The organism is Akkermansiaceae bacterium (assembly GCA_019634595.1).
Classification (GTDB): Bacteria; Verrucomicrobiota; Verrucomicrobiia; order Verrucomicrobiales; family Akkermansiaceae; genus Luteolibacter.
Genome location: JAHCBC010000003.1, coordinates 455,493 through 513,163, shown reverse-complemented (window position 1 = coordinate 513,163; position 57,671 = coordinate 455,493). Strand labels below are relative to the sequence as shown.

Below are 57,671 nucleotides of genomic sequence, written 5' to 3'. Positions count from 1 at the left end.
ATCACGTGGGTGATCTCCATTTCCAGGTCATCCACCACATTGACGAAGTGGAAGACGTAGGAACCGTCCGACCGCTTCACCACCATGTCCGGGGTGTTCGACTCGTCGCGGTAGTCGATGGTGACTTCCCCGCAGACCAGGTCCGTCATCGTGACCGGCTTCCGCTCGAAGCGGAAACGCCACGCACCGCCGTCCTCATAGACGCGGCCCGCCTCCACCAGTTTCTGGAACCAGGTGTCGTAGATGGCTTTCCGCTCGCTCTGGAAATACGGACCGTGCGGGCCGCCCTTGCCGGGGCCTTCATCCCAGTCCAGCCCCAGCCAGTCCATCCCGTCGAAGATCGCCTGCTTCGCTTCATCCGTGTTGCGCACCTCGTCGGTGTCCTCCACCCGCAGGACGAAGGTCCCTCCGTGTTTGCGGGCGAACAACCAGTTGAACAAAGCGGTGCGTGCTCCTCCGACGTGCAGATAGCCGGTTGGAGAAGGAGCGAAGCGGGTGCGGACGGTCATGGGGCGCGGAGTATGGGAACTGCCGGCCCATCCTCCAAACGAAAAAGTTCCGGCGGGAAAGCGCTGGGGGTGTTGCTGTGGAGAGTGTCTCCCGCCAAAGGCTTTGTCCGGAAAAAATCTCCAGGAAGCGGCTGGGGAAATTCAGGGATCGGAGTCCTTCCGGGGCCTTCCGATCCATGGAGGAAGCCGTTTGGGGATCAGGTCCGTTACTGGCACCCGGAGGGCGCGGGCGATCAAGACCATTTCGTGATCCGTGACACGCCTGAACAAGCTTTCGACCTGTGAAATGCCGGTACGGGTGATGTCGAATCCTTTCAATTGACACTTCCGGGCAAGATCAGCCTGCGTCCAGCCCAAGGCGGAACGAACGGTCCGGACGTTCGCTCCGATGATGTTCTGGGGCCGGTCATTCCGCATCAACTTGGTAGACTAGCCGCACCCAATTCGAAAAATGCTCACAAGTGTGTGCACTTTTGTGCCGAAATTATTTGCCATTTTCTGGAAGACCAACTAGTCGAAGATGTTGCTTCTCATTGCTTGTTTTCCTCATGAAAACCCTCCCCCTTCTTTTTCTCTTCCTCGCGCCCCCGTGGTTTGCCCACGCGCAGGAAGCTTCCCAATCGGAACTCCCCGCGCTGGAGGTGCTGCCGCAGGACATCCTCTCCGCCCGCACCGTCCATGACGGCCTGAGGGACGTGACGTTGCAGAAGCTCGACCCCGCCGCGATGGAGGACCAACGGCTGGCACTCCCGCCCGCCGCCCTCTCCCGGTCTGCTCCGCCGGTTGCGGAGACGGAAGGCGGGGAGGAAACACCCTATCCCCGGCCCGTCCACACGCTCGTGCTGGGGGCCGGCGTGTACATCCCCGACAAGGCGCATCCGGATCAGGCGGTGACCCACCTCCAGATCCAGAACCATGGCCGCAGCGTCTCGCTGTGGGTTCCCGCGAATTTCCTGTGGCTCAGCGGCCACGGGGAGATCGCCACGGAAACCGCCCGCTGCAGCCTGCTGATGATGGTCTCGGAAAGCATCGGTGGCCCCGATGGCGTCCCGTCCTTTTTCTCCCTGCCGCCCGGTGGGTTCGTGGTCGCGGCAGGGGAACCCACCGCGGAGGAAACCGCAGCTCTCCAGGTGCTGCTGGACTTCTACCACCGGGAAACGCCGTTGCTGCGCGCACGGTATGAGGCGCATCTCGTACTGGCCGCTGCCGCTGCGGCGGAACGGGCCACCAATCCCCCGGAAAGGAAACCCGTCGTCATGCGCTACTGGCGGGCGGATGAGGCGGCCATCCGTGCCGCCCGGGAAGGGGGCGCGCGGTGAGAAGCCGCCCGCTTCCCCTGGCCGTTATCCTCTGCGTCCTCGCCGCCGCACCGGGCCACGCCCTCGACACCAACGGCAACGGCATGAGCGATGTATGGGAACTGCTCCACAACCAACTGGCACTCTTCCCTGATGCCTCACCGTTCGGCCCCTTGGAGGACGCAGACGGTGACGGCCGGAGCAATCTCATGGAAAGCATCGCCGGGACCGATCCTTTCTCGGGTCTGCCGCCGCTGGGTGTGCACGGAATGGAGATCGCCGGAGCGCCATGGCCGCCGGACACCTTCCGGCTGACCGTGCCGTGGTCCCTGCCGGGGAAAACCTACACCCTGTCCACCAGTCCGGACCTTTCCTCCGGCAGTTGGACTCCGTTCGATCCCATGGCGGGCAACGGGGCGCATCTGATGGTCGATGTCTCTCCGCGCGACGCGCAGACCAACACTTTGGCCGAACGGAGTTTCTTCCGGTGTGATGTGGCGGACCAGCCGAACCCGGGCGGCCTCTTCTCCCCATGGGAACTGGCCGTCATGGCGGACAACCCGCTCATCCACGCCGCCATCATGGAGTTGGTGAATCCTCCGGGAGCCGGGAATCCCACCGATCCGGAGGAGCCTCCCGTGATCCCCAACAGCGATGGCTCCGGCCCCGCCGATCCCTATGATGCCTCGCCTTTCGACGATGAGGTGAACTGGTATCGCACACCGGAGGCGAAATACCTGCACATCCCGGTGGATGGCGCCACCGGCGGCTTCAAGGCGGTGGATGTCTCCGACTCCGGCAGGATCCTCCTCGCCCGCACCACGCCGGTGGCCGACTACACGACCGATCCGGTGGGGCTGGTGTGGGACCCTTCCGCGGAGAGCGTGGGGCGGCTCATCCCCGTGATGTTCGCGCCGGAGAACTTCCAGTTGAACTTCAAGGTCACGACATGGAATCCCGGGGCCTCCAGCACCCACACCGCCGGCACCGCGCCGCTGCCGGGACCCGGCACCCCCTCCAACCGCACGGTGATCATGACGGTGGTGATGAAGGCCATCGCGGAGGACGGGAGTGTGATCGCGGATGTGGACTACACGTTGTCGGAACATGGCGTGAACTCGGAGCAACCCACGCGCTCCGGCCATGCGAAGCTGGCCTTCCTCTGGCGGCAGGGACAGTATGCCACCTGCAGGATGTTGGGGGAAAACCGCGGCTTCGGGGGTACGGTGGAGAATCCTTCGTTCACGGAGGATCATGCGGTCGGCTTCCACACCAGCATTGATCCGCAGGTGACCAAGGCGGTTTTCACGCATCAGGTGATATCACCCGGGCCATCCTACCCCCGGTCCAATCTGGCCGTGGAAACCCGGACCACCACGGATCTGACGGCGGGTTCCATGAACGGCCATCTGTTCCATGACTTTACGTTGCCGCCGGAGCCGGTCATCACCCGCAGCGGACGGATCATGATCAAGAACCGTGTCAGCGCGTCGGAACTCAACCACATCCTCTGCGGCAATGCTCCTACCCAGGTGCTGCCGTATGATCTGGAGAGCATCAGCGATCTTCCGGATCTTCCCGGCACCACGGCAACCTGGGGCATCGGACAGATGGGCGGACCGTTCCGCTTCCAAAAGGGACAGGGATTCGATCCCATCGCCAGCCTCACCGGGGTCCTCGCGTTCGACCGCCAGGGCAACGGCATTGGCGACGGGGCGCAGGGCCGTGCGATCTGGCGCAACGCACGGTGGCACACGCTGGAGGCGGCCACGGGGAAAACGTCTCTGGCGGCTATGGAACCGAAGAAGATCACCGCGTCCGGGCTGATCTGGATCGGTGATGAAGGGGCGACGTCCAACGCGCTGCTAGTTCCGGTGGAGGTGGTGACTCCCGCCTTGAACCACAATGAGGAGGAGATCTTCGACCGCCTGTTCGGTGCGGAGGAATTGAAGGTGGCGAAGATGGAAGATTCGCTAGACGAGAATGGGGTCCTGGACATCGACGCCGATCCGCATCGGTTCCATGTCCGGATCCCGTCGAGATTGGGAGGGAAGCCGGTAGTGGCCAAACTCGGGACGTCGGGGAATCCGGATGGAGCCTATAACGATCCGGCGACAGAGATCCCGCTGACGGCGAATCCGTTCCAGCAGGAATCGCAATCGCAGTTGCTGGTATCGGATCAGGCGGATGATGAAGCCGGCGGCAATGACGAGCAGGCGGGCGACCGGACGCACCGGGTGCAGTTGGGAGGGGGTGTGGAGATCAGCGAGGTCAAGATCGGCGCAGTCAGCTATCCGTTCAGCATGAAAGTGCCGGTGAAGGTGAAGAGAAACGCTGAGGTGCGGGTTGTTTTCGTCGGGGAAGCGGATTTCTATCAGACGGAGTTCGTGGGGTTCGTGAAGATCGCCAAGGAACGGTTTGCCCAGGTTGGGGTGGAATTGGAGGTGGATTACAAGAGCATGCCGGTGCCTCCGGCCATAGCGAATGATCTCCAGGTTCAGCACCATGATGGTTTTGGCGGTGGCGGTTCCCAGGGACTCGGCAATCTCGTACATGCCGATATGAAAGCGCTTGTCGATGCGGCGGTCGCTGATCCCGCTGTCGGCAGACGGGATTTCACGATCTTTGTCGTTCGTGGTCTTCTCCAGCCGAATCCCCTTGAAATCGAACGGGGAAAAGCGGTCACCAAGCGGCTCACCGCTACGGCCGATCAAGCCTACACGCGGACGGTGGTGCTTTCGGCCGAGCATATTTTAGGGCCTTCTGATGCTCAGACTTCCTGGTTCACCCTCGGCCATGAACTGGGCCACCTTCTGACCAATCATGGACATTATGGTACCTCTCATGATCGTAGCGACCCTGACTCTGTACCCTCCCGGGGAGAATACGGACCAGATAAGGCGGATCCATCGGTTTCCCGAAATCTCATGAAAAAGAGTACCGGCCCGGACAGGAGCATCAAAGGCAACAAGAGGTTGTTGCGGGATCAGGAAAAAATGATCCTGAAAGAACTGGGAGGCACACCATGAAGAAACCCCTGCTCGTATTTCTGTCGATCATCTGGCTGATCCCCGGCATGGTGTCCGGACAGCCTGAGTATCCGACTTCGGACGACCCCCAGGAATTTTCCCGGCAGGCGGAGGAGTTTTTCCTCCAGAGCTTGAAGTTAGGACGACCGTTCATCAACACGGAGGGCCCCCAACAGCCCACGCCGATCAAGGATGACAAACGCGATTGGGAAAGCGTCCTCGCCCGGATCATCGGAGATCCCGCGAAGTATGGATTCGAAACATCCCTGATTGCATCGAATGTCACGCCCTTCCGCGGAACATCAAAGGATCCGAGAATTGTTGCGGCAAGATCCCTCTATTGGGAAGCCCGCATCCGCGAAGCGGATGAACGCTATGAACACTATGCCGCACAGGGTAAACCTAAATACCCATTGATTACGAGCGGTCTTGGCTCAACAATTCCCTGGATTCTAAGATATGGTGCGCCCGAGCATTTGTTTTCGGTGTTGGATTATTTCAATTCCTCCGCCGATGAACGGAATGGTCTTATCTTTGAAAGGGCCACCCCCCGGGAGGTTGCCGACGCTCTCCGTAGTTACGGAGATGAAAGCCATGTTGAGGCGGCCGGGAAATTCGCGCAAAAGCTGCGGGATGTGGGCAGGGGGGACATCGCCGATGACATCGATCGCTCCATCAAACGCATCAGGAAGGACGCTACAGGGAAACAAGCCACTTCTAGCGGAGGAACCAACGGATCATCCAAGGCCTCCTCCGCTTCGGATGGGGAGGTCAAGGGGTCCGCCAACGAAAAGCCCCTCTGGCCATGGCTCGCCGCCGGGGGCGCGCTCATCGCCGCCTTGGTGGCTTATTTCAGGATGAAACGCGCCAAAGCTTGATCGGTGGCGGCAGTTCCGGAACCCAATCTCCCGCCGGAACCGGAGAGCGGGGTCGGCCTCCGAATCATCAGGGAGCCTTGAAGGTGAAATCCACCCGCTTGGAACCCCAGGCTTTCTTGATCTCCTGCTCGAGCTGCTCGAACGTGCGGCCGTCCAGCAGGACGGCGAGCGCTTCCTCCTCCTCCTTGCCTTCGCGGAGGGCTTTGAGGAATGCCTTCAGCCGTGCTCCGTCCCCCTTGCCATCCATGTGGATGAAGTAGGTGGTGATGAGCATGGCGCAGCCGTAGTTGATCTGGGTGGTCGATGGGTTCCCGACGAAGTCTTCGTAGGGCATCAGCATCCATTTTTTCAGGGACGGGAGCGTGATCTCGGTGCCGAGCGCGCGCCCTCCGCGGCCGTCCTCACCGTAGCCGGTGGCATACTGGACGAGGTCGCGGAAATTGTTCCGGACATTGTAGGAACCGGCACGGTAGGGGGTGACGGAGATGTATTCCGCGATGCCCTCGGTGAACCAGCCGCGCGCGCCCATGCTGTAGTAGGGGCGCGGGGTGAGCTGGTGGACCAGCTCGTGCGGCAGGGTCTTGCTGCTCTTGTCCCGGTCCAGCATGTAGCCGCTGCCAACGGGACGGACGCCCAGGCTTTCCAGCGGCACCATGACGATGTTTTTCCCGCCGATGAAGACACCGGCGCTGGATGGAGGGCCGCCGGCTTTCACGTAGTCTTCCTTGTTCTCGAACAGCAGGATCTCGTGCTTGCCCTTCGCGGACTTGCCGCCGTTGAGGGCGAGCGGAACCGTCGCGCAATAAAGGTTGGTCGCCTCGAACATGACGGCGAAGCCCTTCACCACCATCTTGGAGAGGCGCACGTCACAGACGTAGCGGTAGTTCGCGCTTTCATAGATGAAGCGCTTTTCCGTGGGGCTTTCCTCCACCGTGGTGATCTCCGGATCTTCCGTGAAGGTGATCCGGTCCGGCCATGGGGCGGAGAAATTGAGCACCTTGCCCGCCACTTCCAGGTCATCGGACGCGCCGCCCTCCGGCATGTTCTCCGGTTTTTCCACCGGCACGGAGGCGACGAAATCCCGGTCCGCCTGGGAAAGCTTGGCCAGAGGGTAGGGGACTTCCCTGCCATCCTTGAGCTTCAGGAGCACATTGTCCCCGTCCACGCGGACCAGGGTAGCCTCGATCTTCCGGTTGAGGGAATCCGTCCAGGTGCGTGGTTCCGCCGCGATGGCGGAAGCAATGGCGAGCAGGGAGATGAGAAGGGGGCGCATTGGGTAGAAAGAGACCATTATCGTTCTTTTCCATGGGAGTCCAGCGAATGCGGGCGGGTGGAAACTCCGGCTTGGAATGCGGGGGGCGGCGGGGCATGGTGGCCGCCCCGCGATGGAGCAACCGGAGAAAACACAGGAAATCAGACAGGAAGGTCAGGCACTTCCGGAGAACCCCGGCCTGCGCCAGGACCTCATGGTCCTGATGAAGGTGCGGCTCAACTTCTTCGTCCTGATCACCACCTTCTTCGGATTCCTGCTGGCCTCCAAGGGCGGATCGATGGACTGGATGAAGCTGCTGAACACCCTGCTCGGCACCGCTGCTGCGGCATTCGGATCGGCAGCCTTCAACCAGTTGATGGAGATCGAGCTGGACGCCCGCATGCTCCGCACGGCGAATCGTCCGCTGCCATCCCGCCGCATGAACCCGATGACGGCGTTCGGCGTCGGCTGGGTGCTCTCCGCGCTGGGCATCATCCACCTTTCGGCCAGCGTGGGCCATCTGGCCGCCTACCTCACCGCGGCCACGGTGGCCGTCTATGTCTTCGTTTATACGCCGCTGAAGAGGGCCAGTTCCACCAACACGCTCGTCGGTGCCATTCCCGGTGCCATCCCGCCGATGATCGGCTGGGCGGGTGCGGGCGGCTCCATGGGGCTGGAGGCGTGGTTCCTTTTCGGCCTGCTGTTCTTCTGGCAGCTCCCGCACTTCGTGGCGATCAACTGGCTCTGCCGCGAGGAATATGAGGAGGCGGGCTACAAGATGTGGTCGAACGGGGACGTGAGCGGGCGCAGGAGCGGCATCCTTTCCGCCTTCTTCGCCGTTGCCCTGGCCGCCTTTTCCCTGCTGCCGATGGTGACCGGCTTCGCGAACCTGCTGTGGCTGATCGTCGGGCCGTTGCTCGGCTTCCTGATGGCGGGGCTGGCGCTGAAGTTCGCCAAGGACGGCCTGCGCACCTCCGCCCGCCGCCTGTTCTTTTCCACCCTGCTTTATCTGCCGGTCGCGTTTGTGGTGTTGCTGATCGCGTGGCGGAACGCTTGAGTCCGCCCGTGAGCGGATTGATCGAACCGGCGCGGAAACTTTCGGAAAACCTGGCGGGGCTGCATTTCAGGCCGCCGGTGGAGTTCACCTATCGTCCACTGGAGTATGCGTGGGCGGCGCATGAAACCTATCTGCGGAAATACGCTGCGGGCACGAAGCGGGTGCTGTTCCTCGGCATGAACCCCGGGCCGTTCGGCATGACCCAGACGGGGGTACCCTTCGGGGAGATCGCGGCCGTGCGGGACTGGATGGGGATCGAGACAGCCGTTGGAAAGCCGGCGGTGGAGCACCCGAAACGTCCGGTGGTGGGCTTCGCCTGCGAAAAGTCGGAGGTCAGCGGCAGGCGGCTGTGGGGGTTGTTCGCGGATCGCTTCGGGACGGCGGATGCGTTTTTCAAGGACCACTTCGTGCTGAACTACTGCCCGCTCGTCTGGATGAGCCAGACCGGCGCGAACCTCACCCCTGACAAGATCTCCGCCGCCGAGATGGCCCCGGTGGAGGAGGCCTGCCAGATCCATCTGGCGGAGGTCATCCGCGCGCTCAGGCCGGAGTTCCTGATCGGCGTCGGCGCGTTCGCGGAGGAACGCCTGCGGCGGGCCGCGCCGGAGGCCGGGAGTGGGGCGTTCATCGGGAAGGTGCTGCACCCGTCCCCCGCATCTCCCGCGGCCAACCGTGGCTGGGCGGAAGCCGCGACGAAGCAACTGGTCGCGCAGGGCGTCTGGTGAATCCCGTCAGAGGGTTTTCAGCAAGGAGGCGACCAGGTCCGCGTCCTCCCGGCGGCCGGTGTTCTCCAGCGCCGCGCTCAGGTTGTTCAGCAGGCGGATCAGGATGGTGCCCGGGTCCGTGGCTTCCCGCAGGCTGGCACGCTGCTGGCGGGTGAGTTCCGCGGCGCTTTCGATCAACGCGGCCTGCGCATGCACGCGGCCGTGGTCGAAGCAGTCGATGATCAGCGGAAAGCCGTCCTCGAAGATGCGGGAAAGGAAATGGCCGGGGAAATTCACGCCCTCCACCTCCAGGTCCAGCCGCCGCGCCACCAGCATGAAGATGAGGCACAGGCCCAGCGGGTTCGACCGGCCTTCGGAAATGGCCCATGCCAGGTCCGAGTTACGGGGATCATAGTAATCAGAGCGGTTGCCCTGGAGCCGTCCGCTTTCGAAAAGGAATGCCCGCAGGTCGTTTTCGGAGAGGGTCCCGGCTTCGTCGGCTTCCTCCGCCAGCAGGTCCAGCGCGTCGGAAAGCGGCTGCCGCAGGGTGATGCCGTCGTGGAGGAAGTCGGAAAGCGTGCGCAGCAGCGCCTCGAAGGAATCCCAGTCCTCGCGCAGCGCCGCCGCCCCGCCGCTCGGCACGATCCAGTCCCGGGTGAGGGATTTCCTCCTGCCCGGGCTGAGCATCTGCTCCAGCAATGTCCTTTCGCCGCGGGAAAGTTCCTGCGGGCGGGCGGCCAGCCACTCGCTCAGGTCGCCGTTGCTTTCGCCCAGACGTTGCGAGACCTGGCTCCGGACTTCCGGAGTGTCATCATCGAGGAGGCGGATGAGTGCATCCAGCTCATCCACCGCGGGAGGAGCGGCTCGCATGCCCGGAGGATAACGCATCAGAAGAACAAATCCAGCCCCCATGCGACGCCCAGACCGGTGATGCCGATCAGCGTCTCCGTCACCGTCCAGGTGCGCAGCGTCTGTGAAACGGTCAGGCCGAGGGATTCCTTCACGATCCAGAATCCGGCGTCATTCACGTGCGAAAGGATCATCGAGCCGCAGCCGATCGCGACGACCAGCAGTTCCGGGTTCGTGGTGGAGCCGGGGACCATCAGCGGCTTCACCAGACCCACCGCGGCGATGATGGCCACCGTCGCGGAACCGGTGGCGATCCGGATGAGGGCCGCGCAGACCCAGCCGAAAAGCATGGTCGGGAGATGCAGTGTGGAGGCCATCTGGCCGATCGCCGCCGCCGCGCCGCTGGCCTGCAGCACGTTGTTGAAGCCGCCGCCGCCGCCGACCAGCAGCAGGGTCATGCCCACCGGGCCGAGGGATTTCTCCACGATCTTCAGGGCTTCCGCCCGGGTGAACTTGAACGCCCACGCGGCGAACAGCACCGCGATGGCGAGGGCGAGCGTCGGGTTGCCGATGATCTCGGTGAACTTGTAGATGTCGTCGGTTTTCTGGAAGGCCAGCTCGGAGATGGTGTGCGTGAGGATCAGGATCACCGGCAGGGCCAGCGCCGCGATGGTGCGGCCCAGACTGGGCCTTTCACGCACCAGGGCGGAGGGATCCGGCGCGGGCGGTTCCGGTGCGACGACGGAGACATGCTTCACCGCCCAGCGGGCGAAGATGGGACCGGACACCGCCGCGATGGGCACCGCGGCGAGCAGGCCCCAGAGGATGACCTTGCCGAGGTTCGCGCCGAGTTCCGCCAAGGCGACCAAAGGGCCCGGGTGCGGGGGCATGACCCCGTGCATGATGGAGAGGACCGCCAGCATCGGCAGGGCCAGCTTCAGGAAAGGCTGCTTCGTTTCCTTCGTCAGCGTCAGCAGGATGGGCAGCAGCATGATGAGGCCGACCGCGAACCAAGTGGTGAAGCCCACCGCCAGCGCCACGATCATCAGCACCCAGTTCACGCGCTTCGCACCGAAGAAATTCGTCAGCCGTTGGGCCAGCACTTCCGCTCCGCCGGATGCCGCGAGCAATCCGCCCAGCATCGTTCCCAGGCCCAGCACCGCGGCGATGCCGCCCAGGTTTTTGCCCATGCCGTCCTGGAACGCCTTCGCCACCCCGGCGGGCTGGATGTCCACGCCGATCATCCCCGCGCCGAGACCCACGACCAGGGCCGCGAACAGGAGCGCAAGGAAGGCATGGATGCGCAGCCATGCCACCAGGACGATGAGGGAGACCACCGCACCCGCGGTGAGGTAGAGGAGTTTGATCGATTCGGGAGTCACTCCGGCTAAACGAACAGAAACCCCCGGACCGGTCAACCTCCCGGAATCGGTCCGGCAGGAGACACCTCATTTCGGGGTCCGGGTGAAATTCATCCGATCTTCATTGGATTTTCACGGAGATCCTCTGGAATGCCCCCATGCTTCGAATTCTGCTTGTGGAGGACGAACCCGCGATTGCGGACACGCTCATCTATGCCCTGGAAACCGAGTGCTTCGAAGTGAGGCACGTGCTCACGGGTGGGGATGCGCTGGCTGCCTTTGCGGAGAAGCCGTTCGATCTGGCCATCCTCGACATCGGCCTGCCGGACATGAGCGGGCTGGATGTCTGCGGGCATCTGCGCGCGGGCAGCCAGGTTCCGGTGCTGTTCCTCACCGCCCGCAGTTCGGAAGTGGATCGTGTGATGGGCCTGGAACTGGGCGGGGACGACTACGTGACCAAGCCGTTCTCCCCGAGGGAGATCGTGGCGCGGGTGCGGGCCATCCTCCGGCGTTCCCGGCCGCAGCCGGTGGCGGAGACCGCCGCCGTCCCGGAGCAATCCGCCACCCTCCATCATGACCACCACGCCATGCGCATCCGCTGCCATGGCCAGCCGCTGGATCTGACAGCCCATGAATACAAGCTCATGCTCGTGCTGCTGGAACGTCCCGGCCGCGTCTATACGCGGGACCAGTTGCTGGACAAGGCATGGTCGGACCCCGGGGCCGTCACGGACCGCACCATCGACGCCCACGTGAAATCCATCCGCTCCAAGCTGCGCTCCGTGCGCGAGGGGGCGGAGGACTACATCCAGACCCGCCGCGGGCTGGGCTATCTGCTGTCCCTCGACTGATCCCGCCCTACCGTGCGTTTCACCCGCGTCACCCTCTTTTTCATCGCCTTCATCATCACGCTGGGGTTCTACCAGCTTACGCGGCATTTCCTCGCGGATGTGGAGCCGCAGACTTTCCAGGCCACGGAGGAGGTCCTGGTGGACATCGCCCACCTGCTGGCGGAATCCGTGGAGAAGGATGTGGCCCGCGGCGAGCTGCGGGCGGATGACTTGCGGGAGACCTTTTCGGAAGCCCACAAGCGGAGGTTCAGGGCGGAGATCTTCGAGCACGTGAAGTCGCGCATCGGCATCAACGTTTATCTCACGGACCGGGAGGGCATCGTCATTTTCGATTCGGATGGCGGAAAGCGCGAGGGGCAGGACTTTTCCTGGAAGCGTGACGTCGCGCTGACCATGGCGGGCGGCTATGGCGCGCGCAGCAGCCGGGATGAGGATGGGGACTCCACCTCCTCCATCCTCTACGTGGCGGCACCGGTGGGGGATCCGGAAACCCCCTACGGTGTGCTCACCGTGTTCAAGCCCCAGGCGGATGTCCTTCCTCTCGTCAAGGAGCGGCGGCGCATCATCTACACCGCCTGCGGACTCATCGGAGGTGGCGTCCTTTTCCTCATCGGTGCGGTTTTCCTCTGGCTGTTCCATCCCATCGGGAAAATCACCGACTATGCGAAAGCGGTCGAACGGGGCGAACGGCCGATGAAGCCGAAGATCGGCATCGGCCGGGAGGTCAACACGCTGGCCAGGGCGCTTGATTCCATGCGCGACGCGCTGGAAGGCAGGCAATACGCGGAGCGCTACATCCAGACGCTTACCCATGAGATGAAAAGCCCCCTCGCCGCCATCCGCGGTGCGGCGGAACTGCTGGATGAGGAGATGCCGCTGGAAACCCGGAAGCGCTTCCTCAACAACATCATCGAGGAAACCGCACGCAGCGAGCGCCTGATCAACCGCCTGCTCGAGCTGTCCGCCATCGAAAGCCGGACCAGTCTCGAAAAGCCGGAGGATCTGGACTTCGCCACCATCCTCCACGCAGCCATCGACCAGGCGAGGGCTCATGCGGAGATCGCCCGCGTCTCCCTCGAAACCACCGTGCCGGACCAGCCGGTGAGAATCCGCGGGGATGCGTTCATCCTCCGTGCGGCGATCCTGAACCTGCTGGAGAACGCCATCGACTTCTCACCGAAGGGTGGGTCGATCCGCATCGACCTGCAGGCGGCGGAGGGATTGGTCACCCTTTCCATCCGGGACCACGGTCCGGGCATCCCGGACTACGCGCGGGAGAGGATCTTCGACCGATTTTATTCGCTCCGGCACCACACCGTCGGCAGGAAGGGGACGGGGCTGGGACTCACCTTGGTGAAGGAGGCGGCGGAACTCCACGGCGGGACCATCCGGCTGGAAGCGCCTGAGGACGGGGGCACATTGGCGATCCTCACGCTCGCTTCCATCTGAGGTGTCGGAAGGGTATTCCAAACCGCGCATTTATCCAAGTTCTGGCTTGGCTTGGGACGGGCGGGGTGAAACACTCGGACATCTCATTAAATATTATGTTAAAGGAATTCCGGGAATTTGCTCTGAAAGGAAACTTGGTCGATATGGCGGTTGCTTTCGTGATGGGTGCCGCGTTCACCAAGTTCTCGACCGCATTCATTGAAGACCTGTTCATGCCTCTTCTGGGGGCGGTCACGCCAGGTGGCATGGATTTTTCGAACATGTTCATCGCCCTCTCCGACAAGGTGACGGCTACCTCCCTCGTTGAGGCCAAAAAGCAGGGCGCGGTCTTCGCCTACGGCAACTTCCTGACCGTCGGCCTGAACTTCCTGATCGTGGCATTCGCGATGTTCCTGGTGGTGAAAGGCATCAACAAAGCGAAATCCTTCGCCGAGAAACCGAAGCCGGATGAGGCTCCTCCCGAGCCTTCGAAAGAGGAAAAGCTCCTCACCGAGATCCGCGACCTGCTGAAGGCGAAGGTCTGATCCCCCGGTGGACGGCGGCCCATTTTGGCAGACTCCGCACTGGCGCATCCCCGCGCTTCGTGCTGTTTTTCCCGCGTGTCCGCCGTCACGAACATCGCCGCCTACCGCTTCGCCCCCCTGTCCGGCCTCAAGGAGTTGAGGGAACGGCTCATCGCCGATTGCAAGGCGTGGGGGCTGAAGGGGACCATCCTGCTCAGCACGGAGGGGATCAACCTTTTCGTCGCCGGGGCGGGCGATTCCATCGAGCGCCTGATGGGATTGCTGCGGACCGTACCCGGCCTGGAGACCCTGGAGCCGAAGGTCAGCGAAAGCGACACGCAGCCGTTCAACCGGATGCTGGTCCGCATCAAGAAGGAGATCATTTCCTTCGGTTTCGAGAGCATCCGCCCTGCGGAATACACCTCGCGCAAGATCGCCGCGAAGGAGTTGAAGCAGTGGCTGGACGAAGGAAAGCCGGTGACCCTGCTGGACACCCGGAACGACTATGAGGTGAAGCTGGGGACGTTCCGCAACGCCATCATCCCCCACATCGACACGTTCCGCCAATTCCCGGATGCGGTGAGGAAACTGCCGGAGGAGCTGAAGGGCCAGCCGGTCGTCATGTTCTGCACTGGCGGCATCCGCTGTGAAAAGGCCGGCCCTTTCATGGAGATGGAGGGTTACAATGACATCTACCAGCTCGACGGTGGCATCCTGAAGTATTTTGAGGAAGTCGGAGGAGACCACTACGACGGAGAGTGCTTCGTCTTCGACCAGCGTGTGGGGGTGGACCCTGCCCTGAAGGAAACGGACACCGCCGTGTGCTACGCCTGCCAGGCCCCGCTGGATGCCGCGGAGCAGGAGGATCCCCGCCATGTGCCGGGCGTGAGCTGCCCGCATTGCTTCACCAGCGAGCCGGAAAAAATGGCCCGCCGCATCGGGGAGAAAGAGGCGGAGCTGAAAAAATTCTCATCACCGCTGCCCGGCTCCATCGCCATGGAAAACCGCCGCCCGGTGAATGTGCCGGCCGCCCATGACCGCCGTGAACTGATCGATGTTCTGGTGGATCTCTTCCCACAGATCGACCGCGGGGAATGGGAACGGAGATGCGATGAAGGCCGGTTCGTGAGCTACGGCGGTGCCGTGCGCGGCCGCAACCACATCGTCCGGGCGGGAGAGCGCATCCTCCAGATCTTCCCCGGGGAGGTGGAGCCGGATGTTTCGACGGACATCCGCATCGTGCATGAGGATGAAGCCATCATCGTCATCCACAAACCCGCCCCGCTGCCGATGCACGCCAGCGGGCGCTTCCACCGCAACACGCTGCAGTATCTCCTCAATCAGGTATACGGACCGAAGTATCCCCGTCCGGTCCACCGTCTGGACGCGAACACCAGCGGCTTGGTGGTCTTCGCCCGCACCCGGCATTTCTGTAGGTTGCTCCAGCGTCAGTTCATCGACGGGACGGTGGACAAGCGTTACCTCGTCCGGGTCGATGGATCACCGGCGGAGGATGCCTTCTTCTCCGAAGCCCCCATCTCCCAGGAGTCCGGCGCGATGGGAACGCGCGGGGTCGATCAGGAGGACGGCCTGCACGCCCGCACGGACTTCACGGTGCTCGACCGTTCCGCGGATGGTACCACCCTGCTCGAAGCGAAGCTCGGCACCGGCCGGACGAACCAGATCCGCATCCATCTATGGGAAATGGGCCACCCGGTGACGGGGGATCAGGCCTACCTCAAGGGTGGCCGCATCGGCACGGTCCAGACCTTGGATCCGGAGATCGAGCCGCTTTGCCTCCACGCATGGAAGCTCGCGTTCGATCATCCCATCACCGGGGAGCGGATGGCCTTTGAAACCGCTCCGCCATCCTGGGTGGTCTGATCATTTCACGACGTCGATCGCCGACAGTTTTTCGGCGGAGTTCCGCTCGCTGACGGTCAGCTTGAGGAGACCGTTGGGCGACTGGGCGGTGACCTCCGTGCGGGTGCTGTCATGGAAGCTGACGGTCCAGTTGGTGAAGTTGTCCACACTTCCTCCCGTCTGGCGGAATGAGGTGGCGAAGCCGGTCACATATTCGCTGCGGAACTGCGCTTTCTCCGCTTCGGTGGGGATCGCGTTGTATTTGGCCGCCACATTCTCGCCCGGGGCGGTGAAAGTCGGCCAGTCGATCATGTTCTGGGCGGCCGTGTCACCCTTCGCGAGTGCCACGAAGGCGGAGCGGGCGAAAGAAACATCGCCGGCGGCGGCGGTTTTCGTTTTGTCGCAACTGGAGACAGAGAGAGCCGCGACGAAGGGCAGGGAAAGCAGGAGGTACTTCATGCCAGGAGTCTCGCATTCCGCGTGCCTCACGCAGTTTCGGGGCTTTGCACGGTTTCCCCGCAGATGCTCATCTGCGTTTTGCGATTGGATCGTGCTATTTGCGTGACGCTTGTCCGCGGGTAATGGAGTTCGGCCGTGTATCAGTCCAGCGCGCGCCATGTGGACCTTGCCTCGCTCATCGCCTCCTGCATGAGGTTCAAGGTCCCATGCTTCCCGCACCACTCCTCAATATAATTCCAGTCCAGTCCCGTCCCTTGGACCTGCATCACCGCGACGGTGTCTGAGAAATCTTTCGGACGCTTCGCCGAGGCTGCCCAGCGCAGTTTTTGCACGATCACATCCTCCGGCGTCGGCAGATAGACACACTCCCCAGGAAAAATTTCCTCTTTCCTGCGCCGTGAGAACCTCGAGCGATCGTGTGGATCATCGCTCAACCGGAACAGTTCGATCTCGAAAATGCTGCCGGCCACCCTGAGGATCTCCCGCCGGGTGGAGGTCACCATTTCAAAGCTCATCTGATCATCCAGGTCGATTCCGTCTGGCAGGATTCCCGGTAGTTCCACCCATCTTTCAGGCGGCAGATGGACAACCACATCCGCATCCTTTGTTGATCTCGGGATTCCGAAAAAATTCGACGAATACGAACCTACCACCATGTAGGGGAAATCGGCCGCGGTGAACGCCCTCACCAGAGCCAGCAGAGCATCGTTCCCTTTCATCCGGCTCTCCGTTCCGAAAGACGCAGCAACCTTCTCAACTCGGTCACTCTTTCTTCCCTTGTCATCTCGGGATGCCGTGAGGCTATGCCAGCCAGCGACCATTCGCTTGCCTCTTCAAAAAGGTCCGCGCCGGCCAGGAACTTCTCGGCTGGTGCCATCGCACGCGCCCGCCGGACCTTCGACAGATCCGAAATCCGCGCTTGGGCTGCAATCATATCGTCCACGATGGATACCCTACCCGCTTGTCCGGGAAACCGCAAGCATCCCCGCCGCTTGACGTTATCCCCTCACACGCACCGGACTACCGATCAAACCGGAAAACCTCCGCGTAGCGGTGCTCTTTCCCCCTCAGGTGGCTGCGGATGATCTCTGCCGCAATCACGCTGTAGGTAATGCCGTTGCCGCCGAAGCCGAGGGCGAACAGGCAGTCCGGATGTTTTTCGTAAGGGCCGATGTAGGCGAGGCCGTCCTCCGTTTCTCCGAACGTGCCCGCCCATTCGAAGGCAGGTTCCAGCCGGATGGCGGGGAACATTTCGCGGAAGCGCGCGGTCAGCTTGTCGGCCTTTGCGGGGAGCACGCGGTCACGGGCCTTCGCGTTGCGGAAGGGGACGTCCTCACCGCCGAAGATCGCGCGCCCGCCCGCCCCGCCGCGCAGATAGAAATACGGGCGGGCGCTTTCCCACAGCAGGCAGCGCCTCCACCACGCGTCCTCGTCCGGGATCGGCTCGGAGGCGATGGCGAAGGAGCTGTTCAGGTTCACGAAACGTCCGGTGTCGAAAAGCTCAGCCGCCTCGTAGCCGGTGGCCACGATGACCTTCCTCGCGCGGACGGTGGTTCCGCGGCAGGTGGTGACGGTGATTCCACCGGCATGGTGTTCGACTTCCGTAGCGGTGGTGCGGTCGAAAATGCGTGCGCCTTTCGCGGCTGCGGCCCGCAGCAGCCCGTGGGTCAGCTTGTAGGCATCCACCTCCGCACCTTGGATGGAGTGCAGTGCCCCCGGCCGGTAGAAGCCGAACTTTTCCGCGACATCGGTCGCATCCCACTCCTCCACCTGGATGCCGATTTTTCTCCGCGCACCGGCTTCCTCGCGCAGGACGGGCCAGTCCTTCTCCCGGGACGCGAGATAGACGCTGTCTTTCCGGAGAAAATCGCAGTCGATGGACAACGTCTGGATGCGGCGCTCCAGGATGTCGATGCTTTCGTGGCAGGCCGTGTAGGCCAGTTCCCCCATCAGGCGGCCATGGCGCTTGATGAGATCCACCAGATGCGTATCGACTTCATACTGGAGGAGGGCGGTGCTGGCGCTGGTGCTGCCGCGGCCGACATCACGCGCGTCCAGCGTGATGACATCGTGGCCGTCACTGGCGAGAGCTTCCGTCACCAGCGCACCGGTGATCCCTGCTCCCAGCACGAGAATCCCGCAGGCCTCATCCTCCAACAGTGGCGGATAGGTGGATAGTATTCCGTTCCTGACCGCCCAGAAGGGGTGTTCCGATGTCAGATTCATGCAGTGGATCCACCATCATCCCGTTGTTAGGGGTTTCAACTGATAGATGGTTCATTGCAGATCGCTCCGCTTTCATTCGGAATGCACGGAGGATTCGCGCGGTCATTTTCCGGAGATCCTTGGAAATCATGGGATGCCCGGGTGGGTATGGAACGCGCTGGACCGGGCGGTCTATGCAAGCAGCGACGATGGAGGAAAATTCCGTGAACGAAGCCCGGCCAGCCGGCCAGCCGGGGATGGGGGCAGTGGTTCTCGGGCAGGGGGTCGATTTCAGGGTGTGGGCGCCGAATGCGGCACAGGTCCATGTCACCGGTGATTTCAACGGCTGGGCGGATCCAGGGGTGCCGCTGGCCAAGGAAGACAACGGAAACTGGAGCGGGCACTGTGCGGATGCCAAGGCGGGGGACAAATACCGCTTCCGCCTTTCCTGGGATGGCGGGGATGCCCTCCGCGTCGATCCCCGTGCGAGGATGATCGATCCCACCACCGGGGACGGGGTGATCTATGAAGACGCCTTCGACTGGGGGGATATCGCCTTTGAAGCTCCGCCGCTCAACGAGGTCGTCCTGTATGAACTCCATGTGGGGACTTTCGGCGGCTCCGGAAAAACCGGGCGGCCCGGCACCTTTGCGGATGTGATCCGCCGCCTGCCGTATCTCCGGGATCTGGGGGTCAACGCGATCGAGCTGCTGCCCCCCACGGAGTTTCCCGGTGAGACTTCATGGGGGTACAACCCGAGCCACCCCTTCGCCGTGGAGATGGACTACGGCGGACCGGACAAGCTGAAGGAACTCATCCGGGAGGCACATGCCCACGGCATCGCGGTGATCCTCGACATCGTCTATAACCACTTCGGTCCGGACCAGCTCGACCTGTGGCAGTTCGACGGTTGGTCCCAGGACGGCATGGGGGGCATCTATTTCTACAATGACTGGCGGGCGGAGACCCCGTGGGGGGAGACGCGGCCCGACTACGGCCGCCATGAGGTGCGGCAGTATCTGCGGGACAATGCGGTGATGTGGGCGCAGGAGTTCCGGGCGGACGGCCTGCGGCTGGATGCCGTCAGCTACATCCGCCGGACGAAAGGAATCGAGAACCACGAATCCGTGGATCTTCCGGAAGGCTGGCAGTTGCTGCAATGGATCAACAAGGATCTGAAACAGGTGTCGCCGCGTGTCTATTCCATCGCGGAGGATCTCGGATGCAACGCCGCGTTGACCACCTGGGTGGAGGAAGGTGGCGCGGGCTTCGACACCCAGTGGGACGCCGCTTTCGTCCATCCGCTGCGTGCGGTGCTGGAGAACCCGGAGGATGATTTCCGGGACGTCGGCGCCATCGCTGCCGCAGTGACTCCGCTGTTGGAAGGGGATGCGTTCCGCCGGGTGATCTATACGGAATCCCATGATGAAGTGGCCAACGGCCGCCAGCGGCTGGTGTCGGAAATCGACGGGGAGAACCCGGCGAGCATCTGGGCGAGGCGCAGGGCCTTGCAGGCGGCGGGTGTGATTCTCACCTCACCCGGCGTGCCGATGATTTTCCAAGGACAGGAAATTCTCGAGGATGGCTGGTTCGATGACCGGTCGATGATGGACTGGGAAAAGCTGCGCGCGTTCGAGGGGATCCACCGCGCCTTCAGGGACCTGATCCGCCTCAGGAGGAACCTTGATGGTTTCTGCCGCGGGCTGACCGGCCAGAACGTGGACGTTTTCCACAGGAATCAGGAGGCGAAGGTCATCGCCTGGCACCGCTGGTATGACGGCGGTCCGGGGGACAGCACCGTGGTCATCATGAACCTGACGGGGGGAACCCACGAGGGGTATGAGCTGTCCCTGCCCGCTGGAGGTGGGTGGAAGGTCCGGTTCAATGCGGACTGGGAAGGTTACAGCGGGGACTTTGACAACACCCTGCTGGAGTGGGTCGAGGGACGGGAGGGTGCGGAAGGACATCCACATCCTCTCGGCGCGCTCACCCTTCCGCCCTATGCCCTGCTGATCCTCAGCCAGGATCAGTAGCCGCCTTCGTCCTCCGGATACTCCCGTTCACAGCGGCTTTTGCAGATGGCATACACGCCGAATGCGATCAGCCCCGCGAGCAGGAGTCCTCCGGCGATGCCGGCGGCTTCCCTTGGTGGCGAGGAACGGAGAGCCCTCAGGCGGGCGGCGGCATAGGCGCCGCCGTTTTCCAGTTGGTGCCGCGCGGTGTCCGCCAGTTGCCGTGCGCCGTCCGGAACGGTGCGGTGGGCGGTGTGGGAGATGAGGGACGCCACATCCTGGCGCAGTTGCGAAAGATCGTCACCCACGCGGGAGAGGAGGTTCAGGGCACGGCGGTCGTTGAATGGGGATTGGGACATGATGGTTTTGGATGATCCAGCCAAGTAACGCCCCGGAAAATGAAACATCAAGGGACTTCCTGAAAACGTGCGGGGCATTGCCTTGTGCAATTTGATGGATCGCCTTCTGCAATTCCTCCGTGCTCCGGCAGGGGTGTGGCGGGATGGCCAACCACCCGATTTTACAGAGATTTCCGCATGGTTTGTTTTGAGGTGGTGGAATGGCACAATTTCCGCTCAACCCCAGCGCGTTATCGAGGGAACGGGGGTTCACACTGTACGCCGGGAGCGGTCAGGCCATCCGTACCCACTGCATGCCGTCCCAATACACCGTTTCCCATGTCCACCTTGGAGCTGCGCTTACAATCCATGGCAGAATCGACGAAATCGAAAAACGCCGGCCGCCTTTTGTCACCGAGGCAGGGACGCAGACGGCCGCGGATCCTTATCGTCACCCCGGAACTGAACAGCAGCAGCTCGCTCTGGCTGCGCGGGGGGAAAGCTCCCAGGGCGAAGGCCGGCGGACTGGCCGACATGTGCACCCTGCTGGTGGATTCCCTGGCGGAGCGCGGAGCGGACGTCCATGTGGCGATGCCCCATTTCCGCAGCCTGTTCCGTGAGGAACCCATGCTTTCCCGGCGGCTGCACCTCTGCCAGGACCGGGAGTTCTACTACCGCCGTTCCGTGTATGAAGGCGGGGCCAGCGACAACCGCAGGGCCGCCCTCGTCTTCCAGCGGGATGTCATCCACCATGTCCTGCCGCAGGTCAGGCCGGACATCGTCCACTGCCATGACTGGATGACCGGATTGGTCCCGGCGGCCGCCCGGAAGATGGGGATGAAAAGCATCTTCACCATCCACAACCTCCATGACGAAAAGGCCACGCTCGCCGAGATCGAGGACCGTGGCATTGACGCGGCCCGTTTCTGGGATGGCCTCCACTACCAGCAGTATCCGGAGTCCTACGTCCAGAGCCGCTCGTGGAACCAGGTCTCCTTCCTGCCCTCCGCCGTCCATGCCGCGGATCATGTGAACACGGTCAGCCGGTCATTCCTCCACGAACTCATGGAGAGCAGGCATGCCGGTACCGGAAGCCTCGATGATGTTCTGCGGGCGAAGCACGCCGTCGGCTCTGCCTCCGGCATCATCAACGCCCCGGATGCCACCTGGAATCCGGAAACGGATCCCGCCTTGGTGGAGCGGTATGGTGCATCCACCCATGTGGGGGCAAAGGCGGCGAACAAGGCCGCGCTCCAGCAGGCCTGCGGGCTGGAGGTGAACCCTTCCGTCCCTTTGCTTTTCTGGCCGTCCCGTCTGGACCCGGTGCAAAAGGGCTGCCAGTTGCTGGCGGAGATCCTCTATCAGGTGACGAGCGACCATGCGGCGAGCGGCCTCCAGATGGTCTTCGTGGCGGATGGGCCTTACAAACGGCACTTTGAGAACATCGCGGATTTCCACGGCCTCCGCCACCGGATCGCCGTCTGCCAGTTTGACGAGTCGCTCTCCCGCCTGGCATTCGGGGCGTCGGACTTCGTGATGATGCCTTCCTCCTACGAACCCTGCGGTCTGGCGCAGATGGTGGGGCTGAAATATGGAAGCCTGCCCATCGTCCACCGGACGGGAGGCCTGCGGGATACCGTGGAGCATGTATCCCCGGACTCCGCTTCCGGAAATGGCTTCGCTTTCGAATACCACGACGCCGGAGGACTCAAGTGGGCCATCGATGAGGCGATGCGGTTTTTCCATCAACCGCACGGACAACGCCACGTGGCCGTCGAACGGATCATGAAGGAGAGCCTGAAGCGCTTCGCTCCTGCTTCCGCTGTGGATTCCTACGTCGGATTGTTCGAAAAGTTGCTGGGACGCCCCCTGCAAGGAGACTCCACCTTCCGCTATGCAGGGAAATGAGAACTCAGCTTCAGGATCGACTCGAGGGGGATCTCCCGTTCGAGGCTGTTGGGAAGCGGGACCGAGGAATTCACTTGATAAGTGTTATTCCGGCCGGTTTTATGTATGTTGAGCAAATTGCTGCGATGAAGAGATCCCACCAGCAACCTGGCGGACCGTTCGCTGATACCCAGCGTGCGTGCGAGGTCAATCATTCTAAGGCAGGGGTTACCTGCCAGCAAAATCAGCACCTGACCATGACGGCTGAGCAAAGACCAAGGTTTTTTCGTGGATGGCATGTGCGGATGATGTATATACATTAGAATCAAGGGAAGTAAAAATCGGGATTTTTTTTGCATTTCTCCGCCTCACAAATGAAAAAACACTCTCTATAAACGCATCGCGTTCTCCCCGAAACACAGGTTTATGAACTCCGAACAGCAAAAGATCACCTCCCTGGAAGAACCCACTTCTCTTTCGGCGCTCAACTCCTACATCGCCGCATTGGAGTACCTCGCACCCGGGGCGATCATTTGTTCCAAGAAGGAGTTCAGCCTGGATGCGGTCCGCTCGACGCTGGACCGCACGAGCGTGTTGGTGCCGGTGCGCAGGGAGCGCGTCTGCATCCTTGTCCGCGTGGATGAGGCGCTGGCCATGGAGTCCGGCCTGCCGCCCGCGTTCTGGAGGAAGCCGGTGGTGTTCCGCATGCTGGAGGCCATGCATGACAATCTCTGCGGCAGGGCTCCTATCCAGAAATGGCCGGATGCCGTGAAGTCCGCCTGGACCCTGATCACCCAGCACCCCTGCCAGTCGATGAGTCTGGGGGAGGTAGCGGGTGTGCTGAAACTTTCTCCGGGGTATCTCGGTGAGCGGCTGGAGAAGATCCTGGGCAGTACCTTCCGTTCCCTTCTGAGGGATGAGCGGGTGGCCGTTGCCGCCCACCAGCTCCTCACGACGAACCTGCGTATTTCCGAAATCTCCGACCAGCTCGGCGGCCAGTCATTGTCCCAGTTCAACCGGAATTTCTTCTCGGCCATGGGCATGAGCCCGCGCACCTACCGCAACCGCTACAGCGCCCGCCGCAGGGCCATGGAGCGCCGGAACGACTGACAGCGGTCGTGGCAGCCGGATCGGATGGCAGGGGCCGCATTCCATGCGGTCCGGCCGGGGCGATCTCCATCATCCCAAGATTCTCGTTTTTGGGCATCGTTCCCCAATCCTGCAACGGGGAAAGTTTGCCGGATTCGGTTATCGCAAGGCATCAGCCGCCGTCCCCTGCCTGACCGCATGGAATGCGGTCCCTGCCTCTGACCGCCCATCGTGGAACTCCCGGTGTCAGCGGAATTTCCCGGCCTCCGCGATGATCCTGCCGGTCACCTCGTCCAGCGAGCCGCTGGTGGGGATCACGCGGGTGAAAGGTTCATCCGCCAGGGAGAGGAACACGTTGCGGCAGTATTCGAGATTTTCGCGTTTCTCGAACTCGTTCGCGGTGTCGCCCCGGACGCCGATGCGGGTGAGCGCCTGGTCCACATCCAGATCAAGGATGAGCAGAAGGTCAGGGCGCGGTGCGAAGGCCTCATTCCTTTCGCGGATGGCGGCGGGATCGAACCCTCTGGCACCTTGATAGGCCATGGTCGAAAAATAATACCGGTCGAGGATCACCACTTTCCCGGCGGCGAGGGCGGGCTGGATGAGTTCCTCCACATGCTGGCGGCGGTCGTTGAGGAAATACTCCAGCTCCTCCTCCGGAGCGAGCCGCCCGGTCGCGGCGGACTCGCGGACCTTCGCCCCCCACGGACCATCCGTAGGCTCCCGGCTGAGCACCACCTCCCGGCCCTGGTTGCGGAACCACTCCGCCAGCCGCTTCGCCTGGGTGGATTTGCCGGTGCCGTCGATGCCCTCGATGACGATGAAAAGTCCCGTGGCCATCTCAGAGGTAGCGTGCGGTGAGATGGGCCAGGTAGTCCTCCGGTGAAGGGGCTTTTCCCGTCGCGGCTTCCATGAGGTCGGCGGGATCGAGTGTGGCGCCTTTCGAATGGACCCCGTTGCGGAGCCAGGACAGGAGCGGTGCGTAGTCCGCCTTCGCAAAGGCGGCGGCCACTGTGGGATCCGCCTTGGCCGCGGCCATCAACTGTGCGGAGTTGAGGTTCCCGAGGGAGTAGGTGGCGAAGTAGCCGAGGCCGCCCATGGACCAGTGGATGTCCTGGAGGCAACCGTGGCGGTCGTCCGGAGGAGTGAAGCCGAACAGGCCCTTGAAGGCCTCATTCCACGCTTCAGGCACGTCCTTCACCGCCAGCGATCCGCTGACGAGCCGCCGCTCCAGACCGAAGCGGAGGAGGATGTGCATGTCATAGGTCGCCTCGTCCGCCTCCACCCGGATGGGGGAAAACTCCGCGCGCCGGATGTGGCGGAGGAAAGATTCCAGAGGGAAACCGGCGAGCTGCGGGAAGGCGGCGACGGCCTCCGGGTACCAGATCTGCCAGAATTCATCCGAGCGACCGACGTGGTTCTCCCACAGACGGGACTGGGATTCATGGATGCCGAGGGATACGGAGGAACCGGATGGCAGGCCGAAATCGTCCTCCGGCAGCCCGAGCTCATAAAGGCCGTGGCCGGCTTCATGCAGCACGCCGAAGAGGGAGGACGTGAAGTCGCTTTCGTCATAGCGCGTCGTCAGCCGGACGTCGCGCGGGCCGAGCGTGGTGCAGAACGGATGCGTGGTGGTGTCGATGCGGCCTGCGGTGAAATCAAAGCCGATGGCTTCCGCGATGCGCTGGTTCAGCCTCTGCTGGGCCTCGACCGGATAGGGGCCGCCGGGGAGGGTGACGGCGTGCTGGCGGGAGTTCTCCACGGCGGAGGCGGCGATTTCCTTCAGCGACGGAGCGATGCGGTCGAAGAGCGCGGCCACGGCGGCGGTGCTGGTCGCGCGTTCGTAGCCTTCCAGCAGCGCGTCGTATGGTTCGTGTTCATAACCCCAGCGGTCCGCCTTTTCCCGGGCGATGCCCAGCAGCGTTTCCAGATGCGGGGCGAAGGCGGAAAAGTCGGATTGCTTCCTGGCTTCCGCCCAGGCGTGCATGCCCAGAGAGGTGGCGGCGGACTCCCGTGCGACGAGCTCCACGGGAAGCTTCGTGGCGCGGTCGAACTGGCGGCGCAGTTCCCGCAGGTTGGCGGTGGTCTTCGTGTCAGTGCCCGCGTCTGCTTCTTCGGCGGCTTCCAGATCCTTCTTCCATTCGTCGGAGACGGCCAGTTCATGGGCGCGGGAGGCCAGCCATGCCAGTTGGTTGGCGCGGTGCCCGGCGGCTGCGGCAGGCAGGTAGGTTTCCTGGTCCCATCCCAACGTGTCCCCCGCGGAGCGGATGACGGCGTGCTCCCTCGCTTTCTCGAAGATCGACATGCGGAAAAGGGACATGATCCCGGGGCCGAACGCAAAGCGGGAAATGGGCGGGAAAGAAAAACAGTGGCTGCGGCGGGACGCCGCAGCCACGGTCCCGTTCAGGATATTCTCACTCCGCCGCCTTGATCAGGACGGAATGCTCGACCGGCTGCCGTGCTGCGGCGATGGCGGCGACTTTCTCCGCGCGCACCTTTTCGGTCTTTTCGAAGGTGCCTTCCATGTCGGCTTTGCCCTCGGCTCCGTGGACCAGCTTCTTGATCTGCTCGGTTTCGTAGGTCTGCTTGTCCGTCACCGCTTCCCAGATCTTCCGGAACGGCGCGGACAGCGGATGGACGGCGAAGTCTTTCGCAAGGTTCACGCCGGTGGTGAGTTCCGCGGCGGTGTAGCGCTTGGTGGTTTCACCCCACGTCACATCGTAGGAGGCGGCCTTCGGCTTGTTCAGTTTCAGGGTCAGGCGGTTCAAATCATCGTCGAAGGGGATGAGGGCGCGCGCCGCGGTGATGGAGTCGTCGCTGTTCAGTTCCTTGGGCGCGCAGGAGAATGGCAGCTTGGTGCTGCGGAGGGTGACCTTGCCCTCACCGGAGGAGAGGATCTCGTGGCCGTTCACGGCGATGGCTTTGCCGGAGGCCTCGTCATAGGTGATGGTGCCCAGATCGCCATCCACTCCCAGTCCCTTGAGGAAAGCGTAGGCCATGATCGTGTGGCCGGCCCACAGCGGATGGACGCCATCCTTGCCCGCCACCATGAAGGTGCCGCCGTATTTTTTCTGCGCCACTTGGTTGGCGATGAGCATCGGCTGATAGACGTCGGCGAAGCCCACGTTCTCCGCCTTGGCCACTTCCAGGGCCACGTTGCGGAATTTCGACAGGCTCAGGTTGAGGTCCTTCTTGGTGCCGCTGGCGGTCTTCACCCAGTGCGGGACGGAGTCGATGATGCCTGGTGATCCCACCACAAACCGGGAACCGGCCTTCTTGAACGCCTGGACGATGGTCGTCTGGTTCCTGCGGTATTCGTCCGCGATCTTCTGGTCGAACGGCACATAGCGGAAATCATTCATCCCGTAGCAGCTCGTGGCGATGGTCGGCTTGAAGCGCAGCACGTCATTCTCCATCCGCTTGATGAACCCTTCGGCCCGTTCCCCGCTCCAGCCGTACTGGCGGGTGGTGACCTCCAGCTCCGGCAGGCAGCCGGTGATGTAGGTTTCGATGATCACGGAGTAACGCTTCTGCTCCGTGATCGAGTCACCGATGATGGCGAGGCGGTCGCCTTTCCTGAGCAGCGGTTCCTTTGCCTCCGGTGCCGGGTCGAGCACGTATTCGGAGAGTTCCGGTGGCAGGGTGGGGGCTTCGCGGGCGGTGAGTGGCAGCGCGAAAACGATCGGCAGGATCCAGGAAAGGCGGGTCATCCCCATGAGACGATCCTGTGTGGCACCGCGTTTCAAGAAAATGTGTTCCGGTTGACGGAGGACTTTCTTCTAACCGGATCAAATTCAACCACGGATGGACGCGGATGGACACGGATTCATGAAGAAATTTTAACCGCCGTTCCAGACTATCCACCATGATTCTTCATCTGTGTCCATCCGCGTTCATCCGTGGTTTGATACCTCAAAATCCGGGTTCATTTTTCGTTGGCGGCAGGCCTTCAGCGCCGGTGCGGATGCGGGGTGAGGCGGGCGGAAATCCAGATCGCGGCAAAGGCGATGCCCGCGGAAATTCCGGCCAGCCACAGCGCGCGCGCGTCGTTGCCGATCTGGACGTTCCGATAGATCGCCAGTGGCAGTGTTTCGGTGACCCCGGGAATGAACCCCGCGACCATCACGGTTGCTCCGAATTCCCCCAGTGCCCTGGCAAATGACAGCAGGATCCCGGCGATGATGCCGCGGCGGGCGAGCGGCAGCGTGACCAGGAAGAAGACCTTGATGGGGGATCTCCCGAGATTCGAACCCGCCTCCTCATAGATCCTCGGCACCTCCTCGAAGGCGGTGCGGATGGAGCGGACCAGCAGCGGGAAAACCATGACCGCCAGGGCGATCACCACCGCCTTCGCGGTGAAGACGATCTCGATGCCGAAGTTCCCGTGGAGCCAGGAACCGATCATGCCTTTTTTCCCGAGCAGCTTCAGCAGGATGAGACCGGTGGCCACCGGGGGGACGACCAGCGGCAGGGTGGCGATGGTTTCCACCAGGGATTTGCCGAACCACTCCTTCCGCGCCAGCAACCATGCCAGCCAGGTGGCTGCGGGTAGCGCGGCGACGACCGCCAGCCCGGCGGTGGCCAGCGTGAAGAGGATGATCTGCAAGTCCACCGCGTTCATTTCTCCCCGGCTTGCAGGGTGCGGAAGCCATGTTTTTCGAAGACCGCGAGGGCGGGTTCGGATCTCAGGAAGGAGATGAAGCGGATCGCCTTGCCGGGATCAGCCGAGGATTTCGTGGCGGCCACGGGATAGATGATGGGCAGTGTCTGATCTTCCGGAACCTTGTAGGCGATCCTGACTTCCTTCGAGATCATCGCGTCGGTCTGATAGACCACGCCCGCTTCGGCATTGCCGGAAGCGACCGCGGCGAGCGCGGCCCGCACGTTCTCCGTCGCCACCACTTTGCCGGAGACCGCGTCCCATTGCTTCTGACCTTCCAGCCACTGGCGGGCATACACGCCGGCAGGAACCGCGGCGGGATCACCGAGCGCCAGATGCCGGATGGAAGGCGAGGCGAGGTCGGCGGCCCCGGAGATCTTCAATGGACTGGATGCCGGCGTGATCACCACCAGCGAGTTGCCGAGCAGCTTCGTGACGGAGTTTTCATGCAGCAGATTTTCCTCCCGGAGCTGGTTGAGTGTCGCTTCATCGGCGGAAAGGAAAACGTCGCACGGCGCACCCGCCTTGATCTGGCGGGCGAGGGCATTCGACCCGCCGAAGTTGAGCTGTGGTTTTTCACCGTGCTCCTTTTCGTAGAGCGTGGCGATTTCCGTCATCGCCTCGCTCAGGCTGGCGGCGGCGGAGATTTTCAGCTCCGCGGCCAGCGCCGGGAGCGCGATGAACAGGGCCGCCAGAACGCGGAGGACGGGCAGGCAAGGTTTCATGGCCGGGCTTATTTTGCCGTCGGCCGCCAGTCGGTGGCCTTGATGGACAGGATCTCGAGGTAGCTCTGCTTGTCGCCCGCATTCCGTTTGGCGACTTCCAGCACCGGGGTGAAAATCCGGCCATCGGCGGTGGCTTCCTTCAGTTGCTGGTAGGCGGGGCTGGTCTTCCTGACGAATGCGGTGCGCTGCCGGTCGGGCAGGGGCGGGGCGAGGGTGAACCCGGCGAAGTTCTCGTTTTCCTGGGCGGTCCCGGGCGGTCCCTGGGGAGCGGTGACGATGAGGTGGAAGTCGCCCTTCAGATCGACCGGACCTTCGGTGAAGTGCTTGAACTGGTCGTCGCGGAACTCGACGAAGGACTCCCAATCGACCAGCCAGCCTTTCGAGGTTTCAAGAATCGCGACGGGAATGCCGCCGGGGGTGCCGGGAGCCTCCACCTGGAAGACGAACAGGGTGGAGCCGGTTTCCTCATCCACCTGGGAATGCTTCACGGCGAAGGATTCGAAGGGAGTGGGGCCATCGGGGTTGTCCTTCGAGTAGGCCTCCATCTTCGGACGGATGGTTTCAGGGGACAGTACGTAGGTGCTGCGGCTGGCCCAGTCCGGAGCTTCGAGGAAGGCACGGAGGGTGGTCTCCGCGGCGGTGATGACTTTCGTCGGTTCCTTCGCGGGCGGGGCTTCGGCGGTGGGTGGGGTTGTCGGGGCCGGAGGTTCGGTTGCCGCTTTCCCGGAGGGATCAGCCGGAGGGGCGGGATTCGTCGTGGGCACCTCGTCCGTATGGGGCAGGGGCGGGTTGAGGGACGGGATGGAAGGCGGTGGCGGGATCTTGGGAGCAGGCGTCGCCAGTGGTGCATCGAGTTCGGCCGGACGGAACAGTTCGTCCTTCAGGAAAAACGCAGCTCCCGCCCCAGCCAGCAATAGAATCGCCAGCGCGCCGAAGATGAGGCCCTTACTGCTGCCGCTGCGGGCGGCGGGAACTTGTGAGAGGTCGTCAAAATGGGATGCCCGCGGGCTGGATGAAACCTCCGAAGGCTCCCGGTTCGGGGCGATCAGGCGGTCCGGGAAAGGTTGGTTCTCCGACGATGGCGAAGGATAGTGTTCCGCCTCCGCGAATTGTGGCTGTGGTTCGGGCTGTGGCTGCAGCCGGGGTACCGGCTCCATCGCTGGTGCGGGCTGCGGCGAGGGATCGAACGGCGGTTCGAACTCCGGCTGCAGGCGGGGCACCGGTTCCATTGCCTCATACGGAGGCTGGGGCAGCGGAGCGGCCTGCACGGGTTGTGGATGTGGGTCCGCAAAGGCGGGAACGTAAGGCTCAGGCTCAGGCACCGGTTCCACTGGGATCTGGGGAGCCGGATCCATCACTCCGACGGCCAGATACGCCCCGATGCCCGTGTAGGGATTCGGTGCCACGATGATCTGCTGGCAGGTCGGGCAGGGGCCATCCAGCCCAGCCAGTTCGATCGGGATGCGCAAGGTGCAGGCGCAGGAGGGACATTCGAACTGGATCAGGTCAGGCATGTTGGTCGGACGGTGCAGCCCTTTTGCCAGAAGCTCCGGCAAATGTCCACCTTACGGGGCTTGGAAGTCCGTATGATAGATGATCCCGGGATCAGGCTGCTCCGATGAAATGAAGGCGGAGTGGTGCCGCAATGCCGGATGGATCAGCCGGTGGATGTGCTGTGCGGTGAGTTCCGGGCGGAAATACGCCCTGCCGGAAGGATCGGCGAGATCGACCGCAAAGGATTGGGGTGGTGTCAGTAGGCCTGTGCCGTGGGCTTTCAGGAGGGCTTCCTTGGCATTCCAGATCTCCAACAGGACCACGGCGCGCATGAATTCATCCTCCGGCAGCGCGGCGATCTCCTGCGGATGGCAGAAGCTTTCCTCACAGCCCAGGAGGTCGCGGGCGCGGCTCTCCGGTTCCACGTCGATGCCCACGGAAAAAGGCGCGACGGCGACCAAGGCGAGGTCCCGGCAGTGGGAGAGATTGAAATGCGTGTCCGCGAATGGGGCGGCCAGGCATGGCTTTCCGCCGGGGCCGGTTTCCAGTGGAACCTCCGCAGGTGGCAGGGAAAGGACCTGACCGAGAATCGCACGCAGCCCACTGCGGCAGGCGGTCCAGTGGCGCGCGTCCGTTTCGAAGCGGAAGGCGGCGGCGCGTGCCTTTTCCCCGTCATCGAGGGAGCGGATGTCCGCCCGGATCTCTCCGGGATGGAGGACGTGGATGTGGATCGTCATCCCCTTTTGGCGGATATCCTTGGAGCGAGCTTTTCCGCCAGATGGCGGACGTTCCCGGGGTCGAACAAGGTGAGGTGCTTGCCGGAAACGGGGACGATCTCGAAGCCGCCCAAGGCATGTTCCCGCCAGCCGTAGTCCTCCGGCCACTCGATGTTGTCGCCCTGTTCCTTCGCCCGGAAGAGGCTGATTTTTCCGGCAAAGGGCCGGGGCTGGTAGGCCTGCATCGCCCGCCAGTTCTCCTGCCGCACCTGCACGCGGCGGAGGTCGCCGTGGGCTTCGGCGGGTGTGGAGGCGGCCTCCTCTTCCTCTTTCCTCACCCTCCGGTTGGTGGCGACACCATCCGCGAAGCGTGCGGCCAGCTTCACCACCCGCGGCGCGAGCGGGGTGTCGCTGTTGTTTTTCCAGAACGTGGCGATGCGCCTGGGGATGTTGTTTTCCACATGCGGCGCGGCGGGATTGTGCGTGTCCAGCAGGCCGAGGAAGTCCACCTGGTGCCCTTTCTCCAGCAGCAGGCAGGCCATCTCGTGGGCCACCACACCGCCGAAGGAGTAGCCCGCGAGCCGGAACGGACCCTGCGGATGGGCGGAGAGCAACGTCTGCATGTAGGCGGCGGCGGTTTCCCCGATGCTCATGGGAGTGATGGGGCCGCTGTTGCTCAGCTCCGTTGACTCGATGGCATAGACGGGAAGGTCGGCGGGGAGCAGTGCCGCCAGCTCCCGGTAGAACAACACGCCGCCGTCACCTCCGTGGATGCAGATCAGGGGAGGTTGCGTCCCTTCCGGGGAAAGCGGCACCAGCAGGCCGGTGCCCTGTTTTTCAGGAAGTGGTGCCGGGCGGTCCGGTTCCAGCAGGAGCGCCAGTTCGCCCACCGTCGGATGGCTGATGAGGGCGGAAAGCGGCAGGCTGCGGTCGAACTCCCGGTTGAGGCGGGAAAACATCCGCAGGGCCATGAGCGAGTGGCCGCCCAGCGCGAAGAACTCATCATTGCGGCTGATGTCCGGGATGCCCAGCAGGTCACTCCAGATGCGGGCGAGCCGCTGCTCCGTTTCGCCCGTGGGAGGCGCATGTTCCTTCGCCGGTTGTTTCTCCGCCTGTGGATCAGCGAGCGCGCGGCTGTCGATCTTGCCGTTGGCGGTGATCGGGAAACGGTCGATGATGCCGATGGCGTCCGGGCACATGAAAGCGGGCAGCACACCGGCAAGGTAGGCCCGGAGGACGGCGGGTGTGGGGCTGGCGCCCGGCGCGGGCTGGATCCAGGCGAGGATGCGCTTCGATCCGGAGTCGCTACCCCGCACGGCGACCTTTGCCTGCCGGACATCCGGGTGGGAACCGAGGACGGCTTCGATTTCACCCGGCTCGATGCGGAAGCCGCGGACCTTCACCTGGTGGTCGGTGCGGCCGATGAATTCCAACGTGCCATCCGCCGTCCAGCGGCAGCGGTCGCCGGTCCGGTAGAGCCGCCCGAAGCGTGGATGGGCGATGAACTTTTCCGCGGTCAACGCGGCGTCCCGGTGGTAGCCGATGGCCAGACCGTCTCCGCCCGTGTGGAGTTCACCGGGGATGCCGGGAGGCACCGGCATGCCGGAGGGATCCAGCACGAACACGGTGGTGTTCGACACCGCCCGTCCGATGGGGATGGACACGCGGCTGAGATCCCCGCGCGTGATGGTGTGGCAGGTGGTGAAGGTGGTGTTCTCCGTGGGGCCGTAGCCGTTGATGAGCGTGGTCAGCGGCAGCGCGGCCATCGCCTTCTTCACATGCGGCATGGAAAGCACGTCACCACCGGCGAGGAGGAACTTCAGGCCGGAGAGCGCCTCCGCATGTTCCTCGACCATCAGGTTGAAAAGCCCGGAGGTGAGCCAGAGGACGGTCACGCCATGGTCGCGGACACAGGAGGCGATCTGGTCCAGGCTGGTGCCTTCCCCCGGCAGGACGAGGCTGGCTCCGTTGAGCAGCGGCCCCCAGATCTCCAGCGTGGCCGCGTCGAAGGAAGCGGGCGCGGCATGGAGGAAGACATCGTCTTTCCCGATGGGCAGGAAGTTCGCGTTCTTCACCAGCCGGACGATGGCGCGGTGGGGGACCAGCACTCCCTTCGGCGTCCCGGTGGAACCGGACGTGAACATCAGATAGGCCGCATCCCCGGCCTGCACGCCGGATTCCACTTCATCCACGGCATTGGAAGAGGTTGCCTCCGCGAGCGGGATGCGGGTGACGCCGGAAAGCAAGGCCTCGTCCGAATCGGACAGCAGGAACTTCGCGCCGCATTCGTCGAGCAGGAGCTTGCTGCGCTCCGCGGGGTCGGCGGGATTCAGCGGCACATAGGCTCCACCCGCCATCGCGATGCCCACCAGCGCCGCGATCATGTCTGCGGTGGGCGGCGAAATGACAGCGACCAGATCTCCCGGTGTCATGCCGGATGCCCGGAGTTTCGAGGCGATGGCCCGTGCCCGCCCGTCCAGTTCCCCATACGTCGTTTGCCTGTCGCCATGGATCAGCGCCGTTTTCTCCGGGTGCTCTTTCGCGATGCTCCGGAACAAGCCGCCGACGGTTTCATCCCGTGGGTAAGCTGCAGGCGCGGTGCTCCAGTCGTCCAGGATCCGCGAGGACTCTGTGTCCGTCAGCAGATCCAGCCGGCTGATCCGTTCATCCGGCGTCCGCGCGATCTGTTCGAGGAGGTGGAGGTAGTGTTGCAGCAACCGCTCCATCGTGGAGCGGTCGAACAGGTCGGTGCTGAAATCGCACCCGGCCTGCCATGCCCCGTCCCGCTCCGCCATGAACAGGTGGAGGTCGAAGATGCAGCCGGGGGAGGCGGAGGAAATGTGGGAGATCGTCAGCGGACCGGAGCGCACCGGCTTCGGTGAGAAACGGTCCTGGCTGAAATTGATCTGGAACAGCGGATTGCGGCCCGGGTCCCGTTCCGGCTTGAGCGCGCGGACGATGTTCTCGAAAGGCAGATCCTGGTGCTCGATGGCTTGGACGGCGGTGTCACGCACGCGCCCGAGCAGTTCGTCGAAGGTGGGATCCCCGGAAAGGTCGCTCCGCAGGATCAGCGAGTTGATGAAAACGCCGATCAACGGTTCCAGTTCCCCGCGCGTGCGCCCGCTGACAGGCGTGCCGACGGGGATGTCCGTGGCCCCGGTGTAGCGGTGCAGCAGGAGCTTGAACGCCGCCAACTGGACGTGGAAAAGGGTTGCGCTCCGGCGGCTGGCGATGGCCTGGAGTTTCTCCGTCATCCCGGCGGGTACCGGGACTTTGACGATGGAGCCTTTCCATGACTTGCGCGACGGCCGCGGCCTGTCGGTGGGCAGTTCCGGCTCCGTCATCCCGGCGAGCTTTTCCTGCCACCAGTTGAGCTGCCTGGCGATCCCTGCGGAGGGGAGCGTTTCCTTTTGCCAGACGCTGAAGTCACCGTACTGGATCGGCAGGGGGGGCAGTTCATCCGCGCTGCCGGACACCAACACCTCATAGCCGTGGCGCAGTTCGTTGACGAAGTTGCCGATGGAGAGTCCGTCGAAGATGGCGTGATGGAAGGTGACGTGGAGATGGTGGCGCTCCGGTGCCAGGCGGACGAGTTCCGCACGGAACAACGGGCCTTTCCCGAGGGCGAAGTGGCGGTTGCCCTCCACGCCGCCGAGACGGTCCGCTTCCGCTTCCCGTTCATTCTCCGGAAGCCCGCTGATGTCCCCGTGGGTGAGCTGGAAGGATGAGGTGCTTTCCACCACCTGCAGCAGTTCGCCGTCCTCCTCCTCGAAGTGGGTTCTCAGGATCTCGTGCCGGTCCGCGATGTTGAGGAGCGCCTTTTCGAGCAATGCGCCGTCCAGCGGACCGTCGATGCGGTAGCGCAACGGGACGTTGAAGGCGCTGACGTTCTTGTCCAGCAGCTCCAGATACCAGAATGACTGCTGCGCGACGGAGGCGGGGAACGCCAGGATCTCCTCGGTGGTGGACGGGTCTGTCATGCAGTCAGTTTTTCCGGCGGTAAGCATCGCGGTTCACCCGCTGGATGGGAAGCGGGATATCTGCTTCCGCAGGGGATTGCACGGATGACAGTCCGGCGATGGTGCGCTGCCGGAACACCTGGGCGGGGGTGATGGAGATACCGGCGCGGGTGGCGCGGGTCGTGATCTGGAAGATCAGGATCGAGTCGCCGCCGAGGTCGAAAATGTCATCACCGATGCCGACGTCCGCCTTGCCGAGGACCTGCTTCCAGATCTCGACGAGCTGGCGTTCGGTCTCGTCGCGCGGTGGCAGGATCTCGCGGGCGGAGGATGTGTCATCCGTGTGGGAGGGAGCGGGCAATGCCTTGCGGTCGATCTTGCCGTTGGGTGTCAGCGGCAGGCTTTCCAGCACCGTGAAGGACGACGGGATCATATAGTCCGGAAGACGGGTGCCGAGATAGCCGCGGAGGATGGAGGACAGCTCCGCGTTCGCCTTGCTGCCCGCGGAGGCGGGTTGGTTCGCGCAGGCATCGGCGGATTTCTCCGGCGCATGTTCCGGCCATGCGGGCAGTGCCGCATTCGCCTTCGGGATGAGGATGGCTTCCAGCAGTCCGGCGGTGCCGTCACCCTGCCAGCGGACGTGGGCGCGGAAGCCCAGGTTCGCCGCCACGGCGCAGAGGTCCTCCGCGCTGACCGCGGACGTCGGGGGTGGGGATGCCTGCGGCAGCGGCGTATCCGCCGTTCCCTGTTCCACCGCGTGGTGGAAGGCGAGGGCCGGGGCAAGGCGGGCGTCCGGGATGCCAGTGAGATGGAGCGGCTCGGAGGAGTCCATCAGCAGGGCCTCCAGTTGCTCCAGGTTCAGGTTCTTCCATGGCGTCGCCGCAGGCGCGGGGAGCAGGGCCGGTGCCTGCCCGACGTGCAGCACCACATCGTAGTGGTAGATGTTCGTCTCGTTGGTGACCTTGCCGCGGCGCAGCAGGATCTCCGTATGGGCGAGCGAGGGAAGCTGGCCGCGGAGGTGGGTGAACCAATCGGGGTCCAGGGAAAGCTCGGTTTCCCCGCCAAGACGCTGGGTCACTTTTTCGCGGAGCTGTCCACTGGTGGTCCCGGCCGGTGCGCGGGCAGCCAGTGCTTCCGCGTGGTGGACGGGGAGCAGGGCGTTGCTCTGGATGTCACCGAGGAAGATCCTGCCGCCGGGACGCAGGGTGAGCGCGGCTTTTTCCAGGACATCCGCGAGGTATTCCGCGGAGGGGAAATACTGCGCCACCGAGTTGATGATCACCGTGTCGAAATATCCGTCCGGGATGCCGCTGAAATCATCCGCCGGGCGGTGGAACAGCTTCACCTGCGGCTGCGGGTGGTTTTTGCGCAACGCCTCGATGGCGACCTGCGAAATGTCCGCCGCCCAGTAGGCCTCCGCATCCGGCGCGAGGCGGGACAGGATCTGGCCCGTGCCGCAACCGATCTCGAAAATACGACGTCCCTCGTAGCCGCGGATACGGTCGACGGTGGTGTCGATCCATTCCGTGACCTGGGCATCCAGGTTCTCGACCCCCGCCCAGCCTGCGATGACCGAGTCGAGCCGGTCGAGCTGTCCGCCACCGCTCTGTTCCAGCGCGGAGGAATAGAGCAAATTCCACTGGCTTTCCCAGATGGTGGTGCCTTCCCCGGTGGTGTTGCCGGAGGTCTTGAGGTAGGCGGCGATCTTTCCTTCATGCACCGTCGCCACCGCCTGTTCGACGGAGGGATGGGATGCCAGCAGCGACTCGATTTCCCCCAGCTCGATGCGGTAGCCGCGCAGCTTCACCTGGTGGTCGAGGCGGCCGAGGAACTGTAGTTCGCCGTTCTCGAAGTGGCGCACCAGGTCCCCTGTCTTGTAGAGGCGGGCGGACGGATCGGTGGAAAATGGATCGCGGATGAACTTGGCCGCCGTCAGGTCCGGACGGTGCAGGTAGCCGCGGGCCAGTCCCGCGCCGCCGAGGTGCAGCTCTCCGGGCACGCCGGGAGGCAGCAGCTTTCCGTTCGGGTCCAGCACATAGGCACGGGTGTTGGAGATCGGCCGGCCGATGCTGGCGATTTCACCCGCCTTGCGCAGCGTGTAGGTGGAGTAGGTCGTGTCTTCGGACGGGCCGTAGAGATCATGGACCTTCGCCACGGAGGTTTCCCGGTAGATGCGGTCCACCAGTGCGGTCGGCAGCGCCTCGCCCGCCAGGTTGACCACCTTGACGGATGGCGGCACCAGCTTCGCGTCCACCAGTTCGCTGATGGCGGAGGGGACTGTGTTGATGAGCGTGATGTCCGCCAGATGAGGGTGGTTTTTCAGATCCAGCGCATTGGCCGCCAGAATCACCGAGCCGCCGGAGGACAGCGTCACGAACATCTCGAAGACCGAGAGGTCGAAGCAGATGGAGGTGGAGAAAAGAACGCCGCTCAGTTCCTCCGCGGTGTGGACCGACTTTGCCCAGTCGATGAAGGTGGTCGCGTTGCGGTGCTCGATCGCCACGCCCTTCGGTTGGCCGGTGGAGCCGGAGGTGTAGATGACGTAGGCGAGGTCCGCAGGTTGGGTGCCGGATGCGTCCCTCCACGCGGATTGCGTGAGCGCGTCGTCGATGAAAAGCGTCCGCGTCTGCTCCTGCGCTGGCAGCGATCCGGAAAGCGCGCGCTGGGTCAGCAGCAGCGGTGCCTTCGAGTCCTGGAGGATGTAGGCGATGCGCTCCGCGGGATATTTCGGATCAATGGGCACGTAGGCGGCGCCGGATTTCAGCACCGCCAGGATGGCGACGAGCATCTCCGGCGAGCGTTCCGCGCAGACGCCGACGAGCGTGTCGCGGGTCGCTCCGTTCTCGCGCAGCGTCTTGGCCAGTGCGTTGGCGTGGCCGTCCAGTTGGCCGTAGGTGAATGTCCTGCCATACGCACGGAGGGCGATCGCGTCCGGCGTGCGGTCCACCTGTTCCTCGATCATCTGGTGGATGGACGCCTGCGCCGGCAGCGGGGCGTCGGTGGCGTTCCAATCCTCCAGCAGCTTGCGGCGCTCGTCCCCGCCGACGATCTCCAGTTCACCCAGCGCCGCGGAATGGTCGCTGATGGCGGACTCGATCAGTTGCTCATAGGCGGCCAGCCAACCGAGGATGGTGGTGCGGTCGTGGAGGTCCGTGTTGTATTCGCACTCCACCACCAGCTTGTCGTCCGTCTGGATGAGGTTGAAGAACAGGTCGAAGTTCACGAACTGCTTCGGATTGGTGGAAACATCGACCTCCAGGCCATCGAACTTCACGTGGTCGATGCCCGTCTTGTCGATGTTGAAGATGACGGAAACCAGCGGCACGCGGCTGGTGTCGCGGGTGATGCGGATCTTCCGCAGCAGGCTGCCGAAGGTGTAGTTCTGGTGGTCGTAGGCCTCCAGCACCTGCTCCTTCACCTCCGCCGCGAACCGGTCGAACGGAGTGGCGGTGGCGGGCTTCAGACGGAGCGGCAGGAAGTTGAGACAATGGCCGATCAGTTCGTCCCGGTCGATGCGGGTCTGGCCCGCGGCCGGCACGCCGATGACGATGTCCTCCTGCGTGGTCAGGCGGTGGAGCAGCGTGGCGAAGGAGGAAAGCAGCGTGGCGAAAAGGGTGCCTCCCAGCTTCGGCGCGGCTTTCTTCAGCCGGGCGTAACGGTCGCCGCAGAGGGTGATGGCCTCCATCGAGCCGCGGTAGCTCTTCATCAGCGGGCGCGGGTGGTCGGTCGGGAGTTCCAGCACCGGCGCGGGTTCGGAGAACTTGTCGATCCAGAAGGCCTCAGCGGTGTCCCTTTCGCTGGAGAGGTGCTGTGACACCTCCATCCGTGCGTAGTCGGCGAAAGACATGGCCGGTGCCAGCATCGGCAGGCGGCCTGCCTTCCGCGCGTTGTAGGCTGCGCCCAGCTCCGCGATGATCATGCCGAACGACCAGCCGTCACAGATGAGGTGGTGCGCGGTGAAGATCAGTTCGTGGCGGACGGACGAAAGGTGGACCAGTTGGAACCTCACCAGCGGACCGTTGGTGAGGTCGAAGGGGGTTGAGCTTTCCGCTTCCTTCAGCAGGCTGAGCGGCAGCGTGGCGGAGCGGGATTCCGCGCCGCCGGGACCGGCGAAGTTGTGCTCGATGACCTCCACCGTTTTTGCGGACGGATGGAAGAACTGCGTGGAGCCATCGCCGGAGATGGTGCTGCGAAGGGCGGGATGACGCGCCACGATGTCAGCGAGCGCGGCTTTCAGGGCGGGCACATCCAGTTCACCGGAGAGGCGGATGATGTTGGACTCGTTGAAGGAGCAGTTCGCTTCGTCGCCCATCTGCACCGCGTGGAAGATTTCGCGCTGGGCCTCGGTCGTCGGTGCGGAGTCCGAGCGCGGGAATCGGGCGGGAGGCCGCACGTCCGTGGTGGTGGATGCAGGCAGGAATCCGGCGGCCTGCATCTCGTGGACCGCTTCCACGAACGCCGTGACCATGTGGTCCAGGTCCGCGTCCGTATGGGCGCTGGTGAAATAAAGCGGCCTGCCTTCCCAGATGTGCACGCCTTTTTCCCGCAGGAAATACCACAGCAGGCTGGCATACTTCAGGTCCGGCGCGTGCTCGATCACCGCGTGCGCGCTGAAGTGCGGGATGCGGATCGGCACGCCGATGGCGGCGAAGTAATCGTTGAGCGTGCGGCAGAAGCGGGCGACCCGTTCCTCCACCTCGATCTGCAGGCGCGGGCCTTCGCCCTTGAGGTGCTCGATCACGCGCGATGCCGCGGCCAGTGCCAGCGGGTGGCGCACGAAGGTGCCGGCGAAGAAGGTCACGCCCACCTCCGGGAAACTATCATCACCGTAGTTCCATGCACCGCCGTCGAGCGCGTCCATGTATTCCCGCTTTCCGGCGAGCACACCGATGGGCATGCCGCCGCCGACGACCTTGCCATAGGTGGCCAGGTCCGCCTCCACGCCGAAGTAGGCCTGTGCGCCGCCCGGATGGCAACGGAAGCCGGTGACCACCTCGTCGAAGATGAGGGCCGTGCCCGCTTCCTTCGTGATGGCACGCACCTGGTGCATGAAGTCGCGCGGCTGCAGGCCGGGGGCGCGGCTCTGCACCGGCTCCACCATCACCGCCGCCAGCTCATGCGCATGCGCTTTCAGGATCTCAAGGGAGGCCGGGTCCGCGTAGTCCAGCACCAGCATGTTCTCCACCAGCGACTGCGGGATGCCGGGAGCGATGGGCTGCGCCTTGTAAATGCCGTCCACCCATGCACCGCGGACCAGCACTTCCTCGAACATGCCGTGGTAATCGCCTGTGAAATAGGCGATCCGTTGGCGTCCGGTGATCGTGCGGGCGAGGCGCATGGCCGCCATCACCGCCTCGGAGCCGGTGTTGCAGAACGTCACGCGGTCCATGTTCGTCAGCTCCGCGATGGATGCTGCGAGCTTCCCGGCGATGGGCGACTGCGGCCCGATCTCGATGCCTGTCTTCAGTTGCTCCTCGATTGCGGGGATCAGCCAGTCCGGGGAGTGGCCGAAGAAATAGGTGCCGAAGCCCATGGTGATATCGACGTATTCGTTGCCATCGATGTCCCAGATCCTGCCGCCCTTCGAGCGCGCGGAGACGATGGGATAGACCATTTCCTTCCACAGAGACTTGAAGCCCGCCACCGCGCGCGGGTCCGCGTAGTGGGCGCGGTGCTCCGCGGCATAGACCTTCGATCCCGGGGTCTTGCGGACGTAGCGGGAGGTCAGTTCCAGCAGGCCTTTTTGCTGCTGCTGGGTGAGTCCGCCGTTCTCGCCTTTCTCGATCGGCTTGTAGGGGCCGAACCGCGCGTTGGCCGCCGCGCCGGACCGTGGGAAACGTTCCGGCCATTTCACCGGCGTGAGGTTGCCCGCCGGAGCCACAGCCGGTTGCTGTGTCCGTTGCTGGGCGATGAGGTTCTGGATCAGCGCGATCTGGTTGTTGAGCGCGTTCTCCAGATCGCTGCCGCCGCTGGTGGGGATGGAAAGCGGAGCCGCGGCTGGAGCGGACGCAGGTGCCGCCGCTTGCAACGGCTGCGGTGCCACCTCCTGGATGTGTTTCGAGATCGACGCCACGGATGAAAGTTCACCCAGCATCTGGCGGAAGGTGATCTTCACCCCGAACGCGGAGTGGATCGCCTGGCTGGCCTGGGTGAGGAACAGTGAATCGAAGCCGAGTTCCGTGAAAGTCGCCGAGTCGTCCTCAACCGGCACGCCGGAAAGCTCGAGGATCAGAGCGCGGAGTTTCTCGCTGGGATCGGGAAGGGTCATGGGCGTGGGGGTGGGGAGGGATGCGGAAAGCGGTTGCGGAACAGGTGCGGGATTCACAGCGGCGGCACGCGCCGAGTTGTCGATCCAGAAACTCTTCCGGTCGAAAGCGTAGGTGGGAAGGTGGATGCGCGCGCGCTTTTCGTTCCCATAGTAGGCGGTCCAGTCCGGCGTGACGCCGTGGCTCCACAATCCGCCGAGCGCGGCATGGAGGTCACCGGCGTCTTCCGTGGAGGACGGGAGGCTGGCAATGACGGGGCTGCTCCCGCGCTGCGGATGCTGGCGGGCGAACTGGGCGAGCGCCTGGCCGGGGCCGATTTCCAGGAAGATGTAATCACCCGATGAGAACGCCGTCGCCAGTGCGTCCGAGAAAAGCACCGGCTGGCGGAGTTGGCGCGACCAGTAGGATGGATCGCCAACCACGGAGGCGTCGATAAGGCCGCCAGTGCAGGTGGAGATCCACGGGATGGCCGGTGCATTCGCATGGATGCGGGATGCCTCGTCGCGGAACACGCCGGTGATCGGCTCCATCGCGGCGGAGTGGAAGGCATGGGATGTTTTCAGCACACGGGAGGCGATTCCGGAAGCTTCGAGTGATTGCTGGAAACCGAGGATGGCCCCGCTTTCTCCGGAGACCGTGCAGAGCTTCGGGCTGTTCACCGCCGCGAGGTCGATGCCTCCGGGCAGGGTGATCTCATCCGCACCGGCACGGACGGCCAGCATGGAGCCGCCCGGCAGATCCTGCATCAGCGAGGCGCGCCGGGAGAGAAGCTGCAGCGCGTCCCGCAGGGTGAAGGTGCCCGCCAGCACCGCCGCCACATACTCACCGATGCTGTGGCCGATGAGCAGCGAAGGCTGGATGCCCCAGGACATGAAAAGCCGCGCGAGCGAATACTCCACCGCGAAGATGCACGGCTGGGTGATGGCCGTCTGGTCCAGCCGGGCGAGCGTGGATTCCTCCTGCCCTGCGGATGGATAGAGAATGGTGCGGATGTCCTCATGGATGAGCCCGGAAAGGAGGGTCGCGCACTCGTCCATCGCGGCACGGAAGACCGGCTCGGAGTCATAGGCTCCCCGGGTCATGCCGCCGTATTGGGAACCCTGTCCGGGGAAGAGGAAGGCGATCTTCTTTCCTTCTCCGGAAACCGTGGTCGCACCGCTGGAGGAGCGGAGTTTCGCAAACGCGTCCTCCAGATTTTCCGCGGCGACGGAACGCCGCACGGGAAATGCACGGCGTGCGGTGGTGAGTGTGAAGCCGGTATCGGAAAGCGATGGGCAGTGGGTCTCAAGGTGCTCCGCCAACTGTTTGGCGGCGAGGTCGAGCGAGGCTTCGGTTTTCGCGGAAAGCGTCAGCAGCACCGGGCGTGAGGACTCCGTCGTCCGTGCGGCGGCTGGTGGTTCCTGCACGACCACGTGGGCGTTGGTGCCACCCACGCCGAACGCACTGACCCCGGCGATCCGCGGGGCATTTCCGCCAGCCCATTCGCGGTCCGATGAAACGGGGGAGAAGGGGCTGCCCGCGAAGTCGATGTGCGGATTGGGCGACTGGAAATGGAGCAGCGCGGGGATCTTTCCATGGCGGAACTGGAGGATCGTCTTGATCAGGCCCGTCACCCCGGCGGCGACATCGAGATGGCCGATGTGGGTCTTGCCGGTGCCCAGCGCACAGAACTGGTTGGCCGTGGCACCTCCGTCACGGAAGGCTTTGGTGAGCGCCGCCACTTCGATGGGATCGCCCAGGGGCGTGCCGGTGCCGTGGGCCTCGACGTAGGAAATGTCCCATGGGTTCACTCCCGCGGCGGCCTGCGCCATGGCGATGACCTCCGCCTGTGCGTTCACTCCCGGAGCGGCGAAGCCGATCTTGTCGGAACCGTCGTTGTTCACCGCCCAGCCCTTGATCACGGCAAGGATGGGGTCCCCGTCCGCAACTGCTTCGCTCAGGCGTTTCAGCAAGACCACGCCGCAGCCGTGGCCGAACACGGTGCCCGCCGCCTGCGCGTCAAAGGCGCGGCAGGTTCCGTCGGGCGAGACCATGCCTTCCTCCGTGAAAAGGTAGTGGCGTTCCTGCGGAAAGCTGACGGAAACACCGCCCGCCAGCGCGAGGTCGGTCTGGTAGGTGAGCAGCGCGGTCGCCGCCTGGCAGATGGCCACCAGCGAGGTGGAGCAAGCGGTCTGGATCGCCATGCTGGGTCCGCGCAGGTTCAGCTTGTAGGACACGCGCACGGGCAGGAAGTCCTTGTCGTTGCCGAGCATCTTCTGATACTCGCCGACCTGGTAGTTCTCCGCCAGATGCGCCGCATCGCCGATGTTGTGGAGCAGGTAGGTGTTCAGGCTCAGACCGGCATAGACGCCGATCATCCCGGAGTAGGCGGCGGGGTCGCAGCCGCCGTCTTCCAGGGCCTCCCACGCGCATTCCAGGAAGACGCGGTGCTGCGGGTCCATCAGTTCCGCTTCCTTCGGGTAGATGCCGAAGAAGGCGGCGTCGAAAAGATCGGGCTGCTCCAGGATGCTGCGCGCGCCGACATGGCGTCTGCCTTCCGCATCCGTGCGGTCGCCGAAGCGGGTCACGCAGTCCCGTCCGGAGATCAGGTTGCTCCAGAATTCCTCCGGATTCCCCGCGTTGGGGAACCGTCCGGACATGCCGATGATTGCGATGGCTTCAGGCTCTTGCTGCGGATCGTTCATGGCTGTGTGGGACGGCGGAATCTTGAGAAACCGGCCTGCTGGAGCCGGGCGCGGTTCTGGGTGGAGGAAAGGTCGGTCCCGGCGGAGGCCGGGGAAAGGTGGGCGGCCAGCGCGCGGGCGCTCGGGTGCGCGAACAGGTCCGTGATGTTGAGATCACGGCCGGTCAGCTCGCGGAGGCGGACATGCACCACCGCAAGATGGATGGAAGTGCCGCCCAGGTCGAAGAAGTTCGCCGTCGGGTCCGTCAGGGAACGCCCCAGCAGCTCCGACCAGATGGCGAGGATCTGCCGTTCCAGCGTGCCGCCCGTTCCGTTCGCGGGTGCCGCGGCTTTCTCCGGTGCGGGCTGCGCGAGGGCCTTACGGTCCACCTTTCCGTTCGGCGTCATCGGGAACTCATCGGTGGAAATGAACTCCGCCGGGATCATGTAGGCTGGCAGCTTCGCGGACAGATGCTCCCGCAGGATGAGGGCGTCCGCTTCTCCTTGCACGTGCGCGATGAGGCGTTCCCCGTCGGAAAGGACCACTGCCTCCCGCACGCCGGGGTGGGTGGAAAGGGCGATCTCGATTTCCCCCAGCTCGATCCGGAAACCGTTCACCTTCACTTGGTGGTCGGCGCGGCCCCGGAACTCGATCACGCCATCCGGCAGACGCCGGGCCAGGTCGCCGCTGCGGTAGATACCGCCGGTGAAACGCTCCGCCGTGCGGGCGGGATCATGGAGATAGCCTCCGCCCACGCCGATGCCGCCGATGCAGAGTTCGCCGGTTTCGCCATCCGGCAGTTCTCGGAGATCCTCATCGCGGATGGTCACGATGGTGTTGGGCACGTCACGTCCGGTGGGGACGAAAGGGTAGGCGTCCAGATTTCCTGCGTGCAGGCGGTGGAACGCGCAGATGTCCGCGCACTCCGTCGGGCCGTAGCTGTTCACCACCTCCGCCCGGCAGGACGGGTGGGTCAGCCAGCCGCGCAGCCGGGGGACGGAAATCGGCTCGCCGCCCAGCACCGCGAAGCGGAGCGATGAAAGATCACCGAAAGCGGAAGCCGCCGCCGCATCCACCAGCGGGTAGAATGCGCTGGGCGTGCAGTTCACCAGCGTGACGCCATGCGTGCGGACCAGCGTGGAAATACGATGGATATCGTAGTGGTCGCCGTGATCCAGGATCATCGTCCCGCCAGTCACCAGCGGGGCGAAGAAATTTTTCTGCGTCAGGTCGAAGCTGGGGGAGCTGATCACCAGCGTCACATCCTCCGGACCCAGCGTGAGTTCATCCACATACCAGCCGACCAGGTTCCGGAACCCACGGTGAAAGACGGACGCCGCTTTCGGCACGCCCGTCGAGCCGGACGTGAAAATGGCGTAGATGAAATCATCCGCTCCGGCTTCTCCGGGGACAGCGCCATTTCCGGTGGCCGCATCCACCGGGATGACGCGCACACCATTGAAGGATCCGGCGGAATCCCCGCGGCTGATGATCCGCGTGAGCTTCGCGGAGGCGGTCATGTGGGCGATCCGCTCGGCGGGATAGGAAGGATCGAGAGGGATGTAGGCCGCCCCTGCTTTCAGCACCGCCAGGATGGCCACCACCAGATCGATCGACCGTGGCAGGCCGATGCCGATGAAATCCCCGCGTCCGGCGCCATCAGCGGCGATGGCGGCGGCCAGTTGGTCCGAGCGGCTTTCCAGCTCTCCATAGGTGACGCTTTCCCCGCCGCAGCGGATGGCGGTCTTGCCGGGAAAGAGGCTGGCTTGACGGGAGATGCTCCCGGTCAGCCCGGAGGAGATTTCGGAAACGGTGGGGGAAAGGTTCACGATGGAGGGGGACATCGGTTCGGCACATCGCGGCTCCGCTGGTGTGCCTGTGGCAGATGATCAGGAAAGGTGGGGGATCAAGGAATGGGAAAATCCAATGATTAATAACGGTCGGTGAATAACTGGGTTGATTTGCTTAATTGTTAAGATATGTAAATCATTGGCGGGCGGGCTGCCTGAATGCTTGAATTTGTTATATACCTCTAGGGGTTTGCGTGCATTACGTGATCACGTATTAACTCGGAACCTGAATCTCCTTGAATGCATGGCATATGGGAGGGACCGTCGTCGTGTCGCTCCCCCCGACAATGCGTTCCCTTCACCCACAGACCATAGGGCGGGCTCTCACCGTGGCCATTTTCATGGCCGCCGGTCTGGCCACCGCCCGAGAATTCACTCCGGTAACCGATCCGGCGGTGATGGGACGTGCCGATGATCCGCCGCCATCCCCGCTGGTCGCTCCCCGTGATCCGATGATGGGGGAGACGCGGTCCCAGGGGATCGATCTCGGGGTGGTCATCTCCGCTGCCTACGACGACAACATTTTCCTCAGTGCGAACGACGCGAAGTCGGACTTCGTCAGCAAGGTGACTCCCGAAATCGGCTACTCCAGGGGCGACCGTGATTCCCAGGAGGGCGGCTACCTGAAGATCGCCTACCGGCCGACCGGCGTCGTGTACGCCCGGACCAGCGGCGACAACCGGATCGACCACGAGGCGAAGGCCGCCATCGGGATCGTTGGAAACAAGGCCGCCGTGGATTACTCCGTGGCCTACGGCAAGATCGGTGACGCGACTCCGGATGCCGGACGCCAGGCGGACCGGCAGCTTTTCGAGCATGTGGTGAGGATCGCCTGGGTTCCGAGGGAGAAGCTCGCCCTTGAGGTGGCCGCCGGCCAGTCCATTGCGGAGTACGCGGACAAGGTGCTGCTCGACTCCCGTGAGGCCTTCGGCGAGGTGGCCCTGCGCTATGCCTATTCCCCGAAGACCCGCCTGGGCCTCGCCTACCGTGGCGGCCGGTTCGAGGTGGAGGACATGCAGGACCAGCGGTTCCAGCGCCTGACGGGCAAGATCGAGTGGCAGCCGCGTGAGAAGATCCGCGTCGAGCTGGAGGCAGGTGCGGAAAAACGGAAGTATGCGAATGGTTCCAGCGTCACCCCCGTCGTCGAAGGACGCATCGACTGGAGCCCTTCGGAGAAGACGAACTATTTCCTGACCGCCTACCGCCGCGAGACGGCCTCCGCGTTTTCCGCCGGGCAGAACTACCGCCTGACCGGAGCCACCGCCGGGGTTTCGCAGAAGATCGGCGAAAAGTGGACCGCCCATCTGGAAGGCGGCGTGGAGAACGCCTCCTACCGTCAGGTGGAGGGCATCGGCGGCGACGCGGGCAAGGACACCCTGTGGTTCGTCCGCCCGGCGATTTCCTATCGTTTCACCGAGGAACTCGGCCTCGAGATTTTCTACCGCGTTTCCAGCAATGACTCCAGCCGCGCCGGCTTCGGTTACGACCAGCAGAGCGCGGGTGTCCTCCTCGAATACAAATTCTGACCCAGCCATACGCCATGTGGAAGAAGCTCACAGTCCTGTTCACCCTCCTCGCCCCGGTTCTCCAGGCGCAGGTGAGGGAAGGCACGTCCGGTGTCATCGGGCGGATGGATTCCGTCGAGGTGCGTGTGTTCCGCGAGGATGAACTGACCACCCGCGGCCAGCTTTCCTCCGACGGCACCATCTCGATGCCACTCATCGGTGCGGTGCGGATCGAGGGCCTCACCACCGACCAGGCCGCCGCTGCCATCTCCCGCCGCCTGAAGGACGGCTACCTTGTCCGCCCGGAGGTCAGCGTCTCAATCGAGGCGCGCATCCGCCGGACGGTGACCATCCTCGGCCAGGCCCAGCGTCCGGGAGTCTTCGAAATCCCCGCACACCGCCGCCTGACCTTGGTGGAGGTGGTCGGTCTGGCGGGCGGCACCACCCGCATCGCCAATGAGAAGAAAGTCACCCTGAAGCGGGGCGGGCAGGTCTTCTCCGTGAATCTGAGGGACATCACCAACGGAAAAGGTGAGGACATCCAGCTCCGCGACGGCGACACCATCACCATCCCCGAAAGCCTCTTTTGACCCGAATGAACCGCAGGGACAACCAACATGCACAGCTCACCGTCCGTCAGGCCGGTGCGCTCGCCGTGCCTGCGGCCCCGGCTGCCCCTGCCCAGGATCCAGCGGCGTTCCTGCCGACGATCGAGATCGGGCGTGTGTTCGGATTCCTGCTCCGCCGCGGCTGGCTGGTGGCGGTTCTCGGTGCGCTTGGCATCGCGTGCTCCCTGCTCTACATCAAGGGTGCGACAAAGGTTTATAGGGCTTTCGGATCGGTCAACGTGGCGACCCAGGCTCCCCAGGTGCTGAATATCCAGGCGGTGTCCTCGGAAGAGGCGAAGGATCTGGAGCAGATGCGTTCCGTTGAGCAGGGGATGTTATCCTCCACCCTTTTCCTCCGGTTGATCGAGGAGCACGGACTTGCCGCTGATCCTGATTTCGCGGCGCCCGGAACGGGTCCGGAAAAACTCGTTCAGACCCTCGCCCAACGGGTGCGGGTGGAATTGCTCCGTGGTACCCGCATCATCAACATCTCCGTCGATGACACCAATCCGGTCCGCGCGAAGGAACTGGTCCAGTCCATCGTTGACGAATACGAGAAATCGAGCGCCGACCGCCAGCAGTCGATCACCCGCCGGGCGAGCGAAGGCCTGGCCCGCGAGGAGCAACGCCTGCGCGGAAAGATGGATGACTCCGCCCGCAAGCTGCAGGAGTTCCGCGAGAGCCACCGCGTCCCGGGGCTGGAGGCAACCCCGGGTGCCGTGGCACCGGATGACAACGTGACGTCGCTCACCACCCAACTCGGGCAAGCGAAGTCCGAGCGGCTGCGCCTGGAAGCTGAATACGAATCCTTCAAAAAATTCGATCCGAAAGACCCCGGCGCGCTGGCGGGTGCCGGTAACTCCGAGCAGGCCACGGAGGTGATCTCACAGGTCCGCGCGATCCAGGAGAAGGAGGCGGAATTCGCCGCGATCAAGGAACGCTATCTGGAAAAGCACCCCACCTACATCGCGATTTCCAGTGAGCTGGCGCTTCTTCGGAAAAACCTGGAGGATAGCTCCGCCGCTGCGGGCGATGCGCTGGAGAAGAAATACCGCATCGCGATGGAGAATGAAACCAAGCTCACGGCCGCCCTTTCCACCGCGAAGGTGGATGCCGTGGAGATCGAAGGACTGCGTGAGAATTTCCGCGCGCTGGATCGCGAGGCTGAGGCCGACCGCACCCTTCACGACGCCGTGGCGGCCCGCCTTCGCGAAACGCTCCTGAGTGCGTCGATCCCGGCTTCCGTGCTCAGTTGGAAGGATCGTCCGATGACTCCGGAAAAGCCAAACAACCCGCGCAAGCTGGTGGCACTCGGCCTTGGTGCGGGCACCGGATTCTTCATGGGCTTGATCCTGATGGTTGGACTGGAGCTGGCGGACGGACGCATCAGGGATGCGGGATCGGCCGCCCGTGCCGCCGGTGTGCCACTGCTCGCCCGGATCCCCGCTGCCAGCGCGGCGGATGCTTTCCGCCAGTTGCGGACCATCCTTTCCCCGGATGACGGATCGCGGACCGCGCGCACCATTCTTTTCGCCAGTGCCCGGACGGGTGAAGGCCGCTCGTTCTGTGCCCTGAACTACGCCACCTCACTCGCGATCCAGGGCCACCGCACCTTGTTGCTGGATGCGGACCTCCGTTCCGGTGGCATCAGTGCGGAGCATATGGGCCGCAGCGGGCTGGGGGATTTCCTCGCCGGGGATGTCGCCCCTGCGGAGGTCTGCTTCGCCACCGGCCAGCAGAATCTCTACCTGCTTTCCTCCGGCGCTCCCCGTCCGGACTCCGGCGACCTGCTGGGCAGTTCCCGCTTCGCCGCGTTGCTGGAAGATGCCTACCGTTGGTTCGACCGCGTGGTGATCGACACGCCTCCGCTGCTTGACTCGGCGGATGCCGCGGTCATCGCCCGCTATGCGGACCGCTGCTGCTTGGTGGTATCGGACCAGGGCGGCCATCGCCGCGGACTCCGCCAGGCATCGGAGATGATCCGCTCCGCCGGTGGCAGCCTCGTCGGATTTGTCTGGAATGAGATCCCCCGCGGGCGGAACAGCCGCACCGCAGGGCCGTCCGTCCGGGCTTCCCATCCTCTCATCGGCGGTGGATCACCACGCCGTTCCGACCCGCCAAAGGGTCTGGCATCATGAAAACTTTCCTGTCCCAAGTTGTTAACGCCGCAGGCTCATCCGTGAGCCGGGCGATATCGTTTGTTCCCCCCACCCCCCCGACAAATGATTTCCACCCCCCGACTGAAATCGTTCGAACCCGACACCGCTCGGGTTTCAGCCCCCCCGATTGAGCAAGCCCCCCGCTTCAACCTCCGCCACCGCAACCGTCCGTGGGTGGCGAACCAGAAACTCGTCGCAATCAGCTTCCTGGGAGATGCCGTCGTCATCTTCCTGGCGCTGGTGATTGCCTACATCATCCGGTTCGAGACCAGCATGCGGGGATTCGGCGTGTCCGATCCCATCGTGGATGCGCGCAGCTACCTCGGCCACGTGTCGGTCGGCACCCTGTTGCTCGTTTTCCTGCTGGCGAACTTCCGCCTCCATGATCCGCGCAACTTCCTGGCGATCCGCAAATGCGGCCTCATCATCGTGAAATCCTGCGCCATCTGGTGCGCCGGGTTCCTCGCGATCTCGCTCATGCTGAAGATCGATCCGGCGATCAGCCGCCTCTACTGCGTGATCGGCGCGCTCACCGCCATGAGCATGATGCTTTTCTGGCGCTGGTTCCTTTTCTGCATCCTGCGCGGGGACGGCTATGTGGAAAAGCTCCAGCAGAAGGCGATCTTCGTCGGCTGGAATGACGAATGTACGCGCGCGCTGGCCCGTTCCAAGCGTGGACGCATCCAGCCGATCGCGATTGCTGGTGTCATCCTGCCTCCGGGCGGCACCGTGCCGCAGGACCTGCCGGCGGAGGTGCCGGTGCTCGGCGGTTGGTCCCAGTTCCGCAACCTGCTGCGCTCGACCGGATCTGATCTGGTGATGGTGGTGGACGGAAATCTCGACCGGAATGACATGCTCTCGCTCGCGGAAACCTGTGGCAAGGAGTTCGCCGACTTCAAGCTGGTGCCGAGCTGCTTCCAGATCCTGGTCTCCGGCCTGAATCTGGAGAACTTCCACGGCATGCCCGTGCTCGGCGTGGGCAGGCTCCCGCTGCACCATGCGTTCAACAACGTGTTCAAGCGTTTCGTCGACATCATCGGCAGCATTGTCGGACTCATCGTCTTCGCCCCGCTGATGGCGCTGTTCATGGCCTGGGTCTATCTGGAGTCCCCCGGCTCCGTGCTCTACCGCCAGCGCCGCATCGGCCTGAACGGAAAGCCATTCGACATCCTGAAAATCCGCAGCATGCGCCTGGATGCGGAGACCCCCGGCAAAGTTGGCTGGACCGTGAAGGACGACCCGCGCCGCCTGAAGATCGGAGCGTTGATCCGGAAATGGAACATCGACGAGTTGCCGCAGTTCTGGAACGTGCTGCGCGGCGACATGAGCCTCGTCGGCCCGCGCCCGGAACGGCCGGAGCTGATCGAGAACTTCAAGGAGGACATCCCCCACTACAACGTCCGTCACAACATCAAGCCCGGCGTCACCGGCTGGGCGCAGGTGAATGGATTGCGGGGTGACACCTGCCTGCGCGAGCGCGTGAAGTTCGACCTCGACTACATCGAGAACTGGAACTTCATGCTCGACTTCCAGATCATGGTCATGACCTTCCTCAATCGCCGGGGCGCCTGTTGATGGACGCGGCGGTCATCGAAGACATGCCTGAATCCACGACTGCTGAGAACTCCATCCGCCGTGATCGCTCGATCCGGCTGGCGGTGGTCACTTCGCTGGTCTCAAAGCTGGGGACGGTCCTCCTCCAACTGATCTCCATTCCCCTCGCCGTGCGGGTGCTGGGACGGGAGGAATTCGGGCTTTTCACCATGGTGAACCTCACGCTGGGGACGGTGTCACTGCTGGAGATCGGCGTGGGGCCTGCCCTCGCCCACGGACTTTCCAAGGCACGGGCGAAGGGGGATGTGGAAAGCCAGCGTGCCCTGGTGTCCACCGCCTTGCTGCTGATGCTGGGGGTGGCCTTGCTTGCCGGTGCGCTGATGGCCTCCGTCTTGGCCCTGGTTCCCTTCGACTCCCTGTTCGGCGCGAAGTTCGCCGGAAAGGAAACACTGCTGCGCCCCGCCATGTGGGTGGGCCTCGGCTTGTTCCTCATGTTTTTCGTGGTGAACCTCACGGAGCGCATCCGGGAAGGTTATCTGGAGGTCGCGTCCAACAATCTGTGGGGTGCCGTTGGCAATGTACTCGGCGCGGTGTTCGTCGGCGTCGGCATCTGGTATGTGCCGGAAGTCTGGTTCCTGGTGCTCGCCGTCCAGGGCGCGATGATCCTCGCCAAGCTGGGGAACATGGTATCCTGCTGGAAAAAGCACCCCGCCACCGTTCCCTCACCGGCCGCGTTCAAGCCATCACTGGTCCGCCCGTTGCTCACGGACGGACTTTCCTTTTCAGCCTGCTTCATCCTCACCGGCTTCGTGGAAGCGAACTTCTGCGGTTGGTTGATCGGACGTTTGGGTGATGGTCCCTCGGAAGTGGCGCTGTGGGGGGTGTTTGTCACCCTGACGGTCATGCAGCTCGGCTTCGTGGTCATGCTCAGCACTCCCACTTGGCCCGCCGTTGCCGAGGCATTGGCAAGGGGGCACATCGACTGGGCGAGGAAGGCCGCCCGGCGGCTCTATCTGTTTGGCCTGGGGTTCGCGGCGCTTTCCAGCCTGGGGCTGGTTATCCTCGGCCCATGGGCGCTCGGCGTCTGGCTGGGGAAATCCTTCGCGGACACGGACCGCGCGGTGCTCGCCTGCTACGCCGCCTATTTCATCATGCACGTCTGGCGGCATCTCAACCACGCGATGATGATCGGCACCGGCCAGGTGAAGCGGCTCGCCGTCATCCAGATCTTCGAGACCCTCGTCATGATCGCCGTGGTCTGTGTCTCCCTTTCCATGGGTTCCCTCAACCTGATGCTGCTCGCCATGGCAGCCACCATCCTGCTGGGCACCGGCTGGATCTTGCCAAAGATGGTTCATCGTGCGTTGCACAGGGTACCGTGATTTATCATGGGTAGCGGAAGTCGTGAGACTTCCGGTTGGGGGGAAGTCCACGGGCATCGGAGCCTGTTTGCGGATGGACGCCCACCCCGCCGAATCTCTCACGAGATTCGCTACGCATGGATGGCTCACTGGGACCGCGGGATTCATCCCGCCCCGGAGAATCCAGCGATCATGCGAAGCCAAGCGGAATGAATTCCGCGGTCCCAGTCCGGCCAGTGGAAGTCCGGGAAATCCGGAGCTTGTTTGCGGATGGACGCCCGCCCCGCCGAATCTCTCACGAGATTCGCTACACCATATGACGCGGCCTCCCGCCACTTTTGGCGCTTGGAACCTCCGGGCCTCCCGTCCAGACTGGCAAGCATGCGTGAGAAGGCGATTTCGTTGCTGGAGGAACTGACCGAGGCCCACTCCGTTCCGGGTCATGAGGATGAGGTGCGGGCCATCTTTGTGGATGAACTCGGCGAGTGCGGCGATCTCTCCACGGACCGCAACGGCTCGGTTTTCTGCGAGACAGGGGGAGCCGGACCACGGGTGCTCATCGCGGGCCACATGGATGAGGTCGGTTTCATGGTGCAGAACATCACGCCGGACGGCTTCATCCAGTTCGTGACCCTCGGCGGGTGGTGGGAGCATACCCTGCTGTCGCAACGGGTTGAGATCCGCACGCGGGAAGGGGAGAAGATCACCGGCGTCATCGGTTCGAAGCCGCCCCATTTCCTCCCGGAAGCCGCGCGCAAGCAGGTGATGGGCATCGACCAGATGTTCATCGACATCGGAGCCGGTTCGCGGCGGGAGGTGACGGAGGTGTTCGGCATCGCGCTCGGGGATCCCATCGCGCCGCTGTCCGCTTTCACGCCGCTGGGCAGAGGGGATCTGCTGATGGCGAAGGCGTTCGACAACCGCGCGGGTATGGCAGGTGCCATCCAGGCCGGGCAGATCCTTTCGGCATCCGGACACCCCAACCGCCTGATCTTCGGCGGGACGGTCCAGGAGGAGGTCGGCTGCCGCGGCGCGAAAACTTCCGCGAATTTCATCCAGCCGGACGTCGCCATCGTCCTCGAAGGCCCGCCTGCGGATGACACGCCGGGCTTCATGAAATCCGACAGCCAGGGAAGCCTCGGCGGCGGTGTGCAGATCCGGCTTTTCGATCCCACGGCGATCACCAACCCACGGCTCGCCCGCCTGGCCATCGAGACTGCGGAAGCGGAGAACATCCCGCACCAGGTGACGGTGCGCCGCAGCGGCGGCACGGACGCGGGGTCATTCCATATCGGCGGCACCGGTATTCCCAGCATCGTACTGGGCGTCCCGGCGCGCTACATCCACTCCCACAACGCCATCATCGACGTGAACGACTACCTCGCGATGGTCGCGCTCACCGTCGCGCTCGCGAAGAGGCTGGATGAGGCGACGGTCGAGGGGCTGACGGGCTACCTCTGAGGTCAGCGCAGGCCGAGCGCGGCCTCCGCTTTCGCGGTCGTCTCGTGGAAGTAGGCGGCGTTTTCCGGCAGCTTGATGTCCACGTCGTGGATGGGGATCAGTTCCTTCATCCGTGCCTTGCCTTCCGCTGACTCCAGCAGATGGGGGAAGCAGAGCTTCACCACCTCCAGCACGATGTGGACGCAGACGGAGGCTCCCGGGGAGGCTCCCAGCAGCGCGGAAATGCTGCGGTCTTCATCCGTGATGACCTCGGTTCCGTAGTGGACGATGCCGGCTTCGCCGTCGGTCTTCTTGATCGCCTGCACGCGGATGCCCGCGTCGATGAGCTTCCAGTCCTCCGCCTTCGCTCCGGGGTAGAAGACATGCAGGACCTCCATCCGGTCCGCCATGCTTTGGGTACCCTGTTGCACCAGGTATTGCACTAGATCCAGGTTGTGGATGCCGATCTTGACCAGCGTGGCGAGGTTGTGCGGTTTCACCGACAGCGGCAGGTCCAGGAAGCTGCCCTCCTTGTGGAGGAACTTCGTCGTCCATGCCGCGAACGGTCCGAAAAGGAGTGTCTTCTTTCCGTCGAGGATGCGGGTGTCCAGATGGGGCACCGCCATGGTCGGGGCTGCCTCCAGCGCCTGGCCATAGACCTTCGCCTGGTGCTTGCCGACGATCTCCGGATTCTCACAGACCAGCCATTGCCCGCCGATGGGGAATCCGCCGAGGCCCTTGCTCTCCGGGATGCCGGACTTCTGCAGCAGTGGCAGGCTGCCGCCACCGGCTCCCACGAAGACGAACTTCGCCGTGTTGGTGCGCTTCTTCCCGGTCACCAGATCCTTGATGGTAACCGTCCAGCGGTCGCCCTTCTTTTCCAGATCCGTGACCCGGTGGCTGACGGCGATGCCGCAGCCCGGTTGGTCCGCCAGCCAGCCCAGCAGCTTGCGGGAGATGTTGCCGAAGTTGACGTCCGTCCCGCTGTCCATCCGCGTGGCGGCGATGGGGATCTCCCCCCGCTCCTCCGTGAGCAGCGGCGACCAGCTCCCGATGGTGGCGGGATCCGTCGAATAAACCATGTCACCGAAGAAATGGTGGGCGGCCAGCCCGGCGTGGCGCGCCTTCAGGTAGTCCACCTGCTCCTGTCCGTGGACGAAGCTGATATGTGGCACCGGATTGATGAACTCCCGCGGCGCATCCACCATCCCGCTGGCGACGGCGTGGCCCCAGAACTGTTTGGTGTATTCGAACTGTTCGAAAATCTTGATCGCGTTCGCGACATTGACGCTGCCGTCCTTTTCACGGTGCGGCGTGTAGCTCAGCTCGCAGATGCCGGCGTGGCCGGTTCCCGCGTTGTTCCAGCCGTGGGAGCTTTCCTGCGCCAGCTCCGCCGTCACTTCATAGACCTGGATGGAAAGTTCCGGCTTCAGGCGCTTCAGCAGCGCGCCGAGGTTCGCGGACATGACGCCGCTGCCGATGAGGATGACATCCGGGTTTTCGATGTGTTGGGACTGCATGAAGGGTCGGGAATGGAAAGGGATTGCGGAAGGCACGGATTACGCCCCGGCAGGTGCGCTGCTTGCAAGTTTTCTCCGCTCCCGCACAGCCGCCGCCAGTCCTTCCAGGACCTCCACCGTCGTATCCCAGCCAATGCAGGCGTCCGTCACGGACTGGCCGTGGGTCATTTCTTCCCTGGTGGAGAGCTTCTGGCTTCCCTCGACCAGGTTGGATTCCAGCATGACTCCGGAAATGACAGTGGAGCCCGCGGAGATCTGCGCACAGAGTTCCTGCGCCACCACCGGCTGGTTGCGGTAGTTCTTCCGTGAGTTCCCGTGGGAGCAGTCCACCATCAGGTGGCGGGGGAAACACTGCGTGGCCAGGATGCCCGCGGTCTCGGAAATACTGTCCGCATCGTAGTTCGGGCCGCCCTGGCCGCCGCGCAGGATCAGGTGGCAGTCCTCGTTCCCCGTGGTGGACACGATCGCGGAGATGCCCTGCTTCGTCACCCCCAGGAAATGGTGGGGACGGGAGGCCGACTGGATCGCATCCAGCGCGATCTGGATGGAGCCGCCCGTTCCATTCTTGAAGCCGATGGGCATGGAAAGCCCGGACGCCAGCTCACGGTGGATCTGGGACTCCGTGGTGCGCGCGCCGATCGCCCCCCAGGAGATCAGGTCCGCCACATACTGCGGCGAGATGGTGTCGAGGAACTCGGTGGCGGCGGGCAGGCCGATGGTGGCCACGTCCAGCAGCAGCGCCCTGGCCGCGCGGAGGCCGTGGTTGATGTCAAAGCTGTCATCCAGATGCGGATCATTGATCAGACCCTTCCATCCGACAGTGGTGCGCGGTTTCTCAAAATAGACGCGCATGATCACCAGCAGATCCTCCGCCAGCCGGTCGGAGATTTCCTTCAGCTTCCACGCATACTCGATGGCGGCCTGCGGGTCATGGATCGAACACGGGCCGATGACCACGGCCAGACGGTCGCACTCACCTTTGAAGATCGCTGAGATCCCGCTCCGGGAGCGGGAGATGAGGTCCGCATGTTGTGCGGGGACGGGGAGATCATACTCCAGGATCGCGGGGGAAATGAGAGGCCGCGTGCCGGAAATGCGGAGGTCGGAGGTCTGGATCACCCGGGCAGGATAGGAGAGCTTCCCCGTCCCCCACAAGCCGATGGTGCCGATGAATCCGACTCTATTCCGAGTGGGTGCAAATTGCATCAATAATGCGGGCTTTTTGGGCGGACTGCACCGTCGGAGGTGAAGATATTGTTAGGTTGATTAATGTATAATCATCTTAAAGACAGTGATTTGTGTCATGTTTTCCGGGGCTGGCCGGAATCCTGCAACAGGAATGGAGAACTTACGAAAGGAGTAACCAATGTTACAGTGGACCATTACATTTCTCATCCTCGCCTTGATCGCGGGACTTTTAGGATTCGGTGGCGTGGCGGGTACCGCCGCCTCAATCGCCCAGGTGCTCTTTGTCATATTCCTCATCCTGCTGGTGGTTTCGGCGCTCAGCCGGGCATTGCGGGGTAAGAATCCATGAGACTGTCGGGAGACAGATCCTCATTCCAATACCCATGATAATCTCACGGCATCATCAGGGA

The 57,671-nt window shown here is 63.6% G+C and carries 41 protein-coding genes (1 of these 41 only partly in view); 19 read left to right on the top strand and 22 right to left on the bottom strand.

The annotated features are described in order from the left end of the window. Together KF712_12905 and KF712_12900 are read right to left on the bottom strand one after the other, a co-directional pair. Positions 1-509: the beginning of a glutamate--tRNA ligase gene (locus tag KF712_12905; protein MBX3741889.1), read on the bottom strand. It extends 808 nt beyond the left edge of the window; the window shows 509 of its 1,317 coding nt (coding positions 1-509); the start codon lies at positions 507-509; the stop codon falls past the left edge of the window. 141 nt (positions 510-650) lie between these two features. Next, positions 651-926: a helix-turn-helix transcriptional regulator gene (locus KF712_12900; GenBank protein ID MBX3741888.1), complete on the bottom strand. Its 276-nt coding sequence runs from the start codon at positions 924-926 to the stop codon at positions 651-653. Positions 927-1,057: 131 nt separating this feature from the next. On the opposite strand from KF712_12900, the gene KF712_12895 reads away from it, so the two are divergent. The 3 genes from KF712_12895 to KF712_12885 are packed head-to-tail and all read left to right on the top strand — an operon-like array spanning position 1,058 to position 5,714. Then, entirely contained in the window at positions 1,058-1,828 is a 771-nt protein-coding gene (locus KF712_12895) for a hypothetical protein (protein ID MBX3741887.1), read from the top strand. Continuing rightward, positions 1,825-4,836 (top strand): hypothetical protein, encoded by a 3,012-nt coding sequence (locus KF712_12890; GenBank protein ID MBX3741886.1) that lies wholly within the window; start codon positions 1,825-1,827, stop codon positions 4,834-4,836. The genes KF712_12895 and KF712_12890 overlap by 4 nt, the downstream gene beginning before the upstream one ends. Further along, a complete protein-coding gene (locus tag KF712_12885) occupies positions 4,833-5,714 on the top strand; it encodes a hypothetical protein (protein ID MBX3741885.1) in 882 nt (293 codons plus the stop codon). The genes KF712_12890 and KF712_12885 overlap by 4 nt, the downstream gene beginning before the upstream one ends. Before the next feature lie 67 nt (positions 5,715-5,781). On the opposite strand, the gene KF712_12880 is transcribed toward KF712_12885, so the two are convergent. Then, positions 5,782-6,987: a hypothetical protein gene (locus KF712_12880; protein MBX3741884.1), complete on the bottom strand. Its 1,206-nt coding sequence runs from the start codon at positions 6,985-6,987 to the stop codon at positions 5,782-5,784. Between the two features lie 112 nt (positions 6,988-7,099). On the opposite strand from KF712_12880, the gene cyoE reads away from it, so the two are divergent. Then, positions 7,100-8,023: a heme o synthase gene (gene cyoE, locus KF712_12875; protein ID MBX3741883.1), complete on the top strand. Its 924-nt coding sequence runs from the start codon at positions 7,100-7,102 to the stop codon at positions 8,021-8,023. Then, a complete protein-coding gene (locus KF712_12870) occupies positions 8,020-8,748 on the top strand; it encodes a single-stranded DNA-binding protein (protein ID MBX3741882.1) in 729 nt (242 codons plus the stop codon). The genes cyoE and KF712_12870 overlap by 4 nt, the downstream gene beginning before the upstream one ends. A gap of 6 nt (positions 8,749-8,754) precedes the next feature. Here the strand turns inward: KF712_12870 and KF712_12865 are convergent, their stop codons facing one another. Next, positions 8,755-9,597 (bottom strand): transglutaminase family protein, encoded by an 843-nt coding sequence (locus KF712_12865; GenBank protein ID MBX3741881.1) that lies wholly within the window; start codon positions 9,595-9,597, stop codon positions 8,755-8,757. Positions 9,598-9,614: 17 nt separating this feature from the next. Continuing rightward, on the bottom strand, positions 9,615-10,958 hold the full coding sequence (locus KF712_12860; GenBank protein ID MBX3741880.1) for a gluconate:H+ symporter: 1,344 nt from the start codon (positions 10,956-10,958) through the stop codon (positions 9,615-9,617). Between the two features lie 137 nt (positions 10,959-11,095). On the opposite strand from KF712_12860, the gene creB reads away from it, so the two are divergent. The 4 genes from creB to KF712_12840 all read left to right on the top strand — a co-directional run bounded on the left by creB (position 11,096) and on the right by KF712_12840 (position 15,624). Further along, positions 11,096-11,788: a two-component system response regulator CreB gene (creB, locus tag KF712_12855; GenBank protein MBX3741879.1), complete on the top strand. Its 693-nt coding sequence runs from the start codon at positions 11,096-11,098 to the stop codon at positions 11,786-11,788. Positions 11,789-11,800: 12 nt separating this feature from the next. Next, positions 11,801-13,237 carry a two-component system sensor histidine kinase CreC gene (creC, locus tag KF712_12850; GenBank protein ID MBX3741878.1) on the top strand — a complete coding sequence of 479 codons (1,437 nt, stop codon included), beginning with the start codon at positions 11,801-11,803 and terminating at the stop codon, positions 13,235-13,237. 65 nt (positions 13,238-13,302) lie between these two features. Then, a complete protein-coding gene (mscL, locus tag KF712_12845) occupies positions 13,303-13,761 on the top strand; it encodes a large conductance mechanosensitive channel protein MscL (GenBank protein ID MBX3741877.1) in 459 nt (152 codons plus the stop codon). 75 nt (positions 13,762-13,836) lie between these two features. Next, on the top strand, positions 13,837-15,624 hold the full coding sequence (locus KF712_12840) for a sulfurtransferase (protein MBX3741876.1): 1,788 nt from the start codon (positions 13,837-13,839) through the stop codon (positions 15,622-15,624). Here the strand turns inward: KF712_12840 and KF712_12835 are convergent, their stop codons facing one another. The 3 genes from KF712_12835 to KF712_12825 all read right to left on the bottom strand — a co-directional run bounded on the left by KF712_12835 (position 15,625) and on the right by KF712_12825 (position 18,288). Further along, positions 15,625-16,062 carry a hypothetical protein gene (locus KF712_12835; protein MBX3741875.1) on the bottom strand — a complete coding sequence of 146 codons (438 nt, stop codon included), beginning with the start codon at positions 16,060-16,062 and terminating at the stop codon, positions 15,625-15,627. Between the two features lie 140 nt (positions 16,063-16,202). Then, positions 16,203-16,883, bottom strand: coding sequence for a hypothetical protein (locus KF712_12830; GenBank protein ID MBX3741874.1), 681 nt, complete (start codon positions 16,881-16,883; stop codon positions 16,203-16,205). 199 nt (positions 16,884-17,082) lie between these two features. Then, the gene (locus KF712_12825; protein MBX3741873.1) at positions 17,083-18,288 is read right to left on the bottom strand and encodes an FAD-binding oxidoreductase; all 1,206 of its coding nucleotides are present in this window, start codon (positions 18,286-18,288) and stop codon (positions 17,083-17,085) included. Positions 18,289-18,491: 203 nt separating this feature from the next. On the opposite strand from KF712_12825, the gene KF712_12820 reads away from it, so the two are divergent. Beyond that, entirely contained in the window at positions 18,492-20,300 is a 1,809-nt protein-coding gene (locus KF712_12820; GenBank protein MBX3741872.1) for an alpha amylase C-terminal domain-containing protein, read from the top strand. Here KF712_12820 and KF712_12815 read toward each other — a convergent pair. Further along, the gene (locus KF712_12815) at positions 20,294-20,638 is read right to left on the bottom strand and encodes a hypothetical protein (GenBank protein MBX3741871.1); all 345 of its coding nucleotides are present in this window, start codon (positions 20,636-20,638) and stop codon (positions 20,294-20,296) included. The two genes, KF712_12820 and KF712_12815, sit on opposite strands and share 7 nt — an antisense overlap. Before the next feature lie 348 nt (positions 20,639-20,986). On the opposite strand from KF712_12815, the gene KF712_12810 reads away from it, so the two are divergent. Beyond that, positions 20,987-22,525, top strand: coding sequence for a glycogen/starch synthase (locus tag KF712_12810; GenBank protein ID MBX3741870.1), 1,539 nt, complete (start codon positions 20,987-20,989; stop codon positions 22,523-22,525). Here KF712_12810 and KF712_12805 read toward each other — a convergent pair. Beyond that, positions 22,510-22,803, bottom strand: coding sequence for a hypothetical protein (locus tag KF712_12805; protein ID MBX3741869.1), 294 nt, complete (start codon positions 22,801-22,803; stop codon positions 22,510-22,512). The two genes, KF712_12810 and KF712_12805, sit on opposite strands and share 16 nt — an antisense overlap. A gap of 127 nt (positions 22,804-22,930) precedes the next feature. On the opposite strand from KF712_12805, the gene KF712_12800 reads away from it, so the two are divergent. Beyond that, positions 22,931-23,614 (top strand): helix-turn-helix transcriptional regulator, encoded by a 684-nt coding sequence (locus tag KF712_12800; GenBank protein MBX3741868.1) that lies wholly within the window; start codon positions 22,931-22,933, stop codon positions 23,612-23,614. Positions 23,615-23,839: 225 nt separating this feature from the next. Here the strand turns inward: KF712_12800 and KF712_12795 are convergent, their stop codons facing one another. The 10 genes from KF712_12795 to KF712_12750 all read right to left on the bottom strand — a co-directional run bounded on the left by KF712_12795 (position 23,840) and on the right by KF712_12750 (position 45,920). Beyond that, the gene (locus tag KF712_12795) at positions 23,840-24,433 is read right to left on the bottom strand and encodes a dTMP kinase (protein MBX3741867.1); all 594 of its coding nucleotides are present in this window, start codon (positions 24,431-24,433) and stop codon (positions 23,840-23,842) included. Position 24,434: 1 nt separating this feature from the next. Then, entirely contained in the window at positions 24,435-25,913 is a 1,479-nt protein-coding gene (locus KF712_12790) for a carboxypeptidase M32 (GenBank protein MBX3741866.1), read from the bottom strand. A gap of 94 nt (positions 25,914-26,007) precedes the next feature. Continuing rightward, the gene (locus KF712_12785; protein MBX3741865.1) at positions 26,008-27,303 is read right to left on the bottom strand and encodes an SGNH/GDSL hydrolase family protein; all 1,296 of its coding nucleotides are present in this window, start codon (positions 27,301-27,303) and stop codon (positions 26,008-26,010) included. 239 nt (positions 27,304-27,542) lie between these two features. Further along, positions 27,543-28,214 carry a molybdate ABC transporter permease subunit gene (gene modB, locus KF712_12780; protein MBX3741864.1) on the bottom strand — a complete coding sequence of 224 codons (672 nt, stop codon included), beginning with the start codon at positions 28,212-28,214 and terminating at the stop codon, positions 27,543-27,545. Next, positions 28,211-28,978, bottom strand: a complete 768-nt coding sequence (gene modA, locus KF712_12775) for a molybdate ABC transporter substrate-binding protein (protein ID MBX3741863.1) — start codon at positions 28,976-28,978, stop codon at positions 28,211-28,213. Before modA ends, modB begins: the two co-directional genes overlap by 4 nt. Positions 28,979-28,986: 8 nt before the next feature. After that, the gene (locus KF712_12770) at positions 28,987-30,492 is read right to left on the bottom strand and encodes a hypothetical protein (protein ID MBX3741862.1); all 1,506 of its coding nucleotides are present in this window, start codon (positions 30,490-30,492) and stop codon (positions 28,987-28,989) included. 51 nt (positions 30,493-30,543) lie between these two features. Further along, entirely contained in the window at positions 30,544-31,209 is a 666-nt protein-coding gene (locus tag KF712_12765; GenBank protein MBX3741861.1) for a 4'-phosphopantetheinyl transferase superfamily protein, read from the bottom strand. Continuing rightward, entirely contained in the window at positions 31,206-35,168 is a 3,963-nt protein-coding gene (locus tag KF712_12760; protein ID MBX3741860.1) for an amino acid adenylation domain-containing protein, read from the bottom strand. The genes KF712_12765 and KF712_12760 overlap by 4 nt, the downstream gene beginning before the upstream one ends. 4 nt (positions 35,169-35,172) lie before the next feature. Next, complete coding sequence (locus KF712_12755; protein MBX3741859.1) at positions 35,173-44,097, bottom strand: amino acid adenylation domain-containing protein; 8,925 nt, start codon at positions 44,095-44,097, stop codon at positions 35,173-35,175. Continuing rightward, on the bottom strand, positions 44,094-45,920 hold the full coding sequence (locus KF712_12750) for a non-ribosomal peptide synthetase (GenBank protein ID MBX3741858.1): 1,827 nt from the start codon (positions 45,918-45,920) through the stop codon (positions 44,094-44,096). The genes KF712_12755 and KF712_12750 overlap by 4 nt, the downstream gene beginning before the upstream one ends. Positions 45,921-46,213: 293 nt before the next feature. On the opposite strand from KF712_12750, the gene KF712_12745 reads away from it, so the two are divergent. The 6 genes from KF712_12745 (at position 46,214) to KF712_12720 (ending at position 54,574) form a co-directional block, all read left to right on the top strand. After that, complete coding sequence (locus tag KF712_12745) at positions 46,214-47,452, top strand: outer membrane beta-barrel protein (GenBank protein ID MBX3741857.1); 1,239 nt, start codon at positions 46,214-46,216, stop codon at positions 47,450-47,452. A gap of 14 nt (positions 47,453-47,466) precedes the next feature. Then, positions 47,467-48,021 (top strand): polysaccharide export protein, encoded by a 555-nt coding sequence (locus KF712_12740; GenBank protein MBX3741856.1) that lies wholly within the window; start codon positions 47,467-47,469, stop codon positions 48,019-48,021. 5 nt (positions 48,022-48,026) lie between these two features. Further along, entirely contained in the window at positions 48,027-50,177 is a 2,151-nt protein-coding gene (locus KF712_12735) for a polysaccharide biosynthesis tyrosine autokinase (GenBank protein ID MBX3741855.1), read from the top strand. 84 nt (positions 50,178-50,261) lie between these two features. Next, entirely contained in the window at positions 50,262-51,773 is a 1,512-nt protein-coding gene (locus KF712_12730) for an exopolysaccharide biosynthesis polyprenyl glycosylphosphotransferase (GenBank protein MBX3741854.1), read from the top strand. Positions 51,774-51,796: 23 nt separating this feature from the next. Continuing rightward, positions 51,797-53,134, top strand: coding sequence for a lipopolysaccharide biosynthesis protein (locus KF712_12725; GenBank protein MBX3741853.1), 1,338 nt, complete (start codon positions 51,797-51,799; stop codon positions 53,132-53,134). Positions 53,135-53,494: 360 nt separating this feature from the next. Beyond that, positions 53,495-54,574 carry a M42 family metallopeptidase gene (locus KF712_12720; GenBank protein MBX3741852.1) on the top strand — a complete coding sequence of 360 codons (1,080 nt, stop codon included), beginning with the start codon at positions 53,495-53,497 and terminating at the stop codon, positions 54,572-54,574. 2 nt (positions 54,575-54,576) lie between these two features. On the opposite strand, the gene mqo is transcribed toward KF712_12720, so the two are convergent. After that, positions 54,577-56,073 carry a malate dehydrogenase (quinone) gene (gene mqo / locus KF712_12715; GenBank protein MBX3741851.1) on the bottom strand — a complete coding sequence of 499 codons (1,497 nt, stop codon included), beginning with the start codon at positions 56,071-56,073 and terminating at the stop codon, positions 54,577-54,579. Positions 56,074-56,112: 39 nt separating this feature from the next. Further along, positions 56,113-57,192: a 3-deoxy-7-phosphoheptulonate synthase gene (locus tag KF712_12710; protein ID MBX3741850.1), complete on the bottom strand. Its 1,080-nt coding sequence runs from the start codon at positions 57,190-57,192 to the stop codon at positions 56,113-56,115. 247 nt (positions 57,193-57,439) lie between these two features. Here KF712_12710 and KF712_12705 point away from each other — a divergent pair, with 247 nt between their 5' ends. Then, a complete protein-coding gene (locus KF712_12705; GenBank protein MBX3741849.1) occupies positions 57,440-57,610 on the top strand; it encodes a DUF1328 domain-containing protein in 171 nt (56 codons plus the stop codon). Positions 57,611-57,671: the final 61 nt, after the last annotated feature.

Coding starts and splice junctions, on each gene's coding strand:
- KF712_12745 (MBX3741857.1), top strand. CDS start 46,214: ATGCGTTCCCTTCACCCACAGACCATAGGGCGGGCTCTCACCGTGGCC.
- KF712_12835 (MBX3741875.1), bottom strand. CDS start 16,062: ATGAAGTACCTCCTGCTTTCCCTGCCCTTCGTCGCGGCTCTCTCTGTC.
- mqo (MBX3741851.1), bottom strand. CDS start 56,073: ATGCAGTCCCAACACATCGAAAACCCGGATGTCATCCTCATCGGCAGC.
- KF712_12880 (MBX3741884.1), bottom strand. CDS start 6,987: ATGCGCCCCCTTCTCATCTCCCTGCTCGCCATTGCTTCCGCCATCGCG.
- KF712_12730 (MBX3741854.1), top strand. CDS start 50,262: ATGATTTCCACCCCCCGACTGAAATCGTTCGAACCCGACACCGCTCGG.
- KF712_12770 (MBX3741862.1), bottom strand. CDS start 30,492: ATGCCTGACCTGATCCAGTTCGAATGTCCCTCCTGCGCCTGCACCTTG.
- KF712_12750 (MBX3741858.1), bottom strand. CDS start 45,920: ATGTCCCCCTCCATCGTGAACCTTTCCCCCACCGTTTCCGAAATCTCC.
- KF712_12900 (MBX3741888.1), bottom strand. CDS start 926: ATGCGGAATGACCGGCCCCAGAACATCATCGGAGCGAACGTCCGGACC.
- KF712_12815 (MBX3741871.1), bottom strand. CDS start 20,638: ATGTCCCAATCCCCATTCAACGACCGCCGTGCCCTGAACCTCCTCTCC.
- KF712_12800 (MBX3741868.1), top strand. CDS start 22,931: ATGAACTCCGAACAGCAAAAGATCACCTCCCTGGAAGAACCCACTTCT.
- KF712_12765 (MBX3741861.1), bottom strand. CDS start 31,209: ATGACGATCCACATCCACGTCCTCCATCCCGGAGAGATCCGGGCGGAC.
- KF712_12740 (MBX3741856.1), top strand. CDS start 47,467: ATGTGGAAGAAGCTCACAGTCCTGTTCACCCTCCTCGCCCCGGTTCTC.
- KF712_12760 (MBX3741860.1), bottom strand. CDS start 35,168: ATGACAGACCCGTCCACCACCGAGGAGATCCTGGCGTTCCCCGCCTCC.
- KF712_12865 (MBX3741881.1), bottom strand. CDS start 9,597: ATGCGAGCCGCTCCTCCCGCGGTGGATGAGCTGGATGCACTCATCCGC.
- creB (MBX3741879.1), top strand. CDS start 11,096: ATGCTTCGAATTCTGCTTGTGGAGGACGAACCCGCGATTGCGGACACG.
- KF712_12705 (MBX3741849.1), top strand. CDS start 57,440: ATGTTACAGTGGACCATTACATTTCTCATCCTCGCCTTGATCGCGGGA.
- KF712_12805 (MBX3741869.1), bottom strand. CDS start 22,803: ATGCCATCCACGAAAAAACCTTGGTCTTTGCTCAGCCGTCATGGTCAG.
- KF712_12810 (MBX3741870.1), top strand. CDS start 20,987: ATGGCAGAATCGACGAAATCGAAAAACGCCGGCCGCCTTTTGTCACCG.
- KF712_12720 (MBX3741852.1), top strand. CDS start 53,495: ATGCGTGAGAAGGCGATTTCGTTGCTGGAGGAACTGACCGAGGCCCAC.
- KF712_12755 (MBX3741859.1), bottom strand. CDS start 44,097: ATGAACGATCCGCAGCAAGAGCCTGAAGCCATCGCAATCATCGGCATG.
- KF712_12885 (MBX3741885.1), top strand. CDS start 4,833: ATGAAGAAACCCCTGCTCGTATTTCTGTCGATCATCTGGCTGATCCCC.
- modB (MBX3741864.1), bottom strand. CDS start 28,214: ATGAACGCGGTGGACTTGCAGATCATCCTCTTCACGCTGGCCACCGCC.
- KF712_12795 (MBX3741867.1), bottom strand. CDS start 24,433: ATGGCCACGGGACTTTTCATCGTCATCGAGGGCATCGACGGCACCGGC.
- KF712_12830 (MBX3741874.1), bottom strand. CDS start 16,883: ATGGTCGCTGGCTGGCATAGCCTCACGGCATCCCGAGATGACAAGGGA.
- KF712_12735 (MBX3741855.1), top strand. CDS start 48,027: ATGAACCGCAGGGACAACCAACATGCACAGCTCACCGTCCGTCAGGCC.
- KF712_12825 (MBX3741873.1), bottom strand. CDS start 18,288: ATGAATCTGACATCGGAACACCCCTTCTGGGCGGTCAGGAACGGAATA.
- modA (MBX3741863.1), bottom strand. CDS start 28,978: ATGAAACCTTGCCTGCCCGTCCTCCGCGTTCTGGCGGCCCTGTTCATC.
- cyoE (MBX3741883.1), top strand. CDS start 7,100: ATGGAGCAACCGGAGAAAACACAGGAAATCAGACAGGAAGGTCAGGCA.
- KF712_12785 (MBX3741865.1), bottom strand. CDS start 27,303: ATGACCCGCCTTTCCTGGATCCTGCCGATCGTTTTCGCGCTGCCACTC.
- KF712_12725 (MBX3741853.1), top strand. CDS start 51,797: ATGCCTGAATCCACGACTGCTGAGAACTCCATCCGCCGTGATCGCTCG.
- KF712_12895 (MBX3741887.1), top strand. CDS start 1,058: ATGAAAACCCTCCCCCTTCTTTTTCTCTTCCTCGCGCCCCCGTGGTTT.
- KF712_12790 (MBX3741866.1), bottom strand. CDS start 25,913: ATGTCCCTTTTCCGCATGTCGATCTTCGAGAAAGCGAGGGAGCACGCC.